Origin of the sequence: Myroides profundi, from assembly GCF_000833025.1 — a bacterium.
Taxonomy (GTDB): Bacteria; Bacteroidota; Bacteroidia; order Flavobacteriales; family Flavobacteriaceae; genus Flavobacterium; species Flavobacterium profundi_A.
The window spans coordinates 980,416-1,038,086 of sequence record NZ_CP010817.1 but is presented as its reverse complement, the minus strand read 5'-3'; the positions used below and the strand labels follow the sequence as shown (position 1 = coordinate 1,038,086).

General features: G+C 33.5%; 49 protein-coding genes and 1 riboswitch. Of the genes, 16 read left to right on the top strand and 33 right to left on the bottom strand.

Translation table 11 applies throughout. The annotated features are described in order from the left end of the window. Nucleotides 1–683: 683 nt before the first annotated feature. A complete protein-coding gene (locus MPR_RS04720) occupies nucleotides 684–1,379 on the bottom strand; it encodes a pseudouridine synthase (protein ID WP_041889722.1) in 696 nt (231 codons plus the stop codon). A gap of 177 nt (nucleotides 1,380–1,556) precedes the next feature. Here MPR_RS04720 and yiaA point away from each other — a divergent pair, with 177 nt between their 5' ends. After that, nucleotides 1,557–2,039: an inner membrane protein YiaA gene (yiaA, locus tag MPR_RS04715; RefSeq protein WP_041889719.1), complete on the top strand. Its 483-nt coding sequence runs from the start codon at nucleotides 1,557–1,559 to the stop codon at nucleotides 2,037–2,039. 78 nt (nucleotides 2,040–2,117) lie between these two features. Here yiaA and MPR_RS04710 read toward each other — a convergent pair whose 3' ends face one another. Genes MPR_RS04710 through MPR_RS04690 form a run of 5 tightly spaced genes read right to left on the bottom strand, consistent with a single transcriptional unit; the run spans nucleotide 2,118 to nucleotide 8,150 of the window. Then, nucleotides 2,118–4,745, bottom strand: a complete 2,628-nt coding sequence (locus MPR_RS04710; protein WP_235280538.1) for a peptidase associated/transthyretin-like domain-containing protein — start codon at nucleotides 4,743–4,745, stop codon at nucleotides 2,118–2,120. 56 nt (nucleotides 4,746–4,801) lie between these two features. After that, nucleotides 4,802–5,587, bottom strand: a complete 786-nt coding sequence (locus MPR_RS04705) for a GLPGLI family protein (protein WP_041889716.1) — start codon at nucleotides 5,585–5,587, stop codon at nucleotides 4,802–4,804. Nucleotides 5,588–5,591: 4 nt separating this feature from the next. Continuing rightward, the gene (locus MPR_RS04700; RefSeq protein WP_041889713.1) at nucleotides 5,592–6,398 is read right to left on the bottom strand and encodes a GLPGLI family protein; all 807 of its coding nucleotides are present in this window, start codon (nucleotides 6,396–6,398) and stop codon (nucleotides 5,592–5,594) included. 17 nt (nucleotides 6,399–6,415) lie between these two features. Continuing rightward, nucleotides 6,416–7,264, bottom strand: coding sequence for a GLPGLI family protein (locus tag MPR_RS04695; RefSeq protein WP_041889710.1), 849 nt, complete (start codon nucleotides 7,262–7,264; stop codon nucleotides 6,416–6,418). A 37-nt stretch (nucleotides 7,265–7,301) separates the two neighbouring features. Then, nucleotides 7,302–8,150, bottom strand: coding sequence for a GLPGLI family protein (locus MPR_RS04690; protein ID WP_041889708.1), 849 nt, complete (start codon nucleotides 8,148–8,150; stop codon nucleotides 7,302–7,304). Nucleotides 8,151–8,548: 398 nt separating this feature from the next. Here MPR_RS04690 and MPR_RS04685 point away from each other — a divergent pair, with 398 nt between their 5' ends. Then, on the top strand, nucleotides 8,549–9,967 hold the full coding sequence (locus tag MPR_RS04685; protein WP_041889706.1) for an MATE family efflux transporter: 1,419 nt from the start codon (nucleotides 8,549–8,551) through the stop codon (nucleotides 9,965–9,967). 37 nt (nucleotides 9,968–10,004) lie between these two features. Here the strand turns inward: MPR_RS04685 and MPR_RS04680 are convergent, their stop codons facing one another. From MPR_RS04680 to MPR_RS04645, 8 genes are all read right to left on the bottom strand, one after another. Further along, a complete protein-coding gene (locus tag MPR_RS04680; RefSeq protein WP_041889703.1) occupies nucleotides 10,005–10,472 on the bottom strand; it encodes a GNAT family N-acetyltransferase in 468 nt (155 codons plus the stop codon). 132 nt (nucleotides 10,473–10,604) lie between these two features. Beyond that, nucleotides 10,605–11,315: a CPBP family glutamic-type intramembrane protease gene (locus tag MPR_RS04675; protein WP_041889700.1), complete on the bottom strand. Its 711-nt coding sequence runs from the start codon at nucleotides 11,313–11,315 to the stop codon at nucleotides 10,605–10,607. Between the two features lie 139 nt (nucleotides 11,316–11,454). Next, nucleotides 11,455–12,672 carry a DUF4374 domain-containing protein gene (locus MPR_RS04670; protein ID WP_041889698.1) on the bottom strand — a complete coding sequence of 406 codons (1,218 nt, stop codon included), beginning with the start codon at nucleotides 12,670–12,672 and terminating at the stop codon, nucleotides 11,455–11,457. Between the two features lie 20 nt (nucleotides 12,673–12,692). Continuing rightward, the gene (locus MPR_RS04665) at nucleotides 12,693–15,053 is read right to left on the bottom strand and encodes a TonB-dependent receptor (protein ID WP_041889695.1); all 2,361 of its coding nucleotides are present in this window, start codon (nucleotides 15,051–15,053) and stop codon (nucleotides 12,693–12,695) included. A gap of 361 nt (nucleotides 15,054–15,414) precedes the next feature. Further along, nucleotides 15,415–15,891: a hypothetical protein gene (locus MPR_RS04660; protein WP_041889692.1), complete on the bottom strand. Its 477-nt coding sequence runs from the start codon at nucleotides 15,889–15,891 to the stop codon at nucleotides 15,415–15,417. A gap of 33 nt (nucleotides 15,892–15,924) precedes the next feature. Next, complete coding sequence (locus tag MPR_RS04655; RefSeq protein ID WP_041889690.1) at nucleotides 15,925–16,875, bottom strand: NAD(P)-dependent oxidoreductase; 951 nt, start codon at nucleotides 16,873–16,875, stop codon at nucleotides 15,925–15,927. A gap of 20 nt (nucleotides 16,876–16,895) precedes the next feature. Further along, nucleotides 16,896–17,963, bottom strand: a complete 1,068-nt coding sequence (gene serC / locus MPR_RS04650) for a 3-phosphoserine/phosphohydroxythreonine transaminase (protein ID WP_041889688.1) — start codon at nucleotides 17,961–17,963, stop codon at nucleotides 16,896–16,898. Between the two features lie 994 nt (nucleotides 17,964–18,957). Continuing rightward, the gene (locus MPR_RS04645) at nucleotides 18,958–20,016 is read right to left on the bottom strand and encodes an acyl-CoA reductase (RefSeq protein WP_041889686.1); all 1,059 of its coding nucleotides are present in this window, start codon (nucleotides 20,014–20,016) and stop codon (nucleotides 18,958–18,960) included. A gap of 74 nt (nucleotides 20,017–20,090) precedes the next feature. Here MPR_RS04645 and MPR_RS04640 point away from each other — a divergent pair, with 74 nt between their 5' ends. Together MPR_RS04640 and MPR_RS04635 are read left to right on the top strand one after the other, a co-directional pair. Further along, nucleotides 20,091–20,441: a 4Fe-4S dicluster domain-containing protein gene (locus tag MPR_RS04640; RefSeq protein ID WP_041889683.1), complete on the top strand. Its 351-nt coding sequence runs from the start codon at nucleotides 20,091–20,093 to the stop codon at nucleotides 20,439–20,441. A 241-nt stretch (nucleotides 20,442–20,682) separates the two neighbouring features. Then, nucleotides 20,683–20,910: a hypothetical protein gene (locus MPR_RS04635; RefSeq protein WP_041889680.1), complete on the top strand. Its 228-nt coding sequence runs from the start codon at nucleotides 20,683–20,685 to the stop codon at nucleotides 20,908–20,910. 118 nt (nucleotides 20,911–21,028) lie between these two features. Here the strand turns inward: MPR_RS04635 and MPR_RS04630 are convergent, their stop codons facing one another. The 5 genes from MPR_RS04630 to MPR_RS04610 form a co-directional block, all read right to left on the bottom strand. Further along, on the bottom strand, nucleotides 21,029–21,865 hold the full coding sequence (locus MPR_RS04630; protein ID WP_025124136.1) for a hypothetical protein: 837 nt from the start codon (nucleotides 21,863–21,865) through the stop codon (nucleotides 21,029–21,031). Between the two features lie 149 nt (nucleotides 21,866–22,014). Further along, the gene (locus MPR_RS04625; RefSeq protein ID WP_074761206.1) at nucleotides 22,015–22,854 is read right to left on the bottom strand and encodes a hypothetical protein; all 840 of its coding nucleotides are present in this window, start codon (nucleotides 22,852–22,854) and stop codon (nucleotides 22,015–22,017) included. A 204-nt stretch (nucleotides 22,855–23,058) separates the two neighbouring features. Next, nucleotides 23,059–23,880 carry a hypothetical protein gene (locus MPR_RS04620; RefSeq protein WP_041889677.1) on the bottom strand — a complete coding sequence of 274 codons (822 nt, stop codon included), beginning with the start codon at nucleotides 23,878–23,880 and terminating at the stop codon, nucleotides 23,059–23,061. Nucleotides 23,881–24,692: 812 nt separating this feature from the next. After that, nucleotides 24,693–25,091 (bottom strand): acyl-CoA thioesterase, encoded by a 399-nt coding sequence (locus MPR_RS04615; protein WP_041889674.1) that lies wholly within the window; start codon nucleotides 25,089–25,091, stop codon nucleotides 24,693–24,695. Between the two features lie 199 nt (nucleotides 25,092–25,290). Further along, nucleotides 25,291–25,483: riboswitch (cobalamin riboswitch) on the bottom strand. A 133-nt stretch (nucleotides 25,484–25,616) separates the two neighbouring features. Then, nucleotides 25,617–27,110, bottom strand: coding sequence for a hypothetical protein (locus MPR_RS04610; RefSeq protein WP_041889671.1), 1,494 nt, complete (start codon nucleotides 27,108–27,110; stop codon nucleotides 25,617–25,619). Between the two features lie 145 nt (nucleotides 27,111–27,255). On the opposite strand from MPR_RS04610, the gene MPR_RS04605 reads away from it, so the two are divergent. Genes MPR_RS04605 through leuB form a run of 4 tightly spaced genes read left to right on the top strand, consistent with a single transcriptional unit; the run spans nucleotide 27,256 to nucleotide 31,537 of the window. Beyond that, on the top strand, nucleotides 27,256–28,431 hold the full coding sequence (locus tag MPR_RS04605) for a 2-isopropylmalate synthase (RefSeq protein ID WP_052472639.1): 1,176 nt from the start codon (nucleotides 27,256–27,258) through the stop codon (nucleotides 28,429–28,431). Nucleotides 28,432–28,444: 13 nt separating this feature from the next. Then, nucleotides 28,445–29,848 carry a 3-isopropylmalate dehydratase large subunit gene (gene leuC, locus MPR_RS04600; protein ID WP_041889668.1) on the top strand — a complete coding sequence of 468 codons (1,404 nt, stop codon included), beginning with the start codon at nucleotides 28,445–28,447 and terminating at the stop codon, nucleotides 29,846–29,848. Then, nucleotides 29,832–30,416, top strand: a complete 585-nt coding sequence (gene leuD, locus MPR_RS04595) for a 3-isopropylmalate dehydratase small subunit (RefSeq protein WP_041895166.1) — start codon at nucleotides 29,832–29,834, stop codon at nucleotides 30,414–30,416. Before leuC ends, leuD begins: the two co-directional genes overlap by 17 nt. Nucleotides 30,417–30,418: 2 nt before the next feature. Then, nucleotides 30,419–31,537 carry a 3-isopropylmalate dehydrogenase gene (leuB, locus tag MPR_RS04590; RefSeq protein WP_041889665.1) on the top strand — a complete coding sequence of 373 codons (1,119 nt, stop codon included), beginning with the start codon at nucleotides 30,419–30,421 and terminating at the stop codon, nucleotides 31,535–31,537. A gap of 31 nt (nucleotides 31,538–31,568) precedes the next feature. Here leuB and MPR_RS04585 read toward each other — a convergent pair whose 3' ends face one another. Beyond that, complete coding sequence (locus MPR_RS04585; protein ID WP_041895163.1) at nucleotides 31,569–33,617, bottom strand: LTA synthase family protein; 2,049 nt, start codon at nucleotides 33,615–33,617, stop codon at nucleotides 31,569–31,571. A gap of 257 nt (nucleotides 33,618–33,874) precedes the next feature. Here MPR_RS04585 and rpmH point away from each other — a divergent pair, with 257 nt between their 5' ends. Together rpmH and carB are read left to right on the top strand one after the other, a co-directional pair. Beyond that, a complete protein-coding gene (gene rpmH / locus MPR_RS04580) occupies nucleotides 33,875–34,036 on the top strand; it encodes a 50S ribosomal protein L34 (RefSeq protein ID WP_006256972.1) in 162 nt (53 codons plus the stop codon). A 147-nt stretch (nucleotides 34,037–34,183) separates the two neighbouring features. Then, complete coding sequence (gene carB / locus MPR_RS04575; RefSeq protein WP_006256973.1) at nucleotides 34,184–37,036, top strand: carbamoyl-phosphate synthase large subunit; 2,853 nt, start codon at nucleotides 34,184–34,186, stop codon at nucleotides 37,034–37,036. A 44-nt stretch (nucleotides 37,037–37,080) separates the two neighbouring features. Here the strand turns inward: carB and MPR_RS04570 are convergent, their stop codons facing one another. Next, entirely contained in the window at nucleotides 37,081–37,434 is a 354-nt protein-coding gene (locus MPR_RS04570; RefSeq protein ID WP_235280535.1) for a hypothetical protein, read from the bottom strand. Nucleotides 37,435–37,676: 242 nt separating this feature from the next. On the opposite strand from MPR_RS04570, the gene MPR_RS04565 reads away from it, so the two are divergent. Next, a complete protein-coding gene (locus MPR_RS04565) occupies nucleotides 37,677–38,999 on the top strand; it encodes a DNA recombination protein RmuC (protein WP_041889659.1) in 1,323 nt (440 codons plus the stop codon). A 135-nt stretch (nucleotides 39,000–39,134) separates the two neighbouring features. Then, complete coding sequence (gene mgtE / locus MPR_RS04560) at nucleotides 39,135–40,448, top strand: magnesium transporter (RefSeq protein ID WP_041889658.1); 1,314 nt, start codon at nucleotides 39,135–39,137, stop codon at nucleotides 40,446–40,448. Between the two features lie 64 nt (nucleotides 40,449–40,512). Here the strand turns inward: mgtE and MPR_RS04555 are convergent, their stop codons facing one another. Beyond that, entirely contained in the window at nucleotides 40,513–40,716 is a 204-nt protein-coding gene (locus MPR_RS04555) for a hypothetical protein (protein WP_041889656.1), read from the bottom strand. Nucleotides 40,717–40,770: 54 nt separating this feature from the next. Further along, entirely contained in the window at nucleotides 40,771–42,015 is a 1,245-nt protein-coding gene (locus tag MPR_RS04550) for an MFS transporter (protein ID WP_041889653.1), read from the bottom strand. A 135-nt stretch (nucleotides 42,016–42,150) separates the two neighbouring features. Between MPR_RS04550 and meaB the strand changes: the two genes are divergently transcribed. Then, nucleotides 42,151–43,248 carry a methylmalonyl Co-A mutase-associated GTPase MeaB gene (gene meaB, locus MPR_RS04545; protein ID WP_041889650.1) on the top strand — a complete coding sequence of 366 codons (1,098 nt, stop codon included), beginning with the start codon at nucleotides 42,151–42,153 and terminating at the stop codon, nucleotides 43,246–43,248. 26 nt (nucleotides 43,249–43,274) lie between these two features. Here the strand turns inward: meaB and MPR_RS04540 are convergent, their stop codons facing one another. Both MPR_RS04540 and MPR_RS04535 read right to left on the bottom strand, forming a co-directional pair. Then, complete coding sequence (locus MPR_RS04540) at nucleotides 43,275–43,526, bottom strand: DUF8828 family protein (RefSeq protein ID WP_006256980.1); 252 nt, start codon at nucleotides 43,524–43,526, stop codon at nucleotides 43,275–43,277. Nucleotides 43,527–43,533: 7 nt separating this feature from the next. After that, nucleotides 43,534–44,907 (bottom strand): MATE family efflux transporter, encoded by a 1,374-nt coding sequence (locus tag MPR_RS04535; RefSeq protein WP_041889647.1) that lies wholly within the window; start codon nucleotides 44,905–44,907, stop codon nucleotides 43,534–43,536. Between the two features lie 139 nt (nucleotides 44,908–45,046). On the opposite strand from MPR_RS04535, the gene MPR_RS04530 reads away from it, so the two are divergent. Continuing rightward, complete coding sequence (locus MPR_RS04530) at nucleotides 45,047–45,574, top strand: hypothetical protein (RefSeq protein WP_041889645.1); 528 nt, start codon at nucleotides 45,047–45,049, stop codon at nucleotides 45,572–45,574. Nucleotides 45,575–45,626: 52 nt separating this feature from the next. Here the strand turns inward: MPR_RS04530 and MPR_RS04525 are convergent, their stop codons facing one another. Both MPR_RS04525 and MPR_RS04520 read right to left on the bottom strand, forming a co-directional pair. Then, on the bottom strand, nucleotides 45,627–46,205 hold the full coding sequence (locus tag MPR_RS04525; RefSeq protein ID WP_052472637.1) for a hypothetical protein: 579 nt from the start codon (nucleotides 46,203–46,205) through the stop codon (nucleotides 45,627–45,629). Between the two features lie 66 nt (nucleotides 46,206–46,271). Then, a complete protein-coding gene (locus MPR_RS04520; protein ID WP_041889642.1) occupies nucleotides 46,272–47,147 on the bottom strand; it encodes a PPK2 family polyphosphate kinase in 876 nt (291 codons plus the stop codon). A gap of 70 nt (nucleotides 47,148–47,217) precedes the next feature. Here MPR_RS04520 and MPR_RS04515 point away from each other — a divergent pair, with 70 nt between their 5' ends. Together MPR_RS04515 and MPR_RS04510 are read left to right on the top strand one after the other, a co-directional pair. After that, nucleotides 47,218–48,057: a DUF6929 family protein gene (locus MPR_RS04515; RefSeq protein WP_041889639.1), complete on the top strand. Its 840-nt coding sequence runs from the start codon at nucleotides 47,218–47,220 to the stop codon at nucleotides 48,055–48,057. 204 nt (nucleotides 48,058–48,261) lie between these two features. Next, a complete protein-coding gene (locus tag MPR_RS04510) occupies nucleotides 48,262–48,843 on the top strand; it encodes a hypothetical protein (protein WP_139177114.1) in 582 nt (193 codons plus the stop codon). Nucleotides 48,844–48,902: 59 nt separating this feature from the next. On the opposite strand, the gene MPR_RS04505 is transcribed toward MPR_RS04510, so the two are convergent. The 6 genes from MPR_RS04505 to nhaA all read right to left on the bottom strand — a co-directional run bounded on the left by MPR_RS04505 (nucleotide 48,903) and on the right by nhaA (nucleotide 57,163). Continuing rightward, nucleotides 48,903–50,102 carry an ABC transporter permease gene (locus tag MPR_RS04505; protein WP_041889633.1) on the bottom strand — a complete coding sequence of 400 codons (1,200 nt, stop codon included), beginning with the start codon at nucleotides 50,100–50,102 and terminating at the stop codon, nucleotides 48,903–48,905. Next, nucleotides 50,095–51,216, bottom strand: coding sequence for an ABC transporter permease (locus tag MPR_RS04500; RefSeq protein ID WP_235280532.1), 1,122 nt, complete (start codon nucleotides 51,214–51,216; stop codon nucleotides 50,095–50,097). The genes MPR_RS04505 and MPR_RS04500 overlap by 8 nt, the downstream gene beginning before the upstream one ends. 56 nt (nucleotides 51,217–51,272) lie before the next feature. Then, a complete protein-coding gene (locus tag MPR_RS04495; RefSeq protein ID WP_041889627.1) occupies nucleotides 51,273–52,259 on the bottom strand; it encodes an HlyD family secretion protein in 987 nt (328 codons plus the stop codon). Nucleotides 52,260–52,274: 15 nt separating this feature from the next. After that, nucleotides 52,275–53,663 carry a TolC family protein gene (locus tag MPR_RS04490; RefSeq protein WP_235280529.1) on the bottom strand — a complete coding sequence of 463 codons (1,389 nt, stop codon included), beginning with the start codon at nucleotides 53,661–53,663 and terminating at the stop codon, nucleotides 52,275–52,277. A gap of 379 nt (nucleotides 53,664–54,042) precedes the next feature. Further along, nucleotides 54,043–55,674, bottom strand: coding sequence for an ABC-F family ATP-binding cassette domain-containing protein (locus MPR_RS04485; RefSeq protein ID WP_041889619.1), 1,632 nt, complete (start codon nucleotides 55,672–55,674; stop codon nucleotides 54,043–54,045). A 133-nt stretch (nucleotides 55,675–55,807) separates the two neighbouring features. Further along, nucleotides 55,808–57,163 (bottom strand): Na+/H+ antiporter NhaA, encoded by a 1,356-nt coding sequence (gene nhaA, locus MPR_RS04480; protein ID WP_041889616.1) that lies wholly within the window; start codon nucleotides 57,161–57,163, stop codon nucleotides 55,808–55,810. Between the last annotated feature and the right edge of the window lie 508 nt (nucleotides 57,164–57,671).

Below are 57,671 nucleotides of genomic sequence, written 5' to 3'. Positions count from 1 at the left end.
TACACTGTTAACTGTTAATCTCTCGTTATGCAGTGGCGTAATATACACTGTTAACTGTTAATCTCTCGTTATGCAAAGTCTCCTGATTTTGAGTCTTTATAACACTAGTATCTTATTTCCTGTGGACACGCAAGATATGCGTCTCTCCTTTATATAGTAGGCGTAATATACAGAGTTAACTGTTAATCTCTCGCTACGCAAAGTCTCCTGACTTTGAGGCTTTATAACACTAGTATCTTATTTCCTGTGGACACGCAAGATATGCGTCTCTACTTTATGTAGTGGCGTAATATACACTGTTAACTGTTAATCTCTCGTTATGCAAAGTCTCCTGATTTTGAGTCTTTATAACACTATTATCTTATTTACTGTGACACGCAAGATATGCGTCTCTACTTTATATAGTAGGCGTAATATACACAGTTAACTGTTAATCTCTCGCTACGCAAAGTCTCCTGACTTTGAGGCTTTATAACACTAGTATCTTATTTACTGTGGACACGCAAGATATGCGTCTCTACTTTATGTAGTGGCGTAATATACACTGTTAACTGTTAATCTCTCGTTATGCAAAGTCTCCTGATTTTGAGTCTTTATAACACTATTATCTTATTTACTGTGACACGCAAGATATGCGTCTCTACTTTATATAGTAGGCGTAATGTACACAGTTAACTGTCAACCTAATAATATTGTTCTAAGTCAAAGCCTAGTACAGCGTTATACTTACGATACTGCTCATCGATAGTTGCTCTAAGTTCGATAGTTTCTTTTGTAACAGGGTGTGTAAATTTCAGTTCTAAAGCATGTAATAACATTGCTCCTAATCCATGTGTATCAAGCCAAAGCTTATTCTGCTTATTACAGCCATGTGGACGACTCCCTAGAATAGGGTGAAAGATATGTTTAAAATGCTTGCGCAATTGGTGTTGCCTTCCTGTCTCAGGATAAGCTTCTACCAAAGAATAACGAGAAGTCAAATGCTTACCAAATGGCATTTCTATCTCTACTCTCTGCAAGGTTTTGTAATATGTTTTTGCTTTCTGTACTTGACCATTGTCGTTCGTTAGAGCATAATCAATTGTCTCTTCATCTATCGTATATCCTCTCACGATAGCGATATACTTCTTCTCTACACTACGGGTAGCAAAGTCATCATTAAGCTGTTTTAGAATCTCTTTATCCAAAGCAAACAATAATACGCCTGATGTCTTTCTGTCTAAGCGATGTACAGGATACACATACTGCCCTATCTGATCTCTTAAGATCTGGATAGCATACTCCTGGATGTCGCTTGCTATAAAAGATTTGTGTACTAATAAATCACGTGGCTTATTAATCGCTACTATATACTCGTCTTGGTAAAGGATTTCTAACATCTGACAAAGATAAAAAAGCAATAAAGACAATCACTAAAAACAGTACAACCTTATTACTATTCATCTAAAAGCGATAAACAACAAACAATTAAACAACATAACACACAATAAAATAAAAATACAATATTAAATATTATAAAAATTTATACATATATTTACTTCTTTAATACAAAAAATATGATAGAAGAAGAAAAAACAGAAACAAGAAATACAACGTCATCTAGTACTACTAATAGAGCACACTTACAAAATGACACTATTAATCTAGAGAGATTTAAACCTTCAGCGATATATACATTAGTTGCATGGATAGCTTTAGGACTTGGTATTACTAGTTATTGTATAGGTCTGTGGAATGCAGAGATTTTATTAAGTGAGAAAGGTTTTTACTTTACCCTTATTTTATTTGGGTTATTTGCAGTAGTTGCTTTACAAAAGAGTGTAAGAGATAAGATAGAAGGTGTACCTGTTACCCCTATTTTCTATACATTAGGATGGATTGGTACCTTAGCAAGTATAACATTACTAACTATTGGGCTAATCAATGCAGAAATGACTTTAAGTGAGAAAGGGTTCTATGCTATCTCTTATTTATTATCACTTTTCGCTGCTGTGAGTGTTCAAAAGAACGTACGTGATTTAGAGAATTTCAGTAAATAACTTTTATAATATCACTTTACAACAAAAAGAAAACCTCCAATCTTAATTATTAAAGATTGGAGGTTTTTTATATTCTATTTAAAAATTAAATCTTACTGATACTAAGAATTGTGAAGGTCTTAGTTTAAAGTTAGTTGTTGATGTCTGTATACTATTGATTACTACTTGTTCGTATTCTTTTGTATTCAATATATTATTCCACTCGAAGTCAAAGTCTATCTTCTTCTTCTCCCACTTAAAGCGATACATAACATCCATAAATCGGTTAGTAAACTTCTGATTGTTAAACACATTTTCTTTATAATCTAGTTTCCAAACAAAACTATGTGATTTAAATGGAATAAGATCTATACGCAGATTATGTGAGTTACCATAAGAATGTGTTGACTGCTTCATATCCTTTCGCTCAGTCTCCATATAATTAAAATCATACGTAAAGTTTAACCAATCAAAATAGTTATTCGTCAATTGTAAGCCGTAATTATAGTTGTATGTATTCACATCTCTCAAGGACTGATTAACTAATATCTCTGACTTACCTTTATTAACTGAGAAACTTCCTTTAATATTAGAGCTATACTCACTAAAGAACTTACCTAGGTTAATATTAGCACTTTGATTATTTGCAATATTCTTTTGATCTAAAGCTTCTAAAACAGACTGTCCATTCTCATCAATTGTCTGTGATAGTATAATCTTTTTCTCTTGGTAGTTATTATTTAAAGACCCATTAAAGAATATTCCATTAAAAGGATTTTTAAACTCAAACCTAAACCAAGAAAAAATACTCTGTGTATCTTCTATCTTCGCCTTATATGCTGTAAAGTTTAGTCCACTAAAAATATAGTGACTGTACAGTTGATCAAGAGGGGTATAGCTAGTACTCAAGGTACTTCCTCCTCTTAATGTCCACATATTATTAATCTTATATGACAGGTATAGTGATGGTGAGAAATCTACTGCATTCTTTGTAGTCTTCGCATCTATAGACTTATCATCTAGCTTCATAGATGACCATATAATAGGCACAGTAAATGTCATATCCCATGACACTCCCTTAAAATTAACACTCGAATTTAAACGATTTACAAATCTATTGTAAGTCAAATCATTCTGATAATTATCCCCTAGCCAAACAGACTGAGTATTATATCCGTATAAGTCTGTCTCAAAACGCTTATTCTCATACAATAAACTATACTCTTCTGTAAAGGTCCACTTTCTGTACTTCCACGAAAGTGATAAAGCATTCTGTGTATAAAAGGTATTGTCTAAGAATGACTGATTTAATAAATCGTATTTCTTCAAATCTTGATCAGGGAAGTTCACATTGCCATTCGCTACCACATCATAATCTTGTTTATCTCTGGTAAAGTCAATGATAGACTTAAAGTTAGCAAACTTATTACTACCTACTGGTACCAGTGTACTCAATGAATTCTGTAAGGTAAAAGAAGGAGATAATACACTCTGATTAATAGGGTCATTATTCTGTAATAATAGTCCTCTTTCTTTATTTCTACTTACATTAATCGTTATATAATCTTTTAAGTAATTGTCTTTTGTATTCTTCGTAATCGTAAACTTAGAGTTAAATGCTTCTTTAAAGTATCTGTTCTCATCTTTTCTACTATATCTAATTACATCACTGACATTGCCATTTGCGTCTAAGTTTCTAATCTCTGTAGATTGTGCTCCTGATTGCTTAACCTCATCATTGTTATAAAAAGCATTCGTATTCATCTCTATCTTATCTTTAAACTTCACTAAGAAGTTAGCTGAAACATAATGAGATTTATTGTCTAAATAACGTGATTTAGCAATACCTGGAGCAGACGTTGTACTCATAGACAGCGCCTGACCTGTACTCTTCGTATAATTATAAACATCAAAAGAACCAAAAGAGCCAAATGCTCTAAATTTATTACTAAGGTCTTCCCCTGTATTATTAGTATCATAGCTTACTAAGTATTGTAATCCTTTACTAAAAAACATCGGAGATATAGTACTATTCCATAAGAAGGGATCACCACCTACTCCTATTTTAGCACTACCACTTAAACTTATTTTATTCTTCAACCTAATATTAATAGCAGGACTCTCTGAAGGCACTTTTCCCTCTAACATCTTAATCGGCTGATGGTTTTCTATCACCTCTAGCTTGCTAACATGAAGATTAGGTAGAGCTTTAGTAATAGCCCCATATCTTCCTTGCATCAGGTCTTTACCTTCTACATAGAACTTATTTAGAGCTTTACCTTGATACTTTATCTCGCCATCGCTACTTACTTCCATTCCTGGCATCTTCTTTATCACATCTTCTAATACTCTATCATTCTTCCCTGCAAATTTGCTAAGATCAAATACTAGAGTATCATTGTGTTGAGTAATAGGAGAAGCTTTAACGAATATTTCTTCTAATTGTGTAAACTCATCTACTAACTGAATTTGAATATCCTGAGACTTATTCTCAATCACTTTTTCAAATACACTGTAGTTCACTATAGATGCCTTGATCTTTAATGTTGTTAGAGAAGACTTGATCGGTATCTGATAAGTCCCTTTGCTATCCGTCATTTCATAAGCTATTACAGCATTAGTCTCTGGATTAAGTATAGAAACAATGACATTAGATAATGCTTGTTTATTCTCACCATTTACTTTTCCCTTTAGAACTACTTGTGCCTGTAAAGGCAATACTATCATAAAGAAAAGTATGTATATCACATATTTCATCATTAATAAGGTCGTTTGGTTAATTACTAATAGAGCTCTATAGGATTAGGCTCTTTGCCAAATTTCTTAGTCATAAAATCAGAAGGTTCTTTGTCATCATTCATTAACTTTCCTCCTATTTCTTGTATGAGTTGCATATAAGTTTTATTGGCGTTTAATGTTTTTAATCGATTTAATTGTTTACCTGTTACTTCCTTGAAAAAATCTAATTCCTTTAATTCAACCCAGTAATTATGTACTCTCATACTCTCAGTAAACTCAAATACATAGTCTTTATTTTTATCCTCTGCTTTTACTACAAAACCTGGCAGATTCTTAAACTTATAAGGGCCTTCTATTATAGGTATCTCAGTAGTAAACCATACTGTCCAATTACGTCCACTTAGTTCTCCAGTTGCCTTCTGTACTTTCATACCATGATACTCTTCTATCTCACTTGAGATAGTCCATTGAATAAGATTAAGAGGCTGTTTTACTTTATAAGCTTCTAACGAATTAATCATCTCATAAAGAATAATACTACCTGAGTCTTTAGCAACCATCCAAGGCACTTGAGAATTTGGAATATCTATTTCTACCTTTTCTAAGTCAGCAACAAATTCCTGGTAAGTAAACTCATCATAGAACATAGAATTACTCCCATCTATATCTAGATAAAACTTCTCTGTGATAGGAAGACTATCAGGCATTACTTTTACATCATAAGGCTTAAAAGTCAATGAGTACTCATAACGCATAAAGTCTTTTTTCTCTTGAGCCATACTATGAATAGATAATAAAAATAGTACAACACATCCTATTAAATACTTCATAAATTTACTTTTTTAACCATTCAAGGTAATTACTACTATTTCCCACTTTCTTATTTAGCATCTGTTGATTCTCAACAGTATCTTCAAAATAAACAATCATACCTTGACTATCTAAATTCTGCTTAACTGTCATATTCGCCTTAACCTCTCTTAGCTTAACTAACTCACTAGTTTTATACAATCCAGCCTGTTTATATTCGTTGAAGTCTATTGGTATTTCGACTTTCTCACTCTTTCTAAACTCAAAAACATAATCTTCCTTATCATCCTGTGCTTTGACTACAAATCCTGGCAGGTTCTTAAACTTATAAGGCCCTTCTATGATAGGAATTTCAGAAGTAAACCATACTGTCCATATACGACCATTCAGTTCACCTATAGCCTTCTGTACCTGCATACCTTCAAACTCCTCTACAGTATCATCTATATTCCATTTGACCTGATTAACTGGACTTTCTATCTTCAACATAGTACCACTCACATTCTGAACATAAAATAGTTTATTAGCTTCCTTTACTAATACTGCTTCAAACCGTGTCTGTTCATCAGCCATACTAATCGACTTACCTATTAATCCACTATTCTCTTTTTTAGCTAAACGTTCTACACGGCTAGCATATCCTTTAGAATAAAAACGAGAAGAAGTATCCCATACATCTAAGAATACAGACTCTGTAAAGATTTCGTCTGATTTAACAGATGGTTTAAACGTTGCCTCATACTCATATCTCATGACCTCTATTTTCTCTTGAGCTAATGTTCCTAAAGCAACTAAAACAGTAACTGTAATACTAAATAAATACTTCTTCATAACTTAATCACTTTAAACTAATAGAACTCAATAGGTTTAACCTCTTTGCCTGTCTTCTTTTTTAGTTTATCATTGGTTATATCATTCCCCTTTTCATCTACTACCTTTACAATAGTACCTGCTCCTATCTCACTCATCATTTGAGAGACACTTTTATTAGCATTGACATTCCTAATCTTATCCCATTGTTTCTTATTGACTTTCATGGCATTTTTATGTCTATCCATTAGCCAAAATTCCGCTGTGACTTTTTCACTCTTTAAGAACTCAAACTTATAATCACCTGTACTATCCTCTGCTTTGACTACAAATCCAGGTAAATTCTTAAACTTATAAGGTCCATCTATCAAAGGGATATCTTGAGTAAACCACACTGTCCAAGTACGTCCACTCAGCTCTCCTACCGCTTTCTGTACCTTCATACCATTGTAATCTTCTATATCTCCAGAAATATTCCACTTAATTAAATTACTAGGTTCTTCTACATTATACGTTTCTATTCCTGAATTTTCATAAGTATTTAAGTTTGCTTGATCCTTATAGATAATCCAATTTACTTTACTTCTAAATTGACCTAAAGCTTGGAAACGCGCTGTATGATCTGCTGTTTTTTTAGCTCCTGTAGTGTACTCTATAAGTGTTTCTTCTCTTTTAATATTTCCTTCACTAGCAAATCTAGATTCGCTATTCTGTACATCTAGATATACTATTTCAGTTGCATTATTAGAAGCATTAACATCATCAGCCGTTTTGGCTGAGGGCATGGTCATCTGATACTCATATCGCATGACCTCTATTTTCTCTTGAGCTAATCCACTTATACTAGTTATAAACGCAACTATACTAATCACTAACAATTTATTCATAATCTATAGTTTTTTATTATATGTGTTCCCCCACCTACTAATAGAACTCTATGGGTTTACTTTCTTTTCCCATCTTCTTCTTGGTCATCTCATCCGTTATATCCTTTCCTTTTTCATCTACCATTTTAAAAGTCGCTGTACCTCCTCTTTCATTCATAATCTGTGAGAAGCTTTTATTTGCATTTACATTTCTAATCTTATCCCACTGCTTCTTATCTATTTTCATCGCTTTCTCTTGTTTATTTGATAACCAAAAATCAGTAGTAACTCTCTCACTCTTTAAGAACTCAAACTTATAATCACCAGTACTATCCTCAGCCTTTACTACAAATCCAGGTAAATTCTTAAACTTATAAGGCCCGTCTATCAAAGGGATATCTTGAGTAAACCACACTGTCCAAGTACGTCCACTCAGCTCTCCTACTGCTTTCTGTACCTTCATACCATTGTAGTCTTCTACATCACTAGAAATACTCCATTTCACTAGATTATTAGCCTCTTCTACATTATATGATTCTATACCAGAAGATGCATGGGTATTTAATGATGTACCATTCTTATATACTGTCCATTTTACTCTACTCTTAAATTGACTTAAAGCCTGCATACGAACTGCAAAATCAGCATCCTTCTTAGCTCCTGTAGAGAACTCCATTAATGTTTCTTCCCTGCCAATATTTCCTTCACTAGCACATCTAGACTCACTTCCTTTTATATCTAGATAAATAATTTCTGTGCTACTCTGAAGTGCTTCCTCATCTCCAGTAGCACTAGTAGTAGGTAATGTTAATTGATACTCATATCTCATTACCTCTATTTTTTCTTGTGCATTAGCTAACATCACACTGCATAATGCTGTTACTGATACGTAAATCGCTTTAATCATATACTATAGTTATTTATGGTTTATACTAACTATGATTTAAATTCATTAACATTTATATTCTTTCGACACAGCCTTAATAAAACAATATAACACTAATAATCAAAAATTAATAAATATAATAAAATCATTAAAATCAAAAACTAACTTATCTTCATCAATAAATAGTTACTCAAACTAACAACTATTTATTTAGTTTTACAACTAATTAAATAGTTTATATAAAAAATAATTACCCTTATTAAAATAAGATACTTATTTTCAATCACTTAAAAAAAGAAACTAGAATAAAATGTTCTATTTATAAATACCATTGGAATAAAAAAAGAGTTAACTCTTATCTTAATTACTTAATCAACTTATCTTTGAATCCTTAAATACCCTAAGGCAATTCATTAAGTATGTCAACAACAACATTTAAATCAAAAAACAATATATTTTCTCTGATTAAACAGTCCTTCTCTAACGAGAACTTTGACTTGACAAATATGTCTATTAATAAAGCTGTTTTTCTACTAGCTATTCCTATGATGTTTGAAATGCTAATGGAGTCAGTGTTTGCTTTAGTTGACTTATACTTTGTAGGGCATTTAAAAGAGAGTGCCTATGCTATTCAGAGTGTAGGATTAACAGAGTCACTGCTATCTATTATTTACGCTATATGTATAGGGATTAGTATGGCGGCCACAGCTATAGTAGCTAGACGTATAGGAGAAAAAGATAAAGAAAAAGCGGCACAAAATGCAGCACAAGCCATCACACTATCAATATTAATCACTATTGTATTAAGCGTATTAGGTTTTATCTATGCAAAAGACTGGTTACTATGGATGGGAGCATCAGAAGCTTCTGCAGAATATGGATACGGATATACCAGAATCTTACTAGTCAGTTGTGTATCCATCATGCTATTATTCCTTATTAACGGAATATTTAGAGGAGCAGGGAATGCAGCCATAGCCATGAAAAGTCTTGGTTTTGGTAATATCATTAATATCATTCTATGCCCTATTATGGTTAGAGGATGGTGGATATTTCCAGAAATGGGACTAGAGGGAGCTGCCTATTCTACAGCTATAGGACGTAGTATGGGGGTAGTTTATCAGCTGTATTATCTATCTAAAAAAGATTCACTTATCCAGTTAAAACTAAAGTACTTCAAAATACAATGGGATATGACCTGGAATATCATCAAGATCGCTGTACCAGGTATGGTGCAGTATATGATATCTACTTGTAGTTGGGTTATTCTTGCACGCATAGTAGCGCAAAGTGGAGGAGAAATAGGCTCGTCAGGTTTCTTGACATGTTTACGCCTTCTTGTTTTCTTTATTCTTCCTGCATGGGGATTGAGTAATGCTGCCTCTACTTTAGTTGGTCAAAACTTAGGAGATAACAATCCCGACAGAGCATATAAATCAGTGATTGCAACTTTAAAATACAATGTCTTCTATATGGCTATTGTCACTATTATATTCTTTAGTATGGCCGAAATTTTAGCTTCATTCTTTACAACTGATGAAGCTATTAAAGCAGTTGCTAAGGAAGCAATGTATATAGGAGCTATCGGTTTTATAGCTTATGGAGCAGGAATGACCTTGATGAATGCCTTTAATGGAGCTGGAGATACTGTTACCCCTACAATAATAAATATAGTTGGGTTCTGGTTATTTCAGATACCTTTTGCTTATTTAATGACTTATCATTTTAATTTTGGTTCTACAGGAGCTTTTATAGCTATTCCCTCTGCCGAATTAGTAATCGCTATTCTTGCCTTTATTTTATTTAGGCGAGGTAAATGGAAGAAGAAAAAAGTATAATAAAAATGCCTTAACAGATGATGTTAAGGCATTTTATCTATTTAGTATATTCTGATGCTTTTCTAATCATATCCACATGTGGAATACCATCTTCTAAATACTCTTCAGAAGAGGCTACAAATCCAAATGAACTATAAAATCTCTTCAAATAACACTGAGCTCCAATCTGAATATCTTGAGCTCCAAACTCCTCTTCTATCTTATCTATAGCATGTTGCATTAAGATACGACCATAACCATCCTTGCGATAATCTGCATGTACAGCTACTCTTCCTATAGCTATTTCTGGATAACTAAGTCCAGGAGGGACAATACGAGCGCAAGCAACGACTTGATCTAACTTCGTCGCATAAATGTGTAAACATTTCTTATCCTTACCATCTAATTCAGGATAAGGACAATTTTGTTCTACCACAAATACATCCGTACGTAAACGCATAATATCATATAATTCACTCACTGTCAACTCATCAAAAGCTTTGGTATGCCAATGGATACTATTCATAACTCAATATTTTAAAGTCTATTACTCAAAGATAATTATTACAAATTAACATATCGTAATTTTTATTTAAAACACATTAATCATTTATAGTTAAATCCTCTTCACTTAATGTAACCTTCTAAGAACACCTATCTATTTAATAACACCAGTCACATACAATAATAACATAGGAATAGTATTATAGATTATATGTATCATACAATTATAACCAAAACCAAATCTCATCCGTATATATCCGAGTAGAAGTCCTCCTATGAACTGAGGAAGAAACAACAAAGGGCTATATACAAGTACTTCAGTATTAATTGTATAAAAGTTACTAATATGCATAATCATAAACAAAAATGTGTAACTGTAAAACACATACCCAAAATACTTCTCATGTCTCTCTTTAAGTATCACTATATTATTTCTATGTAGATAAAGATAGGTACACAGTATCACGTAGAATACCCCTCCTACTATGAAGGCTATACTCAGATTAATCCTATACAAGATCCAAAGGCTATATACTAATGTAAGAGGAGTACTTAACAACAAATACCAACTCTTAAACCTTAGAGCTAATCTAAAAGCAGCCTCCTCTGCTAAAGGTCCTAATAATACAATAAACAACACAGCGACTAATAGTCCTTTGTCAGCTATAAAATCAAACAATCTAGCTGTCTTAGGTAATGGAACTATTTTATTAATACTGAATATATAAACTGTTATCACTATTAATGTAAAAACAACTAATAACAAGCTTCTTCTTACTTTCTCTTTCTTGCTAATATCTAACACTTCAGTATGAGGTTGTCGTATATAATGGATAAAATCACTAATGATTACTGATATACTCATTTTTATTAAGTCAATAATTTTACAATACAAGATAAACAAAAAAACAGTAATCACGTTTCCATGATTACTGCTTCAACAACTTATTATACTCTGAATTTGCCTAATTCAAAACACCCTAACTAATTTATTTTAACTGCTACTATTGTACAGACTCTAATTTAGAGATAGCTGTTACATCATTTGCATTTTCGATTGTAATACCTTTTTTAGCAATACCTGTTGCAACATCAATATTGTATACTTGGAAACGATTTGTCTTCTCTATTGGAGCTACATAGTGTACTGTTTTCTTATCTTTCTCTACATATATCTTTTGTTTATATGGCATTTGCGCATGCTCAGCGATAGTGTCTATCCATCTAATAGATTGAGTAGATACATTTACGATTGCTAACTTAGTCACACCAGACCAAGTACTTTCAATATTCTTATCTACAAATAAGCTCACTAAGAACTCATTACCTCCAATGTACTCTGCACGAGATAACTTATGTCCTCCTGTTGCTTTTTGCACATCAAAGAAATATCCTTTATCTATCTCGTGATTCTTAATTCTAATAAATGCAGAAGGATTCTTAGACTTCTCAGCAGGTGACCATGCATATACAGATCCATCTTCTACTTGCTGAACACCATTCATCCCAAACCAGCTTCCTATTAACCCAGTTCTATCATCTATAATGGTTTTACTAACTTTAAGACTTGGATAATCAACTACTGCAATAAACGTATTGTCTCTATACTTGGTATCTCCTTCTTTAGGCGACACAGAATAAGGAATATATAATTTATCTGTTCCTACTGCAAATACCCCAGTTAAATTACGACCTCCAGCTTCTTCATCCTTATATTTCAATTTATCAAAATCAACAGCTCCCTTATGAGTCATTTGCTTTAACTCTGTATTTATAGCAAATAAGTTTCCTCCTAACGTAGCACTTACTACCTCTGTTTTTCCAATATTTCCATAACTACCAATAGTTTCAGTTGCTAATTTAGTTCCTTCTACTATTTCGTTCTTAGCATTTAGACTATAGAATGTCAATGGGCTTTGTCCACTGAATCCGTATACAGCAGCCATTAATTGATTGTTTTGTACGAAGAATGAATAAGAATCAGTTTCGATACCATTGTTCTTATCTATTTTTATAACACCTTCTGTTAATGACGATGCGGTTGCTATATATTTTGTTCCTCCTTCTTGTCCTGTCAAGGAGTTAATCACAAATACATAAGAACTAGCTTTTTTACCTTCTTCAGGAGTTGTTGGTTTTTCTGGTGATGAGTTGTCATCACTACTACATGATGCTATTAATACAAGTGATAATAGACCTAGTGTTTTTTTTATGATATTCATATTATATTTAATTATGTTTTTTATAAATTATATCTCAGTTTTAAAGTAACTGAACGACTTGGCTTTTGTAAACTGAAGTTGTCATACAATGTTTTATTAGCTAAGTTCTTTACCTCCACGGCTACATTATATCTTCCATCACGAATAGCATAGTGCAAACTGATATCTTGTGAGAATTGCTCTGGTATATATCTCTTATACTTAGCGATACCTGCGCTTGGCGCATATAGATAATATTTTTGTACATACATCATATTATAGTCTAGGCGCAAACTATTCTTAGATCCAAATACTTCTTTAAAATTAAATGACACCATACCATTTCCATATAGGTAAGGGATGTTAGCCACTCTATCTCTATATAAAGCACTTACCTCCTCAGAGTTATTCTCATACTTCATATCGTTTAAAATATCTTGGTAAGTAACATTAGCCATCACAGAGAAGAAATCTTTGTAGCTATATCTTATCTCTCCATCAAAAGATTTTACTAATACCCCACCGATATTTCTATTTACTTTTTGAGCTGCAGTACCTTGCCCTGTATTTACTTCCTCCTTTATATAATCTTTAGCTTTTCGATATAAGAAATTCGTCTCTACCTTAAATTGGTTTACTTCATTAATAGTAAATCCATATTGAAGTCCCACATTGAAGTTATTACTAGACTCTGGTTTTAGATTATAATTAGAAGCTAAGTTTACCTCATCTCCAAACATCTCATACGCTTCTGGCATACGTATACTGTGTTCAAAAGAACCTTTTACTTGTAAGTCTGGCAGTATATTATAAGCTGTAGCTACTCCATATCCAGTAAAGTTCTGCCTATTGTCTTGAGTGAAGTAAGTCTCGTTATAATAGCGTTCTGAGTAATTATATTGGAAGTATTTTTTTAGAAATACTATTGCATTCCACTTTTCATTATGCGTATATTGGTAACTAAAACCTAGGATAGCCTTATTAGATTTCTTAGGTAGATTATTATTCTTTAATGAAGCGTCTAATAGATCCTCTCCTTTTCTATTGAATAAAGACAAGTTATAGTTTACCGCAAACAGATGATGCTCACTTAGCGCATAATTCGCATTAGCGATTACTGATCCATTATTATTCTTATACTTAAACCTTCTTCTCTCTATCTCCCCTCCTTCTTTCTTTAAAGTGTTTTTTATAATATAATCTCCATCCCAATTATACAATCTATTCATTGTATCTACTGCTTGTTCACTACCTAGATTATAATTTGCATTTACAGACACATTCAGATTTTCTACTAAGAAATCTCTCTTTGTATAACTAAGGCTAGGCAAGATTAAGTCTCCTTTAGTAAATCTCCCTCCATAGACATCCTCCATTCTATTACCCGTCTGAATTTGATTGTAATTCTTTCCTAACGTAATACCAAATAGTAACTCATCAGCATACCACTTATTTACCATACCACCTTTTAGGACAATTCCTTCATTGTGATAACGATCGTGGAAACGACGAACTCTTTTTGGCGTAAGTACTCCTGTTTCAAAATTGTGAACATCTACATCCACTTTATAATCATTGTCAGAATAGTTTTGATAAGCATTTAATTGAAGCTTATATCCTTTGTCTGTAGTCATTCCCATGTTCACAGATGAACGCACAGTATTAAAAGAACCATAAGATACTGTCGCATCTAAATATTTATGCTTTGTATTCTTAGTGATAATATTTAGAGCACCTCCTAGAGCATCCCCTCCTAAACTAATAGGAACTACCCCTTTATAGATTTCTATGCGTTCTATCATATTTACAGGGATATTGTTTAGTTGAAAAGAAGATCCTACACCTTCTAAAGGAACTCCATCTAAGTAGAATTTGATCTGATTTCCACTAAAACCGTTTAGAGCAAAATTAAAGTTAGAACCAAGTCCCCCTTCTTCACGCACACGTACTCCAGCACTTCTATTTAAGATCTGATTGACATCAGATACTGTATTGGCTAAAGCTTTTACCTCTACAGCGTTTACAGTATAAGCACTTTGTCTTACCTTTTCACTAGCACTCTTAGCTTTAATATTAATTTCACTTAATTGCTGTTGTTGTTCTTTTAATTTTACTGACAGCACTTTAGTAGTTTCTTGGTCAAAAGTAATAATGCTTTTAAAAGAACTATATCCCATAAAACTAATCTCTATGGTCTCTTTTTTATTCGGAACTTTAAATTCAAAGTTTCCTTTTTCATCAGTCTGAGTAGACTGATTAGATTCTATACCAACAACAGTTGCATAAGCTATTGGTACATTTTTTTCATCTAACACTTTTCCTTTTACAGAATAAGCCAGTTGTTGAGCATGGCAGAAAAGGGTAAAAGAGAATAAGAACGTAAGTAGTATATATTTTTTCATTTAAGATTGTATTGCTCAAAAGACACTTGATAACAGATAATCTGCCTTTTGATTACTATATATTGAATATTTAACTAAGATGTCAATCACAAATAAGAGTTTATCCTTACCTCTTAAATATTTAACAGCTATTTATGTACTCCATAATTAACAACAACTTTTCAATAATCTAACAATCAATATATTGTAAAAAAACAATTACCAATTATTATTTAGACCAATTTTATATAAATGCAAATATATAGTAAATCTTAACATAAAATCAAGTTATGAGAACTTTTATTTTTAATAATTCTAAATAAAATAAAAAGCGGTTACTCACATAGTAAGTAACCGCTTTTATATTAATACGTTATAACGACTAGAACAATCCTTTTAATTTATCGATTGCTCCTCCTAATCCTTCTTTTCCTCCTAGTAAAGATCCTAGCATGTCTTGTGCTCCTCCTTGTCCTAGTCCACTTAAGATTGTAGATATATCAAAACCTGATTCTCCTCCTTGTATTTTAGCTACTATAGCTGATACCACTTGTGGTACTACACCATTAGCAAAACTTCCTGCTACACCTTCTGATAAACCTAATTTTCCAACTAATCCACTGATAAGATTACCTATCATCCCTGTTACGATAGGATTAGATGCGATATTAGAAGCTTGACCTGATAATAAATTTGTCAATCCACTAATATCTCCAGAACTAACACTATCCTTTAATCCATTGATAATGCTGTCTCCTGTTTCTTTAGTAACTGCACTTGTAAGATCTGAAGTGATCCCTCCTTTAGCTACTTCACTAGAACTGATTTGTTCTACTAATTTTGTAATTTGCTCTAACATAGTTTTATTTTTTTAGATGCATAAAACTACTTATTATTTTCGCAATACTTGCATTTTCTCAAAAATTTCATCCCATATTAACACTTTGCTTTCATCTGTAGAAGCATTAATATTAGGCGATAAAGAAAAAGCAGGTTGCATCAGCACTTGAATAGCGGGATGAGGCTCCTCTTCGAATCGATCAATCCCAGCAAACAAAACCGTTTCAGCATTTACTACATCCACTAAATCCACTTCGTTAACCGCCTCCGGATAAGCACAATTAATCACTCCTATCAAGTTATGAGCATGACTAAACGCCTCTTTATCTAAGATATACTTTTGATAATGTTTGGTATGAATAGTGATAAAATGAGAATCGTGTAGTAATCTATGCATATCTGTAGAAACCAGATCTACTCTAAAATGTATTCCGTTAGGCAATACAAAGTCAGCTTTAATCTCTGGAACAGAAGCATCTGTATACAATACATTCATTCCTAAGGCCAACGCCTTTTGAGCCACCTTCTCACCTGCTGTGTTTAAACCTATAATCCCAAGTGTCTTACCTGCTAATTCGATCCCATTGCTATAAGACTGTTGTAGAGATTTAAAACTAGCATCTCCTTCCAGCGGCATATTACGGTTCGACTCTTGTAATAAACGACAACCTGAAAACAAATGGGCAAATACTAACTCTGCAGTAGCATTAGATAACGCTTCTTCTGCCCATATTACCTTAATACCACAACTTTTAATATAATCTATACTATCTAAATCTATCGAGGTACCAGCAAAAACTATAGCCTTTAGATGAGACATCTCATCTATCATTTTCTTATTCAATAAAGTCCCCTGTTGTAACAACAGAACCTCTATCTCATTCTTACTCGTATAATTAACTAACTGTTCGTGAGCTACACGAACCTCTTTTACTTCAAATCCTAATCCCTCTAAGCCGTTCTTTACTTCTTCTGGGATACCATCATTCGCTAATATTCTCATCTGCGTTATTTGGTTCTTTATTAAATCTTTGATTTCATCGTATGTAACACTTCTACTAGAGCATCCACACTCTCTTGCTTCAAGGCATTGTATAGCGAAGCACGATATCCTCCAGCTACTCGATGACCTTTTATATTCGTGATATTCGCCTCCATACATAATGTATCGAAAACGCTTTTCATTGTCTCTTCTTTAAAATCAAAAGTCACATTCATCCTTGAACGATATGCTACATCAGCTAGCCCTACTACATAATCTAACTCATCTATAGCACGATACAGAGTAGCTGCTTTTTGAATATTAATCTTTTCGATAGCCTCTACACCACCTAGATGCTGTAACCATCTCAAGTTTAATAAACTCGTATAAATAGCAAACACATTAGCTGTGTGATATAAACTACCTTTATCGATATGCTCTGCATAATCCATCATTTGAGGTATCATGCGACCTGACTTACCAAGAATACTATCTTTTACTAAAACAACACTTAATCCTGCAGGGCCTATATTCTTTTGTGCTCCAGCATAGATTAGGTCAATTTTATCACAGTCATACACTCTCGAATAAATATCCGAACTCATATCACAGACTATCGGACAGTCTGCCTTAGGCACATCGTTAAACTGTGTACCATAGATTGTATTATTAGAGGTGTAATGCACATAATCTAGCCCTGAAGGAATAACGATATCTTCTGGAATATAAACATACTTTCTATCCTTAGAAGAGGCTAATACCTCTACTTGACCGAACGCTTCTGCCTGTGTTATAGCTTTAGAAGACCAATTACCAGTATCAATATATCCTGCTCTTGTCTGCATTAGATTATATGGAACTCTTAAGAATTCCATACTTGCTCCTCCTTGTAAGAATAGAGCTGAATACCCCTTCCCTTCTAGTCCCAACAGAGACAAAGCCAAATACTGTGCTTCTTCTAGTACAGCTATAAACTCCTTACTGCGATGAGAAATCGAAAGTATAGATAATCCACTCCCATTAAAATCCAATACAGCATCAGCAGCTCCTTTATATACCTCATCTGGTAATAGACATGGGCCTGCACAGAAATTATGTACTTTAATCATGTTTTTTGTTTTTTCTATGAAACTGTGAATATGTGAAACTGTGAAATCGTTTTTTTTGTGATGTTGCTTTTTTGTGATGTCGTGAAATCTTTTAATCTATAATCCTTAAATTAGACTATCAGTTGACACGGATTTATAATCCGTGTCATATTCTATAAACATTAACTGTGACATGCAAAATATTGCGTCTCTACTAATGCTGGTGTGGTTTGCAACCCGTACCTTTATTTACTGTGACACGCAAAATATTGCGTCTCTACTAATGCTAGGGTGATTTACAACCCGTACCGTATATCAGTTGGCGCGGATTTATAATCCGTGCCATGTTCTGTAAACATTAACTGTGACACGCAAAATATTGCATCTCTACTAATGCTGGTGTGTTTTGTAACTCGTACCGTATATCAGTTGGCGCGGATTTATAATCCGTGCCATGTTCTGTAAACATTAACTGTGACACGCAAAATATTGCATCTCTACTAATGCTGGTGTGTTTTGTAACTCGTACCGTATATCAGTTGGCGCGGATTTGTAATCCGTGCCTTGTTCTATAAACATTAACTGTGACACGCAAAATGTTGCGTCTATACTAATACTGGTGTGGTTTATAACCCGTACCGTATATCAGTTGACGCGGATTTATAATCCGTACCATGTTCTGTAAACATTAACTGTGACACGCAAAATATTGTGTCTCTACTAATGCTGGTGTGTTTTGTAACTCGTACCGTATATCAGTTGGCGCGGATTTGTAATCCGTGCCTTGTTCTATAACCATTAACTGTGACACGCAAAATGTTGCGTCTATACTAATACTGGTGTGGTTTATAACCCGTACCGTATATCAGTTGACGCGGATTTATAATCCGTGACATGTTCTGTAAACATTAACTGTGACACGCAAAATGTTCCGTCTCTACTAATGCTGGTGTGGTTTGTAACCCGTACCGTATATCAGTTGACGCGGATTTATAATCCATACCATCTCTAATCACTACAATCCTAACAAAAACGCTATTGTATCCACATTATCAGCATAATCCCATAACTGTGGTTCTTGTGTCTGTCCAAAAGCAATACTGCCGTCTACTAGATTATTAGACACGATACATTGTATCTTATCTGCATCCTCAGCTAATCTTGCTTTTACCTCATTAATATCAGTATAATATTCATAGAATACAGACGATATAGGTGAAGCATATCCTTTATCTTCTTTTACAGTTAAGAAACCATTATCTAGAATCTTAAACTCACTCATTAAGAATACAGCTTTATTATAATCATAGTTATTAGAATACTTTTCATATTCGATAACATCTTTGTACTCAAACATACCTTGATAAAAACTATCAAACACATACCCTTCTGGCACGAATATCTTAGATACATTACGACATCCTAAGCCGTAGTATGTAAACACATCTTTACCTAAAGCCACCATGTCTTCATGACTTTCTGTACCATCTAGCACAGCAACAGAGTTTCTATTCTTGCGTATAATATTAGGTACACTATTAAAGTAATAATCAAAATAACGAGCTGTATTATTACTTCCTGTAGCTATCACTGCATCAAATCCTTCCATCTTCCCTTCAATAAAGTCAAAACGACTAGCAAATCCAGGTTCTACAGCTACTAAGTAAGAAGTTAAAAAAGGAAGTAATTTCTGGTCATTAGAAGACATTTTTACCTTAGCGATATTACCCGAAATCAATACACTAATAAAATCGTGAAATCCTACTAAAGGAATATTACCTGCTAAAATCAATCCTACGCGCTTATTAGGCTCAGTAGAAAAATCATATTTTGAAGTCCACTTATCTAAATTATCTTGTGTCAACGCACTTGCCCAAGAGTTGATCGAGATCACTACTTGTTCTAATGTGAACCATCCATTATAGTTTACTGAGCTGTGAATCAGCTCTTCAAACTTTGAAAAAAATTCATCATTATGACATACATCATTGTTTTTTACAAATTCATTTGCAGCGAATTGGCTCAAAAATTGACCTAACTTAACAAATGCATTTTTTTTAACATCTAAATTCATATTGACTTGTTTGTGAATTGTTTTGGGTGTAAATTTGCATACAAAGTTAATACATATAAAACAAAATATAAGCTATGGCAATCATTATAACAGACGAATGCATAAATTGTGGAGCTTGCGAACCTGAATGTCCTAACACAGCGATATATGAAGGAGCAGATGACTGGAGATATAAAGACGGTACAGCCTTAACAGGTAAGGTAGTTTTACCTGACGGTACTGAAGTTGATGCTGAATCAGCTCAAGAGCCAGTGTCTGATGAGTTCTACTACATCGTACCTTCTAAGTGTACAGAGTGTAAAGGATTCCACGAAGAGCCTCAGTGTGCGGCAGTTTGTCCTGTAGATTGTTGTATTCCTGACGACAACCATGTTGAAAGCGAAGAAACTCTTTTACAAAGACAAGCATTCTTGCATAAGCACTAAGCAACATATAAAGCTACTCCCTGTGAGTAGCTTTTTTCATTTATCACCATAGCCATAAACTAATATATTACTCTACTAGCTCAAGGATTCTTTAAGAATTCTTGAGCTTTTTAATTTTATACTATTCATCTACATCATAGACTCACTAAATCAAAAACAAACATATTTAACTAAAAAACAACAAGTTATAAAAACATTTTTTATTAACTTTATTGATATTAACACAAAAAACAAAACCATTATGAACAAATCTCATGCATTTTGGATCACAGCCATGATCCTTATCACGACCTCAGCCTTCGCAGATAGTCCCTCCATCAAGGTATGGGGAGGAGGACTTACACTAGGTTCGCTTATCGCAGTATTTCTATCTTGGACGAGAAATAAGTCTATCCTTTGGGCTATTGTCCATTTCTTTCTAGGATGGTTATATGTGATTTATTATTTCTTTAGCAACAACTCTAAATAGCATAAAAAAATACGCTCTGATGACTAGTCATCAGAGCGTATTCATTTCTATCTCTTCCCTATTGAATGTTACACTCAATTAGTTTATATCGCCAATCATATTATACCAAGTTAATATCTTATCTTTTATTCACTGCTTTATTAAAAGTAATTGGAACAATCAAATTGCTATTATAGTAATTTCCATTAATATCTCTATTAAAATGATAATCTTCTAACTTTTCATTTTTTAAAGCATACATAATATCTGTCACTAATTCAGTATACATAGCATTATCTGAACTATAATTTCTAGGAAAATCTAATGCCAGATTCCACTTTTGAGCTTTATAATCAGATTCAATATTTACTAATATATAATTAGGCACAGAACCATTCTTAGTATAAATAGTATTAGTTATTTTTGCCTTCACTTTTTCAGATAAATCTATCATTTTATCCTTTGGAAACTTAAATCTAGTATATAACAAACAACCATCAGTATTAATAACTTTTCCATCTTTAGAATAGCATTTAATCACTTTTTCTTTATTTACAGTTGTAATCTCTTCTATCAATCCATCCAACAAAAATTGCTTAGTAACAAGTGTAGAACCCTTTTCTTTTTTATTAAGATAGGTTACAACCCTATCCATATAAAGAGTTTCTTCTTTAGTATTTAAATCTCTCTTATATATTTTTGATTTAAACTCATACTTATTATCAGCTAATACACTACCTATATAGACCACTCTATTTGTCCAAGAACGAGTAGAATCAACCTCAAATCCACCGTTGAAATAGCGTGTAAAAGTTATATTCTCATTCTTTTTTAGAATACTCTTAATAATATCATTCCCCGTAAATTTCATTCGACTCTGTCTAAGGGCACTTCCGCCTGGTGTAGTCTGACTATAACCAAGTGAAGATATAACTATAGCTACAAATAATAGCGTTGATTTAAATAATACTTTCATTGAGGTGTGGTTTAATATTTTACATATAAAATCAAAACTAGAAAGTCCACTCCGTATATCCTAGACATTATCTGACAAAACGGATAAAACTTTAACTTATTATTAATATTTTATACAAAACTTACATTCTATCATTTAACACACTATAACTATCCATGGTGCGCTATAAATGTCAAAGGAATAGTATAGTTACGATTATAGAAATTACCGTATAAATCTTTATTAAAGTGATACTCTTCTATTTTTAAACTATTTAGGGCATTAAGAATATTAATCACTAAACCCGAGTACAAATGATTACTCACTTTATAGTCTTCAGGAAAAGAAAATGTTACAAACCATTTCTTACTTAGATAATCCGCTTCTATATTCAGTAAGATGTAAGAAGGTATTTTTCCTTTAGAACTATACAGAAGATTCTGTATTCCCTGTTTTACATCTATAGATAAAGCCTCAAACTTATGTCCTGGAAATTTAGAATAACTATATAGCAGACATCCCTTATCGTTTAACTTAGCTCCATTTTTATCATAACAGCCAATAGTCTCCTTCCCTTTATCACTCTTATACTCTTCTACTAGTCCCCCTTTTAAGAATTGCTTTCTTATGTAGACCTGTTTCTTTCCTTTCTTATCTAATAAAGTTCTTTTGCTTTCTTCCTCTTTAACTAATTTTCTTGTTTCTATATCAAGCTTATAAGTCTTAGTCATTAGTAAATACTGATTATCCTTTAGGCTTTTCCCTGTATACTTCACTACTCTGTCCCACGTAGATACAGAATCTACAGCATTAATACTGTTAAAGTATCTAGTAAACAATGTATCTTTCTCTTGCTTATTTAACTCTTTTACAATATCATATCCACTTAAAAGCTGCCTATTAATTATAAGCGCATCAGAAGCTGGTCCCCCCTGACCATATCCTAATACTGAAATTAAAAAAAGTATTAACGCCGTTATTCTATTTAATTGCATTTGTCTCATTATCATATCTATTTCTTTATTCTATAATTTAATATTATATAACTATAAATGTATTTTTCCACTTCCTCATTATCTGAAGATTTGTTATTCAAGATTACTCTTATTTTAAATGACTTACCACCTAGATGACTATTACTATTTTTTTAGATCATTCCTTCTTCAAAACATTATATTTTCAATAATCTAAAGTCCTTTAGTCTATAACTACTTCTATCTACTAAAAGATAATGGGATAAACATAGTTCTATTATAATAATTACCATTAATATCTTTATCAAAATGATATTCTTCTAGTTTCTCATTATTTAATACATGGGCTATAGCAGCTACTAGACTTGTATGCATATCAGAACCTAACTTATACTCTTTAGGAAAGTCTAAAGCTAGATTCCAACGCTGACTCTCGTAATCTGCTTCAATTGCTAACACCATATAACGAGGTAACTTACCTTTACTGTTGCTAATTAAATTAGTTATTGTTTTTTGTAGATTGCGTTGAAGCTTTTCTATTTTTTCAACTGGGAAAGGTGTCTGAGAATAGCGAAGACATCCCGTTTCATTCAACACATTCCCTACCTTATCTATACATTTGACAGTGTATTGTTTATTCTGATGAACTATTTCTTCTACTAGCCCGTCTAATAGATATCTTCTATTCAATATATAAACAGCATCTGATTTATTCTGATGATATATCTTCTCACTTTCAGTATTTAACTTTAGCTCCTTCGAATTCTTTTCTTTAAGCATACTCTGGGCAGACATTTTATATTTATTATCGTCCAGTTTTTCTCCTGTATACGTTACTTCCTCTTTCCATAAACGCGTAGAGTCTACTAAGAAGCTGCTTAAATAATGTCTCGTAAAAACCGTATCTCTTCCCGTTTTTAATAAATCTTGAATAACATCATTGCCACGATATACCTCAACACTATTATACTGCTTTGCGTTCCTTTTCTTTTTTTGACCATATACAGTCATAGTTGTTGTAGTTAATACTACAGCTAATACAATTTTTAATAATCCTCTCATGTGTGATGTCTATTGGGTTTTTACAAGTGAATCCAAAACTATAAAGTCCATTTCTAAAATCCTAGACATTCTCTGACAGATTCACTACTTCTCAAATTTATTTTAACCTTATATCCAAGGAGAATACATGGTTAATAAAAGGATACTTCTTCGACTAATGACCTCTTTTGCCCACTAAATACGGGTTATTGTCCACGAACTGTCGAAGGAATTGCATTCAAACTACTGTTTATAAGGCTTTAAGGGGATATAAAGAAAGTGTTCATTCTACACAAAAAACAAACAAATCACTGTAAACCAACATATTAAACAAAAATCACTCTTAAAAAAAATGTCATCTTTTTTTTCAAAAAGAGCTAATTATAGGTCTTTACAGAGCTAATTATCAAAAAAAAGGAAGTATAATCTATAAAAACTCGTTATAAAAGGTCAATTTTTGAATCAAAAAGTAAAAAAAAGAGTTGATTATTTTTATGATGATACCTCTTATAAAAAGTTTATTAATGGAGTTAGATATCTATAATAAGGCCAATGTTTAGATCTCAAAGACTAGATTAAACCCAGAATAAGCGTTAGCCAAATACTACAAAGCAATTCTACTTCATATCTCTTTCATTAGCTCTAAAACCATACTATAGTATGCTTGTATCACTAATTCAGAGCTATTTTGTATAATTACTTTTCGTTTATCTGTCTATCACTGATTCTGGGTTAAAAGGAGTCAAAAAAAATGGGGATAGACACTAACCTGTCTATCCCCCTACCAAAAACTAAAAAATGTAAGATGCTTACAAAATTTACTTGTATAAAACCTAGTCTAATATAGATATCGGTTTGAAATTATCATTTAATGCTACGAGCGTAAATACTCCTGTCACTACTTGGATGCGTTCATCCTCTCTCATCTTCTCTCTGTACACATTGACACGGATGCGAATACTCGTATTCCCGATAGACTCTACCTCACCTACCATCTCTACTAATGAGCCAGCTGGTATCGGCTTTCTGAAGTCAATCTTATCACTACTAACAATCACAAAGTTCTTTCTACAAAAACGAGTAGCAGTCATAAATGCTGTCTCTGTCATCATCATGATTACTCGTCCACCGAACATGGTATTATGATGATTAGTAGTATCTGGGAATACTACCTTAAAGACACTAGTGATTGCCTTCGATTTTCGTTCTTCTATCTCTGCTTCTATTAACATAGTTATATTCGTTAATCCTACAGTATTCAGAAATACTATAGACTAGATAGAAATCTATCAAACTGCTATTCGAAAAAATGATTTGGAATTAAATGAAAAGATACAATGCGCTCATCCTAGATTATACTGACTATAATCTCATGGATTAAATAATAAACACATTCCAACTTGACATAAAGCTCTAAACCGCGAAAGCATAGTCTATAAACAGAATTAGGCAGGTCTCCTGACTTGTAACTATTTTTTATCGTCCTTCCCATTACTTAAGTAATAACAGTGGATCACTTGGATAAAAAATTAATGAGTTACTTACAGTTGCGCGACAGTTCGTGATTCTCACACGATTCCCTTTTCATATACAACTAAGTATAACCTATTTCTATGGAATTAATACTGTATTATTTTCTAATACTGTGGCGAAGATAGTAATTCTTTTGAAACATCCAACACATTTTAATCAAACAAAGCCACATAAACTAAGAAGTCTATGTGGCTTTTATCATTGGATAAGTCAATATATCTAAGTTAAACTATTTTCTTCTTTGCCCAATTTAGGACATCTATATAGAGAATACTTCTCACATAAAATCTATTCGTATAGAGCTCTTCAGTTTCTTTTACAAATCGCTCTAACACAAGCTTCTGATCTTTAACCGATGCTCCTAATAGTCCTTCGAATAGACTCATAAAGGTATCGTGTATCTGTGTTTTATTTTTCATCTTTTTCATCAAGGCTCTATTGGCTTTAATAAAGTCTTCATAATGCTGATCTTTCCCTGACTCATACTGTGCCATTAGAGATAAAATACGAGTATGAAATAGTAAATCTTCCTGTACAGAGTAGTCAGAATTCTTCAGAATTCGTTCTGTATAGGCAAGAGAATCATCATATTTCTTGTATCCGAAATACAAAGAAGCTACTTTAAAATATAGAATATGGAAGTGATGCTCATCGATCATATTCACATATTCATTAAGTCCACGCTGTAATTGCTTTACGAAAAGTAGACTTCCATTATAAGTCTGTTGTATAAACTCTATATTCAGCTTATTACTAAACTGCAATAAGAATCGCTGAGAATCTATATTCATAGACTGAGGGAAGCTCTCTAAAGCCAATTGTTCTTCTAATTTAGCATTCCAATAGATATATTTATCTACAGATTTAAACAACAATAAGATTTTAAATAAATAAGAGTTCCCTTTTAAATACCATATAGGATGACTCTGTATCATCTTAGGATGCTCATAGAATAGTGTTACCCATAGCTTAGCATATTTATAAGCGTTGTGATAATCTTGGATTAGAAAACATAACCACACATGCGCTTTAAAGTACCATAACTTCTCTCTAAAGTTAAGCATCTTCACATCTATATCTAAGAGCTGATCACTAAATCGGGTAATTAGCTCTTGCTTATCTTCCTCGCTCTTAGCATACCCTGAGGTAAGCATCTCGTTATAGAACTTCAGTGATAGATTAGATAACTTAGTCGCATAATAGTTCTGTATAATCAGGTCATTAGACTGTGCGATAAGCTCGTCTGCACGCCCCGTAATACTACGAGTGATATACTGAGATTCGATTACCTTTTCTAGTTCTATAATCTCTAGAGCCAGGCTCTTCTCCTCTACATCTAAAGCGATTTGTTTCGCCTTATCTAATATTTTTAGCCCTTGCTTATGTAATCCTTTTTGATACAAAATGGTTGCAAAATCTAATTGTTCACGTATCTGTATTCTTACGTTTTTCTTACTAGGATTCATACGAAGGCTAGCCAAAATAGCTTTATACAGATTTGCTTTTAAGTTGGATAATTGTTGTTTACTCGTTATTTTTTGTTTGAGAATAACTTGCTCATCATACTCCTCCATCTTATCCATCGCATTAAATAGTGAGATGAATTTAGCATCTGCATTATTCTGCAACCTATTCACATATAAAGTAAATTGACGTTTCTCTGACCTTGTCAAAGATTTTATCAATATAAATAACCAGTCTTTTCCCCAATTTGACATTGTAATAAAAAATATTTTAACAAACTCAAAAACAACAACTTAAATAACTAAATCAGTTTTTTAACATTGTAGTTTTTGTTTTTTTGATAAAGTTAACAAAAAGCTTTTATACACTTTTGTCTAAAGTTATTTAAAAACATAAAATATGAAAACTGAAAAGATTGAGATTTTTGACACCACATTAAGAGACGGAGAACAAGTACCTGGTTGTAAACTAGATAAACAACAAAAGTTGGCTATTGCTCAGCAACTCGATGAATTAGGTGTTGATGTGATTGAGGCAGGTTTTCCTATTTCTAGTCCTGGTGACTTTGAGGCTGTTCAGGCGATTAGTAAAATCGTTAAAAACGCTAAAATATGTGCACTTACTCGTGCGAATACGAAAGATATAGATTCGGCAGCTAAGGCATTAGAGTTTGCACAAAAACCAAGAATACACACAGGTATCGGTACATCTGACTCACATATAAAATACAAGTTTAACTCAACACAAGAGGCTATTATAGATCGTGCTGCAGAAGCTGTAGCCTATGCTAAAAAGTATGTGCACGATGTAGAGTTCTACGCTGAGGATGCTGGTAGAACTGATAATGTTTATCTAGCGAAAGTCTGTGAAGCAGTAATCCAAGCAGGTGTGACAGTGATCAATATCCCTGATACTACGGGATACTGTCTACCTACAGATTATGGAAACAAAATAAAGTACTTAAGAGATCATGTCAAAGGAATAGAGAACGTCATCTTATCATGTCACTGTCACAATGATCTAGGTATGGCTACTGCTAATTCTATCGCTGGAATAATCAATGGGGCTAGACAGATCGAATGTACAATCAACGGTATAGGTGAACGTGCAGGTAATACCGCTTTAGAGGAAGTGGTCATGATCTTAAAACAACATGAGAATTTAGGCTTTCATACCGATATTAATACAACGATGTTAAATCATTTAAGTCAGCTGACTTCTTCTACGATGGGAATGGTAGTCCAACCGAATAAAGCTATTGTAGGTGCGAATGCCTTTGCTCACAGTTCTGGTATTCATCAAGATGGAGTGATTAAACGAAGAGACACTTATGAGATTATAGACCCTAAAGATGTGGGTGTAGACGCTTCTTCTATCATTCTAACGGCGCGTAGTGGTAGATCAGCCTTAGCGTACCGCTTCAAGAATATCGGATATGACGTTACTAAAACCGAATTAGATACTTTATACGAATATTTCTTAGGCGTAGCAGATACTAAAAAAGAAGTAACCGAAGTAGACTTATTTGCCATTATGAATATGTACACACAGAACCAGATTATTAAACACGCCTAAACAAACAAAGAAAATGAGTAAAACACCAAAAACATTATTTGACAAGGTATGGGATGCCCATGTCGTAGAAAGTATTGAGAACGGTCCGGATATATTATATATAGATAAACATCTAATTCATGAGGTAACGAGTCCACAAGCCTTTGATGAACTAAAGAAGAGAGATATTCCTGTCTTTAGACCACAACAAATCATCGCTACAGTGGATCACAATGTACCAACTCTAAATCAAGAATTACCCATTAAAGATCCTTTATCAAAACAGCAAGTAGAACAATTAGCAATTAACTGTAAGGAAAACAACATTACTTACTATGATTTAGGACATCCATACCAAGGGATAGTGCATATTATCGCACCCGAACTTGGTATTACTCAGCCAGGTATGAGTATGGTCTGTGGAGACAGTCATACTTCTACTCATGGCGCATTCGGAACTATTGCATTTGGTATCGGGACGAGCCAAGTAGCGCAAGTATTCGCTAGTCAATGTATCTTAATGAATAAGCCTAAGACTATGCGTATCACCGTAAGTGGTAAACTTAATGCTCACGTACAGCCAAAAGATGTGATCTTATATATCATCTCTCAGGTAGGTACAGATGCGGGTACAGGGTACTTCTGTGAATATGCTGGTAACGTATTTGAAGAGATGAGTATGGAAGGAAGAATGACTGTCTGTAATATGAGTATAGAGATGGGAGCACGTGGAGGAATGATAGCTCCTGACCAAACTACTTTTGACTATGTAAAAGACAAAACCTTTGCTCCTCAAGGAGAAGAATGGAATCAAAAAGTAGCATATTGGCAGACATTACCAACAGATAAAGATGCACAATTTGACTTTGAATATCACTTCAATGCAGAAGATATCAAGCCAATGATTACTTATGGTACTAACCCAAGTATGGGAATAGACATAGATACGTTCATTCCATTCAATAAAAATGAATCAGAAGAGAAAGCTCTTAATTATATGGGATTATTACCAGGTCAGGCTATTGATACGATACCGATTAAACACGTATTTATAGGTAGTTGTACGAATGCTAGAATAGAAGACTTTAGAGTAGCTGCTTCTTATATTCAAGGGAAGCAAATCTCTAAAGACATCAATGCTCTAATAGTACCTGGTTCACAAAAAGTAGTCGCTCAGATAAAAGAAGAAGGACTAGATATAGTGTTCCAAGAAGCTGGTTTTATTATTAGACAACCAGGCTGCTCTGCCTGTCTAGCGATGAATGAAGACAAGATACCATCAGGCGAATTCTGTGTTTCTACTTCGAATAGAAACTTCGAAGGAAGACAAGGACAAGGAGCTCGTACCTTATTAGCAAGCCCATTAACAGCAGCTATCGTAGCTGTAGAAGGAAAGATTACTTACTCTAAAATGAATGAATATGCAAGCCTTAACTAAGATAACATCTACCGCTACTCCATTAGCTATAGAGAATATAGATACAGATCAGATCATACCTGCTCGTTTCTTAAAAAGTATAAACAGAGAAGGCTTCGGTGATAATCTATTTAGAGACTGGAGATATAATAATGATGGTAGTGAGAAAAAAGACTTCTCTCTAAATAACCCTAAATACGCTGGTGAGATATTAATCGCTGGTAATAATTTTGGGTGTGGGAGTAGTAGAGAACACGCAGCATGGGCTTTATCTGATTATGGTTTTAAGGTCATTGTGAGTAGTTACTTTGCGGATATCTTTAAAACAAACGCCTTAAACAATGGTGTACTTCCTATTATGGTGAGTAAGGAGTATCTCTCTTACTTATTTAATGAAGTACAAAACAATCCTAATATACAGATAGATGTAGATGTGGAACAACAGTCTATTACAGTCAATAATCAAAAAGAGCACTATGAACTAGATCCGTATAAAAAGATCTGTTTGCTAAATGGATATGATGACATAGACTTCTTAATTGCTAAAAAGGATGCAATAAAATCCTTTGAACAAACTAAATCGTACTAGACATGACTAATAAATACAATATAGCAGTATTATCAGGAGACGGCATAGGCCCAGAGGTAATCCACGAAACAATAAAAGTATTAAATGCAGCTGCACAGACCTATGTGTTCCAATTACAATATCACGAAGCACTAATCGGAGCTATTGCTATAGATGAAACAAACAATCCTTTGCCACAGGAAACATTAGCTAAATGCAAGGCTTCGGATGCTGTGCTTTTTGGCGCGATTGGGGATCCTAAATACGATAATGATCCGTCTGCGAAGATACGCCCTGAGCAAGGGTTACTTGCTCTTAGAAAAGAATTAGGCCTTTATGCTAATGTGCGCCCTGTAAAAGCGTATCAAAAGCTGATCAATAAAAGCCCTTTAAAAGAAAACATCATTCAGGGAACTGATATGGTAATTTATAGAGAATTAATTAGCGGTATCTACTTCGGAGACAAAAGTACTTCTGCTGACGGCAAGTCAGCAGTAGATATCTGTTCGTATCATCAAGAAGAAATAGAAAGCATCGCTCGTCTAGCTTTTAAAACAGCTAAACAACGTAATAATAAAGTGACACTTATAGATAAAGCAAACGTATTAGAGACTTCTAGACTCTGGAGAAAAGTAGTGAAGACTATTGCTATGGAGTTCCCAGAAGTTGAATTAGACTTTATGTTTGTAGATAACGCAGCTATGCAATTAATCTTAAACCCAAAACAGTTTGACGTTATTCTAACAGAAAATATGTTTGGAGACATTATTTCTGATGAGGCTAGTGTTATCGGTGGCTCTATTGGATTATTGCCTTCTGCATCTATCGGAGAAGAAAGCGCTTTATTTGAGCCTATTCACGGTTCTTATCCACAGGCAAAAGGACTAGGAATCGCTAATCCTATTGCTTCTATATTAAGCGGAGCTATGATGCTAGAACATTTAGGCGAACACGAAGCTGCTGAAGCTATAGAGGATGCAGTACTACACTGTATCAATGCAGGTGTATTAACTACTGACTTAGACAAGACTTCTAAATTTATTACATCTGATATCGGTGACTATATCTGTAATCATATTCGATACAGAACAGGATATAGATATAAAGATAATATCCCATATCACAAATCAACGATTATATAAACAGAAAAGAGCTCCTTAGTGGAGCTCTTTATTATTTTGTTCTGCTCATTTGATGAGCTTGTATATCTTCGTATATCTTTACCGTCTGCATAGTGGTAAAAGCTTTCATCTTATTCAGCATATACTGTCCATGTTCTCCCATTTCTGGTTGTACTTTCAGCTTTCGCTTATCACTTCCTACCCAAGTATAATAATACGGTTTATCATTCTCTATCGCTACTACTCCTACAGAGTCAGCCATATAATTATAGTCATTTAGAGCGAATCTATAAGGCTTAGTATTACAAAACAGATTATCTCCTGTATATTTATAATTCGCATCAGATAAACTCAGATTAAATATAGTAGGAAAAATATCTTTATGTGAAGCTAAAATATGCTCATCAAAAAAGACTGGTTTATACTTCTCTGGTATATAAAACAGAATAGGGACGCTTCTCTTCATAAAACTATCCTCTGCTGTGTATTCAAACACTTGTCTAATATTATGATCACCTGAAGCCACTATAATAGTATTCTCTCCATAAGGAGACTCTTTTATCATCCTGATCAATCTAGCTAACTCAGAAGCAGCATATTGATGAGAAGCAAAATTAGCATAAGCTGTAGCTTCATCTACTCTTATATTTTTTCTTACTTCTTCTGGCATTTTAATCGGTTGTACTTTAAAATTGTTTGGCACCTCAAAAGGAGTATGATTACTAATCGTCAAACCAAAGATAAACTTAGGTTTATCATCCTTTTTCTTTAATGTATTAAAGATATAATCAAACAAATATCCATCGTGTACCCCCCATGCAAACTGTTCTGCTTTAGGATTAAACTCTAAAATAGCATTATTCCCTTCTAGATAATCAAACTGTTGATGTTCTAACATCTTGTCTATATTTCTCCAGGACAAATTAGCTCCTGTTAGAAAGTAAGTATCATATCCATTCTCTTTAAAAGGAATAGCTACAGATGTAGTAAAAGGTGTATCAAAATAAACAGACTGAGAAATAATAGTCTTAGGAGTACCAATCATAAAGTTCTCTAAAGTCTGAATAGTACCATTAAATGCAGACATAGCATTCTTAAAGTAATACAGATTAGGTAACTCATTTTTTAAATCTCCTATCAAATTAAACTCCTTAGTATTCATCTCAAAATAATGATTACTCATACTTTCCATCTGAAGAAATATAACATTAGGAGGATTCTTTTCTAAAAAATCATTATGAGCTGTCTTAGCTGTAAGATCTTTATCAAAATCAACTGAGGCATTCTTTAAATAAGTATTCCATACCTCCTCTAAAGATTTAAAACTAGAACTCATCATGACACGATCAATATCAGGTACAATCATATTAGCCTTACGCTCTGAGTTGGCAAACTTCAAACAATACATCGCATTATACCCCAATGAATTAACAAACTCATTAGTAGATACATTAGTATGCTCTCTACGTAAAGTAAACTCTCCTAAAGAACCACGCATTCCTATAAAAAACACAGGTATTACAAGCAATAATAAGTAATCTATCTTCCTGACAGTAGACTTACTTTCACTTCTGACATAACGATTAACTATAAATCTATATACTCCTATCAAACATAAAACAACACTAATATATAGAGATATGATCTTCAGAATAGGATAGTCATTCCACACAGAATCTAATACAGCTGAAGTATCATCATAGAAAATACCAAAAAACAATAAATTGATATGAGATTGAAAGAATTGATAGAAATAATAATCAATTATAATAAGCGATAAAAATAATATTAAAACGACTGATAAAATGACTAATGCTATTTTATTATAAGCCCTTAAAAATTTGTCTGAAGCTTTCTTAGAAATAAATAATGAGGCTATCCAAAATAATAATAGAGGCAAGAAACCATAACAAATAGCAGATATATCAAATCTACTACCCGCTATAAAAGCCTTTAATACACTCCCCTTTACCTCTACTAGTTCCTCAAAATTTCCATAGGTAAACAAGAAGAAAAGTCTACTCAAAAGAAAGGTCAAGAAGAAGAATACAAAATAAATACCTGTTACTTTAAGTACTCTCTTATATAAATCTATATTCACAACCACTGTTTTTAAATAATTATCAGGGCACAAAACTAGCAAATAAGTTTACAATAAATTAACATTCTTATAATTTTCAAATAATATTGAAGTTATATTACTGCATTCTAAAGCGAAAGAAAGAAGTTTGAAAATATTTTTCAAAAACGTTTTGTAAGAGTAAAAAGACTTTTATATATTTGCACTCGGTTTTTAAGCAACAGCTAATTCAAATAAACCAGTTAGATTAGTAAAATTAAGATTTAAAGATAAAAGCAATGAGCAAAAGAACGTTTCAACCATCGAATAGAAAAAGAAGAAACAAACATGGTTTCATGGATAGAATGTCTACTCCTAACGGTAGAAAAGTATTAGCTGCTAGAAGAGCTAAAGGAAGACATAAATTGACTGTTTCTTGTGAAACAAGACATAAAAAATAATGTTTGGATCAAACATAAATAAAGGTGTTACTATTATTCGTAACGCCTTTTTTTATACTTTGTCGTAAAACATACCATCTATCACACACAACAACACTAAACTTACTTCACTCACAACGAAGTATTTAACATAACAACACAATTAAAATGCCCAAAGACAATTCTATCAAAACTGTATTAATCATTGGTTCAGGACCAATCATTATTGGACAGGCTTGTGAATTCGATTACTCAGGTTCACAATCAGCAAGATCTTTAAGAGAAGAAGGAATTAAAGTTATATTGATTAACTCTAATCCTGCGACAATTATGACTGACCCATCTATGGCAGATCATATTTACTTAAAACCACTGACAGCAAGATCTATTATAGAGATTCTTGTAGCTCATCCAGAGATTGATGCTGTATTACCTACTATGGGTGGTCAGACAGCACTAAACTTATGTTTAGAATGCGATGAGAAAGGTATATGGGCAGACTTCGGAGTTCGCCTAATCGGTGTTGATATCAACGCTATTAACATCACTGAAGATCGTGAGCAGTTCAAACAACTTTTAGAGAAAATAGACGTTCCTGCAGCTCCTGCAAGTACAGCTACTTCATTCTTAGAAGGAAAAGAGATCGCTCAAAAATTTGGTTTCCCATTAGTTATTCGTCCTTCATTTACCTTAGGAGGTACTGGAGCAGCTTTCGTTCACAAAGAAGAAGACTTCGACGATTTATTAACTTATGGATTAGAAGCTTCTCCTATCCACGAAGTTTTAATTGACAAAGCTTTATTAGGATGGAAAGAATACGAATTAGAATTATTACGCGACAAAAATGATAACGTAGTAATCATCTGTACTATTGAGAATATGGACCCTATGGGTATCCACACAGGAGATAGTATCACTGTAGCTCCTGCTATGACATTATCAGATAGAACATTCCAAAGAATGCGTGATCTATCAATCAAGATGATGCGTAGTATTGGTAACTTCGCTGGAGGATGTAACGTACAGTTCGCTGTATCACCAGACGAAAAAGAAGATATCGTAGCTATTGAGATTAACCCACGTGTATCTCGTTCTTCTGCATTAGCTTCTAAAGCGACTGGTTACCCTATCGCTAAGATTGCAACTAAACTTGCATTAGGATATACACTAGATGAGTTACAAAACCAAATTACTAAATCTACATCAGCTTTATTTGAGCCGACTTTAGACTATGTAATCGTTAAAATACCTCGTTGGAACTTTGACAAATTTGAAGGTGCTGATAGAACATTAGGTCTTCAAATGAAATCTGTAGGTGAGGTTATGGGTATCGGACGTTCGTTCCAAGAAGCTTTACACAAAGCAACTCAATCATTAGAGATTAAACGTAATGGTCTAGGAGCTGACGGTAAAGGATATACTAACTATGATCAAATTATCGATAAACTTACTCACGCAAGTTGGGATAGAGTTTTCGTAATCTATGATGCAATCCAACATGGTATTCCATTAAGTAGAATACACGAAATCACTAAAATCGACATGTGGTTCTTAAAACAATACGAAGAACTATATATGTTAGAAAAAGAGATTTCTAAATATACACTTGAGACTCTACCTAAAGATTTATTACTAGAAGCGAAACAAAAAGGTTTTGCTGATAGACAAATCGCTCATATGCTAAATACACTTGAGAGTAAAGTACATGACTTACGTGATACAATGAACATTCAACGTGTGTTTAAATTAGTAGATACTTGTGCTGCAGAATTCCCTGCTAAGACTCCTTACTACTACTCTACATTCGAGGCTGAAATCGAAAGGCCTGACGGTACACGTTATGTGTCTAACGAAAGCATCGTAACAGATAAGAAAAAGGTAGTGGTACTAGGTTCAGGACCTAACCGTATCGGTCAAGGTATCGAATTCGATTACTCTTGTGTACACGGAGTATTAGCTGCTGAAGAATGTGGTTATGAAACAATTATGATTAACTGTAATCCAGAGACAGTATCTACTGACTTTGATACAGCGAACAAATTATACTTCGAACCAGTATTCTGGGAGCATATCTATGACATCATCCAACACGAAAAACCAGAAGGGGTAATCGTACAGTTAGGTGGTCAAACAGCGCTTAAACTAGCTGAAAAACTAGAGAAGAATGGTATTAAGATCTTAGGAACTAGCTTTGACGCATTAGACTTAGCTGAAGACAGAGGTCGTTTCTCTGAATTATTAGAGCAACTAGATATCCCATTCCCTCAATTCGGTGTTGCTAAAACAGCTGAACAAGCAAATAAACTAGCAGACCAATTAGACTTCCCTTTACTAGTAAGACCTTCTTATGTATTAGGAGGACAAGGAATGAAGATCGTTATCAACAAAAAAGAATTAGAAGAGCACGTAATCGAATTACTAAACTCTATTCCTGGTAACTCATTATTACTTGACCACTATTTAGCAGGAGCTATTGAGGCTGAAGCAGATGCTATCTGTGATGGTGAGAATGTACACATCATCGGTATTATGGAGCATATAGAGCCATGTGGAGTTCACTCTGGAGATAGCCACGCTATGTTACCTCCATTTAACTTAGGTGAATATGTGTTAAACCAAATTAAAGACCACACAAGAAAAATTGCTGTAGCTTTAAAAACAGTTGGTTTAATCAACATTCAGTTCGCTATTAAAGATGATATTGTATATATCATCGAAGCTAACCCTAGAGCATCTAGAACAGTTCCATTCATCGCTAAAGCGTATGGAGAACCTTATGTAAACTACGCTACAAAAGTAATGTTAGGACACAACAAGGTAACTGACTTTGACTTTAATCCACAGTTAAACGGATACGCGATCAAAACACCTGTATTCTCTTTCAACAAGTTCAAAAATGTAAATAAAGCATTAGGACCTGAAATGAAATCTACAGGAGAGAGTATCTTGTTTATCGAAAACTTAAGAGACGATCAATTCTATGAAATCTATTCTCGTAGAAAAATGTACTTAAGTAGATAATACTTAAAAGCCCATCTTAATAAAGGTGGGCTTTTTTATTTGACTTATCTATGTCTACTATATCCATCTTGTTTATTACTATAATATTTATAGTAAATATCGCCTGCACATACCTCATACTCTCCAAACTCATAATTACCTGACGCAGAGATAACAAATATTGCATTAGACAATACATTTCTGTCTTTCATTATAAATTCTTTAAGGTACTTCATACTCCACTCACCTTGAAAAACATAACCGTGAGCGATGGCCTTATCCTCATCTAACTTGGTAAAATTACAAGCAATATATCCATCCATCTGAATTAGCTTTTCTTTTAAATCTCTTTTCTTCTTACGCTTAGACTCTTGCTTGATATTACTTTCCTTAAGTGTATCATTACCATGTATAGGCATAAAAGAATTAGCAAATAAACTTGAGGTTATAAGTAATAACCATACACATAAAAATTTCTCATAATAAATACCTTTATAATTATAGTCTAATATTAAAGATATAACTTTAATCGATATAAAATTTTAAATTACAGATACTTATAAAACAAAAAACAGTTTTGCTATAAACCATAGCAATACTAAACACTTTTATACAGGCATTATTTACTACTTTTGACTATCTAACTTCATTGTCAAAAAACATGTCACAAGAAATATTAATAGGCTTATTAGCTATTCTAATTATCATCGCTTTTTTTATTGGTAAATCAGGTAAAAAAGAAACTACCTCATCTGGAGATTTTATTAGGCTACAAGCAGACAACGACTTTAAAGATAAACTGATAGATCAACTAAAAAGCGAAAAGAAAACAATAGAAGAAAACTTAGAGATTATCCGATTAGACAATCAGGAACTAATAGCACGTATATCTATTCGAGACACAGAATACATTAATTTACAAGAACGATTAGAATCACAACAACAAGAGACTGCTAATCTTCAAGAGAAGTTCACAAAAGAGTTTGAAAACCTCGCTAATCGAATATTAGAGGAGAAAAGTGATAAGTTCACTAAGCAGAATAAAGCTAGCTTAGAAACGCTATTATCACCTCTACAAGAGAAAATACAACACTTCGAACAAAAAGTAGAACAAACACATAAAGAAAGTATTGACCATCATGCTGCATTGCGTCAACAGATATTTGGGTTACAACAGCTAAACCAAAAGATGAGTCAAGAAACCCTTAATCTAACAAAGGCTTTAAAAGGAGATAATAAAATGCAAGGAAACTGGGGAGAGATGATTCTAGAAAGTGTACTTGAAAAATCTGGTTTAGAAAAAGGTAGAGAATATGAAACTCAACAAAGCTACACTTCTGAGGAAGGTAATAGACTACAGCCTGATGTCGTAATCTACTTACCTGACAATAGACATATGGTAGTCGATTCTAAAGTATCCTTAGTTGCTTATGAACAGTATATCAATACTGTAGATATCGAAGAGCAAAAACGCTATTTACAAGAGCATTTAATTTCTTTAAAAAGACATATAGATGGGCTGTCTGAAAAGAATTACCACGAACTATACAGAGGTACAAGTCCTGATTTTGTATTGCTATTTATCCCTATAGAGACAGCCTTCTCTATAGCAATTAATGCAGATAATACACTATATACTAAGGCTTTTGAAAAAAACATCGTCATAGTAACCCCTTCTACTCTATTAGCGACATTACGCACAATAGAAACAATGTGGAGCCAGCGCAAGCAACAAGAAAATGCTTATGAAATAGCAAGACAAGCAGGCTTGCTGTACGATAAATTTGTTGGACTAGTCACTGACTTACAAAAAGTAGGAAAGAAGATAGATGAGTCGAGAAATGAATACGATAATGCCTTCAATAAATTAAGTGAAGGAAAAGGAAACTTAATAACTTCTGTACAAAAATTAAAAGACATGGGAGCCAAAGCTAAGAAAAGCTTAGATTCACAAATTTTAGACAATGCTATTGATAACCTTTAGTTTAAATAGATAAAATATTAAGAGAAGTTTATTTTATTAAAAAATCATTAGAAATTTTAAAGTACACTTTGTATAGATTACCTTTGCATAGTTTTTAAGAAAATATTATACTAACTACTTAATAAGCTTCGATCTATGACTTTTAAAGACATGCACCCAGCAGATATTGCTGAAGCAATTACAGAGATGAAAAGAACCGATAGAAACCTTGCGTTTCTAAAGCTTTCACCTGACTTAAAAGTTGAAGTATTCTCCTTTTTAGATATTAATATTCAAGAGGAAATAGTGCGTAGCATGACAAGAGAAGATTATGCAGATGTACTTAATAACTTAGAACCTGATGACCGTACAGAGTTATTAGAAGATTTCCCAGATGAATTAATTAAATACTCTATCAACTTATTAAACGATAAAGAAAAGCAAATTGCACTTAACTTAATAGGATATAAAGAAGATAGTATTGCTCGTTTAATGACTCCCTTGTATATCCAAACGAAAGCTAACAAAACAGTTAGACAAGTTTTAGATCATATCAAGGTGTATGGTAAAAAAGCTGAAACATTAAACTATATCTATGTAGTAGATGATCACAATAGATTAATTGATGACTTAAAACTAGGTGAATTAGTTCTAGCAGACGAAAACACACTAATAGCAGACTTAATAGACAACACATTTGCTTCTATTACAAGTACTACAAAAACAGAAGATGCTTTTGACATATTCGAGAAATACGATCGTTCTGCACTACCTATCATAACAGAAAGTGGAGTACTTGTAGGTATAGTAACCTTCGATGATATCTTAGATGCTATTAAAGATAGAGATACAGAAGATATCCAAAAGTTCGGGGGTATGGAAGAATTAGATTTATCTTATACACATACACCACTATTCGAATTAGTACGAAAAAGAGCGGGTTGGTTAATTATCTTATTTTTAGGAGAAATGTTAACTGCTTCTGCAATGGGACATTTTGAAGATGAGATAGAGAAGGCAGTTGTATTAGCACTATTCGTTCCTTTAATTATATCTAGTGGTGGTAACTCTGGTTCTCAAGCGGCTTCTCTTATTATACGTGCCATGGCATTAGGTGAGTTAAAACTAAATGACTGGTGGTATGTAATGCGAAAAGAGATTGCGTCAGGAGTAATGTTAGGAGGTATCTTAGGAATTATTGGTTTCGTAAGAATCTTCATTTGGCAAGAAGCAGGCATATATGATTATGGAGAACACTGGATTGCTATCGGACTAAGTGTATCAGTCTCTTTACTATTCATTGTTTTATGGGGTACCCTATCTGGTTCGTTAATACCATTTATATTGAGAAAGTTTGGAATGGACCCAGCCACTGCGTCAGCTCCGTTTGTTGCTACACTAGTAGACGTTTCTGGATTAATCATCTACTTCTCTATAGCAGCCATGTTTTTATCAGGAAAGATATTATAATAAATAAGTATAACTAAAAAAAGGCGAGTAAACACAACTGTTTACTCGCCTTTTTTATATAACCTTACTTTAAGGTAAGAGGTTTTTCAGCTTCTAATACAGGAGCATTAGAGTTATTATAAATCTGAGGCTCATTATTTTTATTGTAACTAACTAGAGCTTGCTCATACTCTTTTTTATACTTGTCTTTATCAGAAGTCAATTTATCTTTTGTTCCACAAGAAATAAATAATATACTTATCGATAGTGTAATATACGCTATTCTCATAATATCTAGTTTAAAGGTTGATTCTCTTAAAGATACACTTTAAATTAATAGATACTACTCCTCTTCTCTAAATTTGACTTTTTTCATATTTGGTAACAGAGCTGCTATAATCCCAATTAAAGGTAAATAAGCACAAATCATATAGATATTCTCAATAGAAGTACGGTCAGCCCACCATCCTAGAACAGCAGATCCTAAACCTCCCATACCAAAAGCAAAACCATAAAACAAGCCTGACACCATACCTATTTTACGTGGTAATAGCTCTTGTGCATACACTAATATAGATGGGAATGCTGAGGATAGGATTAAACCGATAATCACAATTAATATACCTGTCCACTCTAAAGAAGCATAAGGTAGTAACATCGTGAACGGAGCTACTCCTAATACTGAAAACCAAATAATGTATTTACGTCCTACTTTATCACCAAAGAAACCGCCTATTAAAGTTCCTGCTGCCACAGCTAACAAGAAGTAAAAAAGGTAAACTTGCGCTTGTACTTCACTTATACCAAACTTATCCATTGTATAAAACTGAAAATAACTAGAAATACTAGCTACATAGAAATACTTAGAGAAGATAAGTAATAGTAAAACTACAATAGATGTCCATACTCTTAACTTAGAAAGTTCAGGAATACGAATAACCTTCTTCTTCTTTCCTACTTGACTCTTTAATACATCTTTATACCATCCTCCGATAAAGGCGTACACAAATTGAGCAATAAAACCAACAACTAAAAACCATAACAAATGTTGTTGCCCTTTTGGCAATACTATCCATGCAACTAACAATGGTGCTAAAGCTGTTCCTGTGTTACCTCCAATCTGAAAAATAGATTGTGCTAAGCTACGTTTCCCTCCTGAAGCTACATAAGATACCCTAGATGACTCTGGATGGAATATAGAAGACCCTATACCTATTAATATAACAGCACATAGTACCATTGCATAAGAAGGGGCATAACTAAGTAATATAACTCCAAACATAGAACAGATCATACCTATCATTTGTGAATAAGGCTTTGGATGTTTATCTGTATAAGTACCTACTAAAGGTTGAAGTAAAGAGGAAGAAACTTGATAACAAAAAGTAATCATTCCGATTTGTGCAAAACTTAAGTTATAGTTAGTCTTAAGTAATGGGTAGACTGCTGGAACTATAGCTTGTAGAAAATCGTTACATAAATGTCCAAAGCTTATTGCTAATAGAATTGGAAAAACTGTTTTCTGATTTACTGTTTGTTCATTGATTTTGTTTACTAATGTTTTGGGTGCAAAAAGTTTAGTATTCATTACGTCATTTTTCGTTAAGCCCAAATATAATAGGTTGTATATATACCGTCCTAACCGTTCAAATAAATTTCGAAATATGTCTATTTTTAGTACTTTTACCTTTTATCATTACACCAACCCAATAGATTCTTAAATATGTCACAGCATAATTATAATAAATCAGCGTTAACTGAAAACGAAGGTATAGAACAACCTAATACCACCAATCAAAATGCTATTGCAAAATTTCAAGCTAGACGTAAACAAAAGATATCTACTGAGGAGATCATCCAAAGAATTATTGCTAAAGACAAAGTAGCTCTAAGTCAAGGCATCACACTTATTGAGAGTTTAAATCCACTACATCACGCACAAGCAGATGAAATAGTACAAGGATGTCTTCCTTATGCTAATAAATCTGTTCGTATTGGTATAACAGGTGTACCTGGCGTTGGAAAGAGTACATTCATAGAAGCCTTCGGTCTCTTACTTACTAGCCTTGGCAAGAAAGTAGCAGTACTAGCTATAGATCCTAGTAGTAGTATTACGAAGGGAAGTATCTTAGGAGATAAAACACGTATGGAAGAGTTAGTCAGAGAAGAGAATGCTTTTATACGTCCATCAGCTTCTGGAGACAGCTTGGGTGGAGTAGCTAGAAAAACGAGAGAAAGTATAATCTTATGTGAAGCTTGTGGCTTTGATACTATACTTGTAGAGACAGTAGGGGTTGGACAGAGTGAAACTGCTGTACAGAGTATGGTAGACTTCTTCTTATTACTCAATCTAGCTGGTGCTGGTGATGAACTTCAGGGAATTAAAAGAGGGATTATGGAAATGGCAGATGCTGTTATTATCAATAAAGCAGATGGTGAAAATATAAAAAGAGCTCATATGGCTAAACTTGATTATAATAGAGCCTTACACCTTTTCCCTAAGAAACCTTCTGGATGGACACCAAAAGTAAGTACCTGTAGTGCTATTGAAAACACAGGAATAAAAGAAATTTGGAACATCATCAATCAATATACTACACTAACCAAAGAAAATGGTTATTTCGACAATAGACGTCAAGAACAAAACCAATATTGGATGATGGAAACTATAAATGAAAACATATTAATGAACTTCTACAATCATCCAGAGATAAAAGCAATGCTTACTGAAAACAAAAAAGCAGTGCAAAACAGTGAATTATCACCTTTCGCAGCTGCTCATAAAATCTTAGATCTATATTTTAACTCACAAGCTAAATAGTTTAGTACTATTTAGCTTGTTCTATATTAGTCTTCTTCGTCTAATTCTTCGTCATCTACATAACGCTCCATCTCTCTTTCGTAAAACTCACCAGCTTTCACGATAAGTCCTTCCATCTCTGCTTCTATCTCTGCTTCTTCAGACTCTTCTATTGTTTCTAAGAACTCTACCTCATCAGTATTTAAGTTGATGATAAATCTAGGGAATTCTAAATGTATAATAAAAATATCCTCTGGATACTCAGTATTATCAGCTAGTACGAATTTTGGTAACTCCATATTATTTCTAATTATTGTTTATTAATCTATTTGACAATGTATGAAAACGCCAGTATAAGCATATTGCAGCAGTAGTTAACCCTGCTAATAAACCTATCCATATCCCAGCTGCTCCTACACTAGTATATAATCCAAGGTAAATAGATATAGGAAATCCAATGATCCAATAAGACACAAAAGTAATTCCCATAGGCATATTTACATCTTGAAGTCCTCTAAGCGCTCCTAATGTTACTACTTGTATACAATCCGATATTTGGAACACTGCAGCTACAAGTAATAATGTGCCTGCTAATTTAATCACTTCTTGATTCATTACAGCATTTTCGAGGTCATTATTATCTAAAAATAACATTGGAATATACTGATGAAATAAAACAAAAAGAATTGCAAAACCTGTATAAATCATTACTGCCATTAAGATAATAGACCTCGCTACTACTCTTAACTTTACATAATCCTTTAATCCTCTTTGGTTCCCTACTCTAATCATCGCAGCTACACTTAACCCGCTTGCAAACATAAAAGTCATCGAAGACATACTCAATGCAATCTGATTAGCAGCCTGTGCCTCTGTACCTATCATTCCAGATAACCATACTGCACCTACAAAAAGTGCCACTTCAAAGAAACTCATCATTCCTGAAGGAATACCTATTTTTGTAATCTTATTCAGCATTTCTTTTTTAACTTCATTAAATTTAAGATTACTCATAAATGGCTTAAAAATATCCTGTTTATGAAGAGCAAAATGCATATATACCAACATCACTATACGAGCAATAAGTGTACCATAAGCTGCACCTATCATCCCCAATTTGGGGAATAACCACACACCATGTATTAATGAATAACTCAATATTAAATTAGTAATATTGGTTATTAATGTTGCATACATAGCGTTTTTTGTCTTTGATTTTCCATCTGCAAATTGCTTATAAGCTTGATACATCACTAAAGGAATCAATGATAAAGCAACAATATCTAAGAAAGGTCGGGCTAATAAAACAACTTCCTCAGGCTGTCCCATGTAAACCAATAAAGGCTTACAAAGGTAAATCAAAGCAAATAAAACCAATCCTACTGTAGTACATAAAAACAAGCCATTAATAAAAACAGAGCGTCCGTCTTCTGTGTCATTAGCAGCATCACTATGTGCTACTAAAGGAGTCAAAGCTGTTGAAAATCCGACACCTAAGGCTACTCCAATAAAAACAAAACTATTCGCTAAAGAAGCTGCTGCTAATTCTGTAGCTCCTATCTTTCCAACTAATATGTTATCTATTACCCCCACTACAGTATGTCCTAACATAGCTAATATAATAGGATAAGCTAAACGTATATTATACCCAAATTCTTTATAATAAATAGATAAATTCATTTAAAATTTTTTTGCAAATATAACTACTGTATACGGAAACTCGTCCTCTTAATTACGCGAATAAACAAAAACGTCTTTTCAAACGGCAAGTTTATTGCAGTATATTTTTCTCAAACAACAAAATAAAGACACAATCCTCATGATTAAACTCACTAAAAAAATTTCACTTACAGTGTTAGCACTAAGTGCTATTTTAGTTGCAATGCCAGCTGCAGCTCAAAAGAAAGACAAGCCTTATTATCCTAAGGGATTTAGAGTAGGTTTTGGTCTAAACGGAGGTATGCCTTTAGATTCTAAATATGATGCTGCACTTGGTGTAGATGCTAGAATCCAATATGACGTTAGTCAAAAAACCTCATTTACTTTAACTTCAGGTTATACTCATTTATTTAATGGAGATGAAGGAGATTTAGGATTAGTTCCAATAAAAGCAGGATTTAAACAGTTTTTAAACAAAAACATCTATGCTATGGGAGAATTAGGAGCAGGTATCGGTACTCACTCAGGAATGGGAAATACCTTTATTTGGTCACCATCTATCGGTTTTGCTAATCGCTATGTAGATGTAAGTCTTCGTTATGAGAACTACAATGATTATAACACTGATCAACTTGCTGTCCGTGTAGCCTACGGATTTTCTTTAAAAAAGAAAAGCAAAAAGAAATAGAAACATAACTGAACAATAAAGCCAATTCTAGTATTAGAATTGGCTTTACATATTAACTTGTTTGAAACCATTTATATTCCCCTTCTTCCCAATATAGTATACCACTACCACAAGAATCTCCTACACCTATCGATAGTCCTTCGTTCTTTAAAATAACTTTTTCACTTTCTGGAACATCTTCTTCATTTCTATAATTTCCCTCACCATCTATATAGTCAAATAAAACTGTTCCTTTCTCCACAACAGATATTCTTTGCATCCATAGAATCTCCCATTGTGGAATGAGTTCATAATGTGTTGCTCCATCAATAGAGCCTATTATATGTTTCTCACCATTGCCCCAAGTAATTATTATAGCATAATTCTCATATCCTCCTCCTTTGAATATTTCGAATAACTCCTCTTTTCCATCTCCATCAAAATCAACTTTAATCGAATTTACTTCATGATCAGGTGAGAGAACAAAGGAATCCTCATCATTATTACCTATATACTCTTCTTCTACTGTCTCCTCTTTTTCTTCCACCATATTGGTTTCTACAGCGACCTCCTTCCTCTTATCGGTATCCTTACACCCCAATACAATAAGTAACATCAATGTGTTTATCAGAATAACTATCTTTCTTTTCATCCTTTTACCTCTTTATATGATTATTATAAACCAATCTATAGTAAGTGGGGAATCTATAAACTTTATTTACTCTTCATTTTTTAATTTCTCAATATACATATCCAGATCCTTTTGAATCTCAGGGTCTAGTTTAGGTAATTTGATATCGTCATATTTATTAAATACTTCTTCTAATATCTTAGCAAACACATAACGACAATAAGCCTTATCATCAGCAGGTAATACATACCATGGGCATTCTGCTGTAGATGTCCTATTAATAGCCTCTTCATAATACTTTTGATAGTCATCCCAATACTCTCTTTCTTTAATATCACTAGGCTCAAACTTCCAATTGTGTTTTTCTTTTTCTAATCGACGTAATATTCTTTTCTTCTGCTCCTTCTTACTTAAGTGCAAAAAGAACTTCAAGACTATTACTCCATTATTACTAATATGTTTCTCAAAGTTATTTATCTCTTCATAACGTTTGTCCCAAAACTCTTCTGTTATATCTTCTGCTTTATTAATACCGGGTATTCTTTCATTTAAAACTACTTGTGGGTGAACTCTAGAAATCAATACATTCTCATAATGACTACGATTAAACACAGTAAACTTCCCTCTCTCAGGCAAGGTCACATAATGCCTCCATATATAATCATGCTCTAATTCATAAGACGTAGGTTTCTTAAAACTTTGTACCACTACCCCTCTAGCGTTAAAAGCTTTAAAAACTTCTCTAATCAAACTGTCTTTTCCAGCAGTATCCATTCCTTGTATACAGATTAATACGCTATAACGATTATGAGCATACATCACATCCTGAAACTTACCTAAGTTACGACTCAGTTTTTCTACTTTTCGAAATGCCTTCGTCATTGATAAATTCAAATCAGGTACAGTTGATAATTTTTCTAATTCAACTTTGTTGTCTATTCTATATTTTTCTTCTATATTCATTCTCAGAAATTTTTAAGCTTAAATTACTATTTTATTTTAATTTACTCAGCTTTTATATAATATTTATTCCATGAAACAAATTGCACTTGAACTACTTTTTCAGATATTAGGCATTGGAGCTGCATCTGGCTTAGTGTATAATGACAACCAACTCCATATCATTTCTGACAACTCCACTTACTTCTATCACTATAGTTTAGAGAATAATCATCTTTATAAAACGTCTTTATCAAGTGACAATCTAAGTCAAGAGAATATAGAGAAAGCTATTAAACCTGATTATGAAGCAATCACTACAGATGGGTTAAACTACTATATTTTTGGTTCTGGCTCTAAACCGAATAGAATAAACTTAGTAGAAGTAAACGGACTGACGCACGAAGTCCTTTCAGAAAACGAACTAGACATACTATATGATTCTATGAAGAGTTTTGCTAATCTAAGTGAAGCGGACTTTAATATAGAAGGTGTAATTTTTGACAACGATCTATGGTATTTCTTTAATCGAGGAAATGGACCTAAAGGTGCTAATGGAGTATTCGTAGTAAAGGGTAACAATATTCTAAATGATTTTCAAATCACTTATACGCCTATCAAATTACCAAAACTTAATAAAGTACAGACTAGCTTTACAGACGCTATTAAAGTAGAAGACAAGATATACTTCTTAGCTGCTGCAGAAGATGGTCAATCAACCTATGCTGATGGAGAAATAAAAGGAACTATACTAGGACGTATAGATACCAAAAAATTAAAAGTAGAAAAGACACTAACCATAAGTAACACACATAAATTCGAAGGATTAACTTTATATAGTCAAGAAGGAAAAAACTTAGAATTCTTACTATGTGAGGACCCTGATAATGACAAGAACGAATCAGGAATATACAAATTAAATATAAAAAACTAATTAAAACCACATTAAAACAAACAACACCACACAATAACATAGCAATTTAGTTAATTTTAACACTTTAAATTAATTAAAATTATATTACTATGAATCCTATAATAATTGTTGTTATAGTCCTTGTTTTTGGAGGTAGTTATTTCTATGCTTTTATGTTACATAAAAGGGGGTAAAAACTCCATAAAAGAATACGAAAGCCCGAATATGGTTGCTAAGAGTGAAGAATTTCAAGAAGAGTTACTTCAACGTATTTACAGCCCACTAGTAAAACGTTTTCCACATGAGAAAATTGATGCTTTTACTGAATGTGCTTACATCACTAATTTAACGTCTAAGACTAAAAGCACCTTATTTACTGGGTTAAAAGTGTTAGGCTGGGGATTAATAGGTGTGAGAGCACGTTATACACAAGCAGCCAATGCAGCTTATTTAGTATTAGTAGGTGAAGACATTCACTACATCCTTTTTATAGAAGGTGAGCAGTCTGACTTTTTTACGATAACTAGTAGTCAACTAAAAAGAGCTAAAATCACTCCACTAAGCAATGTAGATAAAACAACTAGAATGTTGGCTACTACAGGAAATAAAGTAAGTAATAAACTAGTATTTGAAAAAGATGGTAAAAACATTGAAATTATATTCTTTGATAGAGTAACTAATGGTACTCAAGGAATCCCTCTTTCTGATTCTTCTTCATCTATTACAGATATTTTAGGTAAAGGTAGAGTGATGGGAATACGATTTAAAGAACGTTTACTTAATCAACATCCTAATCTAAAACATTAAATTATAACAAAAAAGCAGAAGTAAATACTTCTGCTTTTTTAATTTTATTAGCTCTAAAGCTATATTGAATTAGTTGTTTTCGTTTGTCTTAACCTTCTGTTGGTCCAGACTGCAAAGATAAAATAAAAAATACAAATACCCCACATTTTAATAAAGACATCGCTAATTTCTGTCAGTGATGCTCCGAACTGTGTAAGAGATATAAATCCTTTTACTCCTAACGTACTTGGTACCAATACAGAAACACCTTTTATCCAAGCTGGAAAGGCTATTGTAGGCCATGAAGTACCACTAAGCATTAGAGCTGGAATAGAGAATACCGTAACACTCATAATCGCCTCTTCTCTTCTTTTAAAGAAGTTGACTAAAGTCATTCCCATAAAGGTAATAGACAAGATAACAGGAATCAAAAAGACCATAATCTCAAATATATTTCCTCGTTGGGGCAAATTATAAACATGCATGATAATAAGCAATCCTACTAAAAGTAATATCATTGAAATAATCAAATAAGTCAAGGCTCTTCCTAAAGTTAAAAAAACATTGCTAAAACGTCTTTTTTCAGCATAAGAGAAGACCTGAGCAAACATCCCATTCTGACGAAGTGTTCCTCCCATAATCCCCATACCTGTTAATTGTAATGTTTGTAACGCAATGATAAACACTACTGGGATAACGAATGTAGCATATCCTACATTAATATTATAAAGAGGTACAGCTGTGACATTAAATGGACGTCTAGTAGCAATAGCCTGATCCATTGGCGTACTTTTAGCCATTGCCTTGTTCACTTCTACTTGCGCATTGAACGTTCCCATAGAGACCATCACAGCTCCTATAGTTTGCTTATAATAGAGCATATAAGACGCATCTGCATATACAGAGATAGATGGTACTTCTCCCTTTTGCATATCACGAGTAAAATCCTTTGGTATCATAATAATACCTCTAATTTCACCTTTATCATATACTTCCTTAGCCGCATCAAAATCACTTGTATGATACACTACCTTTAACTGATGTGTAGCATCTATCATTCTACTAACCTGTTGCCCTAACTTAGCCTGATCGTGATCTACAATTGCTACAGGTAAGTCATCAAAGTTCTCATGTGAATAAACATAAGAGTAGAAAAATCCTACTAACATAAAAGATAGCATATAGGACATCACTACAGCCGAATCCGAAAAGATTAGTTTAAACTCTCGTTTACACGCTTCTGTAATTAAAGCGAAGTTAGCTATTAGACCTTTAAACATCGTATCCTCCTTTCTTCAATTTTTTATAGTACAATGGGATACACAACAATCCTACACATACAAATATCGCAAGTGTAATGATGTAATTCTGTTGTGTATTATTATATTGAAATCCTTTAATAGCATAATCAACTGTAAAACGCATATAAGAGTGGAATGGAAAAATATAATTAAACCCTCTTATGAATGCGCTCATCCCTTCTGGTGGGAATGTATATCCAGCAAAAGAAAAGGCTAGAGCTGCATAAGATCCTCCTATAGTCAATGCTGTTCTAAGGCTAGACATAATAGAAGCCATAAAGAAGGCCATACTCTGACATACCACTACGAAAGAACAGAAGAATAAATTAATAACGAAGAAGTTTCCTTTAAAAGGAACTCCGATTCGGTAATAAAGTAAACTATTCATCATGAACCCCATTAAACAGAACAATAATGTATAGGGTAATATTCTACTTATCACCGCTACGAATACCTTATCATTACTCTGTTCTAATAATTCTTTTCCTTTATTATATCTCAACACAGATCCAAAAACATAGATAGAGATGACCATAATAATAATCTGAAATGACATCGGCATAAAAGCAAGTGTCAGATAGTATCCATAACTTGTATAAGGATTGTACAGTACATGACTATTCGTCCCTGTAGGAACTACAGTAGCTACAGCCTGTTCTGACATCAGTCCACTCTGTTGTAAACTTATAATCTTTGCCCCAGCTGCTAGATTACCGGCTACCATCTGGAAGTCTCTTTGTATTAGTCCTGCAGGCAATAGATATTGCCCATTATAGTAACACACTACATTAGTATAAACGCCTTTCTGAGCATTCTTCTGAAAATCCTTTGGTATAATAATTAGAGCAAAAGAATCTCCTCTTCTAATCGTCTGCTGACCTTCTAGCGCATCACTTACCTCATAAGCAATGTCCATACTAGCTGTAGCATCAATCATACGCCCTAACTGACGAGACAATTTACTTTTATCTAAATCTAATAAAGTAACTGGGAGATCTCGTGAAATCCCTTGACTCAGCAGTGACGAATAAAAATAGAATAACATCACAGGTACACCTATCATCAAGACAAGCAACCGCGGTGATGTAAACATCCTTTTACACTCACTAATAAATATAGATAAAAAACCTGTTTTAGTCATTACATCTTCTATTTCAAACTACTTTCTAATACTAAAGCACTCATACCTGGTCTAAGACCTTCTACCTTCTTAGTTGGGTAAGCTTTAATTAAGAATGTTTTCATATCAAAATCACCTTTTGTTTTCGTAGCAGTCCAAGTAGCATAATCCCCTTGAGCAGCGATATACTGTACTTCTAGTTCTACCATCTCATCCCCTAGAGCAGGGAATTTAGCAGTAAACTTGCTTCCCATCTTAAACTTAGGCATTAGGTTCTCTTTGATATTGAAATATACCCATACATCTGACAAATCTACTAGATTAACCACTGGGTAACCAGAATTCACTATCTCACCTTTATTAGGCATGATAGTCAATACTTCTCCTTGTTGTGGAGCTTTTACATCACCTTCTCCTTTCAGAGACAACACTTCATTTACAGCACCTTGTGCCTGTCCTACCATAGCTAATGCTGCAGCTTTATCCTCTACACGAGCTCCTTTTTGTACCATTTGATACTTAGCATAAGCCGCTTTCTCTACTTCTTGTGAAGCCTTAAACTGTGTATATGCCTCATCTCTTTTTTGAGCTGGTACTACTTTCTCTTTATATAAATTCTCTACACGATTATAAGTCTTCTCTGCTAACTCTGCTCCAGCTTTTGCTTGTTGCCACATATTATAAGTCGCAGAGACTTCTTCACCTCTTGCTCCTTTATTTGCTTTAGCATCCATAGCTTGTGCAGCCTGTTTAGCTGATTCTGCCTGTAGTAGTTTAGCATCTATCTCAGGAGTGCTTATTTTTAATAATAACTCCCCAGCTTTAACTTGTTGTCCCTCCTTTACTAAAATATCTTCTACACGTCCAGGTATCTTAGAAGCCACATTAATCTGTGTAGCATCTACCTGTCCTTGAATATAGGATTCTGATGGTGCACTCATATACCATAGTGATATAATTAAAATTAAAAGCACTATAACGATAGCAACCATTGCACTTACAACTTTATTTTTCATCTTTTAAAGCTTATATTATTTTGTGTATTGTAAAAAATCATGACTTAATCCTGCTACTTCGAAAAGGGATGCCACCCCTATAGCATAATTATAATTGGCTTGTAGTTTCATTAGTCTTACACCAGACAGATTCATCTCAGCATCCACTACCTCTGTTGATGTTGCAAAACCTTCTGAGAATGCTTTAGTTCTAACACGTAGATACTCCACTGCTAATTTCTCTTGTACATTAAGATTCTTAATCTGATCTTCCTGTTTTTGAATATCTTGATACAGCTTAGCTACTAGCATCTTCACATCACTCTTCGCTTTTGTTTCGAATAATTCTACGCTTTCTCTAGTTGCTTTAGCAGCTTTAATCTCATTCTTGTTTTTAAATCCTTCGAATAACGTATAACTAACACCTATCCCTACTACCCACGGCTTACTATCTTTCTCTCCTATTAAGATAGGGTTATTATGTGCTAATATTGTTTGTCCGAATCCAAATACTGTTGGATAATTAGCAGATTGCTTTACTTTAACCCCTTGATCAGCTAGCTCTTTTTGCAATACTAATTTTTGTAGTTCTGGATAATTTTCTACAGCAGAACCCTGAAAGAAATCAACGTTCTCTAACTGAGGTATCGAAAAGAAATCACTGTCTAACGTAGCTGTTACTTCATCTACTTCTAATGTATTTGCTAAGGCTAACCTTGCTAATTTAGCATCTTTTAGCGCTCCATCTAGCTGTCTATTAGCTTCTGATACCGCCACATCAGCACTCATCTTTTCTACAGCTGCTATCATACCGTGTTCCTCTAGCTTAGTCGCATCGTGTAGATGTTTATTCATCCCCTCTAAGACTGTTCTTCTTACAGCCACAGCTTCTTCAGCTAACTTCACAGAATAATAGCGCTGTGCTAATTCAGTGATTAACTTATTCTTCGTTTTTTCTAACTCTTTCTCTCCTATTTTACTCTCTATCTCATGTGCCTTTATAGCAGCATTAATCTTTCCTCCTGTATAAAGAGGCCAAGTAGCCATAAACCCACCGAAGACCATATCTTTTTTATTAAATGACTTAGACCAATTACCTAAGACATCTGGATTAGGTAAATGAATGAAATCTCCTATTCCATTCTTTAACCCATTTAGATCTACTCCTAACGATTTGCTAAGATATAGTCCTCCTCCGAAAGCACGCACAGAAGGATAGCGTAGCCCCTTAGTAGCTTGCCATTTATAATGGTGTACTTCTTCCTGTTTCTCTACTGCCTTAATAAGACTATTATCTTGATACATCTTATTATACGCATCTGTAAATGACAGACTCTCCTGTGCATACACAGAACTAGACATACCTATAAAGAATAATATTCCTCCTACTACAGAGAAATAATCCCTTAAATCTAATCGCTTCATGAACATACTTTCTATTTATATATTGCAAATATAGAGACTATACTCCTAATATTATATTTTACGTAAAATTACCTATAAATTTAAACTTTTTTAATACAATTAAAAATGATTAAACGCTCTTTTTAGCAATAAGCAGTACACAATATAGCTGTGTTGTTTATCGAGTAAAACATATACACTAGAGACAGTCTACAAGACATTAAACTCATCACTATAATACTCAATCCGTTACCTATATTTAACTCTACTTATCTACTTAGAATACAACTATTCTATAAAAATAATAAAACTCAAAATATGTGCCACTTTACCAGTATTCAAAAACTAAACTTTAGAGTATAAAAAAAGAGCAATCCTTACTGATTGCTCTTTTGCTATTTTATTTTTCTATTTCTCTAAGATTTTCCATCTTCTTCATTTCTAAGAATCCTTTGATATCTTCAAAATGTTCTAATACTCTCTTATTTCCAAACTCAAATACCTTCTCTGCAAGACCATCTAAAAAGTCACGGTCGTGTGATACTAGGATCACAGTCCCTTCGAACTCTTTTAAAGCAGCCTTAATGATATCCTTAGTCTTCATATCTAAGTGGTTAGTAGGCTCATCCAGAATCAATACGTTATAAGGTTCTAATAATAGTTTTACCATTGCTAGACGTGTCTTCTCTCCTCCAGATAATACTTTTACTTTCTTATGAATATCATCACCTGAGAACATAAATGCTCCTAAGATATTTTTGATCTGTGTTCTGATATCTCCTTCTGCTATTCTATCTACTGTCTCGAAGATAGTCAAATCCTCATCTAATAAAGAAGCCTGGTTCTGTGCGAAGTAACCGATCTGTACATTATGTCCTATCTCTAAGCTTCCTTCGAACTCTATTTCTTTCATAATAGCTTTGATCATAGTAGACTTACCTTCCCCGTTCTTTCCTACGAAAGATACTTTCTGTCCACGCTCTACTACTATACTCGCATTTTTAAATACAACATGATCTCCATACGATTTAGATAATTCGTTCACTACTACTGGATATTGACCAGAACGTGCTGCAGGAGGAAACTTCAGTCTAAGAGCAGAGTTATCTACTTCATCTACCTCTATGATTTCTAGTTTCTCTAGCATCTTCACACGAGACTGCACCTGTAATGTCTTAGAATACGTCCCTTTAAAGCGCTCAATAAATTCTGTAGTTTCTGCAATCATCTTTTGTTGCTCCTCATACGCTTTTAGCTGATGAGCACGTCTATCTTGACGCAATACTAAATAGTCAGAATACTTCGCTTTATAATCATAGATTTTACCCATCGTTACTTCGATTGTACGATTGGTAATATTATCTACGAAAGCACGGTCGTGAGAAATAACCATTACCGCTTTAGCTTGATTGATTAAGAAATCTTCTAACCACTGAATACTCTCAATATCCATGTGGTTCGTAGGCTCATCTAGTAAAATCAAATCTGGTTTTTGTAACAAGATTTTTGCTAACTCGATACGCATTCTCCATCCTCCACTAAACTCAGAAGTAGGTCTTGTAAAATCCTCTCTCGTAAAACCTAATCCTTTTAATATCTTTTCTACCTCTGCTTCATAGTTCACTTCTTCAATAGAGTAGAACTTCTCACTTAACTCAGATACACGCTCGATCAACTTCATATAAGCATCACTCTCATAGTCTGTACGAACAGTCAACTCTTCATTAAGCTCATCGATTTCTTTTTTCATAGAGAATATACTCGCATACGCCTTAGAAGCTTCTTCCATTACAGTACAGTTATCTTCTGTCAATAAGTGCTGTGGAAGATAGGCTATAACAGCTTCTCTAGGTGCTGATATATTCCCAGTTGAAGGTTTATTCACACCTGCTACTATCTTTAATAAAGTAGATTTTCCTGCTCCATTTTTTCCCATAAGAGCAATCTTGTCGTTTTCATTAATTGAAAAATTGACACCACTAAATAAAGTAGTACCACCAAACTGAACTGAAATATCGTTAACTGTAATCATGTAACTCTGTATATCTGTTTTTGAATTAAGTTGCAAATATAGTATTTGTTAAGTACCATCTACTACATTTTAATTAATAAAAAAGCTCTGTAAAAATTAATTTACAGAGCCTTATATTTTTATAGTATCATCACTAGACTTCTTCTTGAACTCCCGTTTTCTTACCACACATAAATAGCAATACATATCCTATGATACCTCCAAGACCTGAAGCAATTAGAATACCTAATTTTGCTTGATCTGGGAACTCTGGATGTATATTAATATCAAATGCTAACTCAGTAACGAATAACGACATCGTGAATCCAATAGCTGCTAAGAATCCTAATCCTAATAGGTTAAGATAAGTCATTCCCTTAGGCATGGCTACCACTTTAAGTTTGATTAATAACGCTGTTAGTCCAGATACTCCTAACACTTTTCCAACTAATAAACCAAATGCAACACCAAGTGTTACCGCACTTAATCCTCCATCTCCTAAGCTAATCGGAATAGCGGCATTAGCTAATGCAAACACTGGCATCACAAAGAATGCCACGAAATTATGCATACTGTGCTCTAAACGAATAGAAGCTGGTAACGCGTCCGTAGCTAAATCTTTAATATCGTGCACACATTCCATCTGATCTCCTGTAAGGTTAGGAATCTTATCGTCTGGATCTATTTTGCTGAAACGGTCTCTTAATTTATTTAATTTTGCAACGAAGTATGACTCGTGTACTCTCGCTGTACTCGGAATAGCGAATGCCGCTAATACTGCTGCGATAGTAGCGTGTACTCCTGATAATAAGAAGCATAACCACACTCCACCGATACCGATGATCGCGTAGTATATCGTGTTTCTAATTCCCACTAGATTACTGATTACTAATAATCCGAAGAACCCTAATCCCATACCTAGATTAGCTAGAGATAAGTCACTTGTATAGAACATAGCGATAACTAATACCGCTCCTAAGTCATCCGCAATCGCTAAAGCTGTCAAAAACACTTTTAACGAAGTAGGTACTTTATCACCTAATAAATATAATACTCCTAATGCAAAGGCAATATCTGTAGCCATCGGGATTCCCCAACCATGCGCAGAATCTGTTCCACCATTAAATACAGTATATACTAGAGCTGGTACAGCCATACCACCGATAGCAGCGATAATAGGTAACATCGCCTTCTTAGGAGATGATAATTCTCCAGTAGTTAACTCACGTTTTAATTCTAAACCAACCACAAAGAAGAAAATAGCCATCAGACCATCATTCACCCAATGTTTTAAAGAGTGGTTTAAAGTCATATCATTTAATGAAAACCCAATATGGTTATCATCCCAAAAACTCATGTAAGCATCTGCCCATTGTGAATTTGCCATAAAAATAGCAAATACAGCAGCTAAAAATAATACTACCCCACCAGATGTAGATTTGCTCATGAATCTACTCATGGGTTTTGCAATCCACTTGTCTGCAGGTGTCTCTCTAATTTGATCTTCCATTATGTTGTAAAATAAATAATAGCGAATATATATTTTCTCCGCATTTTACACAAATTTCTACTGTGTTTTTTACAAATAACTAAATTTACATCAGCAATAAACTTTTTATTTTAAATAATTCACATTTAATAATTAAATAGAACTGTTCCTTAAACTCCTTGCTCTTAATACAAAAAAACATTACTTTTTTTATCAATCTAAAAAATATCTCCTAACCTTTTCGTAGACTATTTAAAAAATAAAGAAACTATACGGCTATCATATTCTAGCCTGTCTTGTTATTTTTCAATGGAATAACAGCCAAAATTATACAAACACTACTTTTATTTTTTTTGTCTTAAAGTTTGTTGTTCTGGTTAGTAAAACTACTGTTAGTACATACTCATCATCACCTTATAGTTCTCACTAGCTAATATTTCTATTTCATCTTAGTATACTAGCACATTGCTAGGGGTATTCTTGCACATTCCTTCGACAAAATGGCCTTCTAGGCAAGGAAACCCCAAGG

Bases quoted from the DNA above. Each gene is read 5' to 3' on its own strand.
- MPR_RS04720 (WP_041889722.1), bottom strand. From the start codon at position 1,379: ATGTTAGAAATCCTTTACCAAGACGAGTATATAGTAGCGATTAATAAG.
- yiaA (WP_041889719.1), top strand. From the start codon at position 1,557: ATGATAGAAGAAGAAAAAACAGAAACAAGAAATACAACGTCATCTAGT.
- MPR_RS04710 (WP_235280538.1), bottom strand. From the start codon at position 4,745: ATGATAGTATTGCCTTTACAGGCACAAGTAGTTCTAAAGGGAAAAGTA.
- MPR_RS04705 (WP_041889716.1), bottom strand. From the start codon at position 5,587: ATGAAGTATTTAATAGGATGTGTTGTACTATTTTTATTATCTATTCAT.
- MPR_RS04700 (WP_041889713.1), bottom strand. From the start codon at position 6,398: ATGAAGAAGTATTTATTTAGTATTACAGTTACTGTTTTAGTTGCTTTA.
- MPR_RS04695 (WP_041889710.1), bottom strand. From the start codon at position 7,264: ATGAATAAATTGTTAGTGATTAGTATAGTTGCGTTTATAACTAGTATA.
- MPR_RS04690 (WP_041889708.1), bottom strand. From the start codon at position 8,150: ATGATTAAAGCGATTTACGTATCAGTAACAGCATTATGCAGTGTGATG.
- MPR_RS04685 (WP_041889706.1), top strand. From the start codon at position 8,549: ATGTCAACAACAACATTTAAATCAAAAAACAATATATTTTCTCTGATT.
- MPR_RS04680 (WP_041889703.1), bottom strand. From the start codon at position 10,472: ATGAATAGTATCCATTGGCATACCAAAGCTTTTGATGAGTTGACAGTG.
- MPR_RS04675 (WP_041889700.1), bottom strand. From the start codon at position 11,315: ATGAGTATATCAGTAATCATTAGTGATTTTATCCATTATATACGACAA.
- MPR_RS04670 (WP_041889698.1), bottom strand. From the start codon at position 12,672: ATGAATATCATAAAAAAAACACTAGGTCTATTATCACTTGTATTAATA.
- MPR_RS04665 (WP_041889695.1), bottom strand. From the start codon at position 15,053: ATGAAAAAATATATACTACTTACGTTCTTATTCTCTTTTACCCTTTTC.
- MPR_RS04660 (WP_041889692.1), bottom strand. From the start codon at position 15,891: ATGTTAGAGCAAATTACAAAATTAGTAGAACAAATCAGTTCTAGTGAA.
- MPR_RS04655 (WP_041889690.1), bottom strand. From the start codon at position 16,875: ATGAGAATATTAGCGAATGATGGTATCCCAGAAGAAGTAAAGAACGGC.
- serC (WP_041889688.1), bottom strand. From the start codon at position 17,963: ATGATTAAAGTACATAATTTCTGTGCAGGCCCATGTCTATTACCAGAT.
- MPR_RS04645 (WP_041889686.1), bottom strand. From the start codon at position 20,016: ATGAATTTAGATGTTAAAAAAAATGCATTTGTTAAGTTAGGTCAATTT.
- MPR_RS04640 (WP_041889683.1), top strand. From the start codon at position 20,091: ATGGCAATCATTATAACAGACGAATGCATAAATTGTGGAGCTTGCGAA.
- MPR_RS04635 (WP_041889680.1), top strand. From the start codon at position 20,683: ATGAACAAATCTCATGCATTTTGGATCACAGCCATGATCCTTATCACG.
- MPR_RS04630 (WP_025124136.1), bottom strand. From the start codon at position 21,865: ATGAAAGTATTATTTAAATCAACGCTATTATTTGTAGCTATAGTTATA.
- MPR_RS04625 (WP_074761206.1), bottom strand. From the start codon at position 22,854: ATGATAATGAGACAAATGCAATTAAATAGAATAACGGCGTTAATACTT.
- MPR_RS04620 (WP_041889677.1), bottom strand. From the start codon at position 23,880: ATGAGAGGATTATTAAAAATTGTATTAGCTGTAGTATTAACTACAACA.
- MPR_RS04615 (WP_041889674.1), bottom strand. From the start codon at position 25,091: ATGTTAATAGAAGCAGAGATAGAAGAACGAAAATCGAAGGCAATCACT.
- MPR_RS04610 (WP_041889671.1), bottom strand. From the start codon at position 27,110: ATGTCAAATTGGGGAAAAGACTGGTTATTTATATTGATAAAATCTTTG.
- MPR_RS04605 (WP_052472639.1), top strand. From the start codon at position 27,256: ATGAAAACTGAAAAGATTGAGATTTTTGACACCACATTAAGAGACGGA.
- leuC (WP_041889668.1), top strand. From the start codon at position 28,445: ATGAGTAAAACACCAAAAACATTATTTGACAAGGTATGGGATGCCCAT.
- leuD (WP_041895166.1), top strand. From the start codon at position 29,832: ATGCAAGCCTTAACTAAGATAACATCTACCGCTACTCCATTAGCTATA.
- leuB (WP_041889665.1), top strand. From the start codon at position 30,419: ATGACTAATAAATACAATATAGCAGTATTATCAGGAGACGGCATAGGC.
- rpmH (WP_006256972.1), top strand. From the start codon at position 33,875: ATGAGCAAAAGAACGTTTCAACCATCGAATAGAAAAAGAAGAAACAAA.
- carB (WP_006256973.1), top strand. From the start codon at position 34,184: ATGCCCAAAGACAATTCTATCAAAACTGTATTAATCATTGGTTCAGGA.
- MPR_RS04570 (WP_235280535.1), bottom strand. From the start codon at position 37,434: ATGCCTATACATGGTAATGATACACTTAAGGAAAGTAATATCAAGCAA.
- MPR_RS04565 (WP_041889659.1), top strand. From the start codon at position 37,677: ATGTCACAAGAAATATTAATAGGCTTATTAGCTATTCTAATTATCATC.
- mgtE (WP_041889658.1), top strand. From the start codon at position 39,135: ATGACTTTTAAAGACATGCACCCAGCAGATATTGCTGAAGCAATTACA.
- MPR_RS04555 (WP_041889656.1), bottom strand. From the start codon at position 40,716: ATGAGAATAGCGTATATTACACTATCGATAAGTATATTATTTATTTCT.
- MPR_RS04550 (WP_041889653.1), bottom strand. From the start codon at position 42,015: ATGAATACTAAACTTTTTGCACCCAAAACATTAGTAAACAAAATCAAT.
- meaB (WP_041889650.1), top strand. From the start codon at position 42,151: ATGTCACAGCATAATTATAATAAATCAGCGTTAACTGAAAACGAAGGT.
- MPR_RS04540 (WP_006256980.1), bottom strand. From the start codon at position 43,526: ATGGAGTTACCAAAATTCGTACTAGCTGATAATACTGAGTATCCAGAG.
- MPR_RS04535 (WP_041889647.1), bottom strand. From the start codon at position 44,907: ATGAATTTATCTATTTATTATAAAGAATTTGGGTATAATATACGTTTA.
- MPR_RS04530 (WP_041889645.1), top strand. From the start codon at position 45,047: ATGATTAAACTCACTAAAAAAATTTCACTTACAGTGTTAGCACTAAGT.
- MPR_RS04525 (WP_052472637.1), bottom strand. From the start codon at position 46,205: ATGAAAAGAAAGATAGTTATTCTGATAAACACATTGATGTTACTTATT.
- MPR_RS04520 (WP_041889642.1), bottom strand. From the start codon at position 47,147: ATGAATATAGAAGAAAAATATAGAATAGACAACAAAGTTGAATTAGAA.
- MPR_RS04515 (WP_041889639.1), top strand. From the start codon at position 47,218: ATGAAACAAATTGCACTTGAACTACTTTTTCAGATATTAGGCATTGGA.
- MPR_RS04510 (WP_139177114.1), top strand. From the start codon at position 48,262: ATGGTTGCTAAGAGTGAAGAATTTCAAGAAGAGTTACTTCAACGTATT.
- MPR_RS04505 (WP_041889633.1), bottom strand. From the start codon at position 50,102: ATGTTTAAAGGTCTAATAGCTAACTTCGCTTTAATTACAGAAGCGTGT.
- MPR_RS04500 (WP_235280532.1), bottom strand. From the start codon at position 51,216: ATGTTTACATCACCGCGGTTGCTTGTCTTGATGATAGGTGTACCTGTG.
- MPR_RS04495 (WP_041889627.1), bottom strand. From the start codon at position 52,259: ATGAAAAATAAAGTTGTAAGTGCAATGGTTGCTATCGTTATAGTGCTT.
- MPR_RS04490 (WP_235280529.1), bottom strand. From the start codon at position 53,663: ATGAAGCGATTAGATTTAAGGGATTATTTCTCTGTAGTAGGAGGAATA.
- MPR_RS04485 (WP_041889619.1), bottom strand. From the start codon at position 55,674: ATGATTACAGTTAACGATATTTCAGTTCAGTTTGGTGGTACTACTTTA.
- nhaA (WP_041889616.1), bottom strand. From the start codon at position 57,163: ATGGAAGATCAAATTAGAGAGACACCTGCAGACAAGTGGATTGCAAAA.